This window comes from Stenotrophomonas sp. NRRL B-14846, from assembly GCF_050473585.1.
Classification (GTDB): Bacteria; Pseudomonadota; Gammaproteobacteria; order Xanthomonadales; family Xanthomonadaceae; genus Stenotrophomonas.
In genome coordinates this window covers 1870560-1927136 of sequence record NZ_JBFLUN010000022.1, presented here as the reverse complement: position 1 = coordinate 1927136, position 56577 = coordinate 1870560, and the positions used below count along the sequence as shown (strand labels likewise).

49 protein-coding genes (2 of these 49 running past the window's edge) are annotated in these 56577 nt (G+C 68.0%); 28 read left to right on the top strand and 21 right to left on the bottom strand.

All coding sequences use genetic code 11. From position 1 onward, the window contains the following. The 7 genes from AB1281_RS11085 to AB1281_RS11055 form a co-directional block, all read right to left on the bottom strand. A protein-coding gene (locus AB1281_RS11085) for a hypothetical protein (protein WP_014037575.1) crosses the window boundary here: on the bottom strand, positions 1 to 78 show its 5' end (the start). 429 nt of this gene lie to the left of the window's left edge; 78 of the gene's 507 nt are visible here — the first part of the coding sequence; its start codon is at positions 76 to 78; the stop codon falls past the left edge of the window. A gap of 81 nt (positions 79 to 159) precedes the next feature. Then, positions 160 to 3270: an error-prone DNA polymerase gene (locus AB1281_RS11080; protein ID WP_430345924.1), complete on the bottom strand. Its 3111-nt coding sequence runs from the start codon at positions 3268 to 3270 to the stop codon at positions 160 to 162. Positions 3271 to 3276: 6 nt separating this feature from the next. Continuing rightward, positions 3277 to 4686, bottom strand: a complete 1410-nt coding sequence (locus AB1281_RS11075; RefSeq protein ID WP_430345923.1) for a Y-family DNA polymerase — start codon at positions 4684 to 4686, stop codon at positions 3277 to 3279. Between the two features lie 9 nt (positions 4687 to 4695). Further along, entirely contained in the window at positions 4696 to 5310 is a 615-nt protein-coding gene (gene imuA, locus AB1281_RS11070; RefSeq protein WP_014037572.1) for a translesion DNA synthesis-associated protein ImuA, read from the bottom strand. Positions 5311 to 5529: 219 nt separating this feature from the next. Next, positions 5530 to 6537, bottom strand: coding sequence for a cyclase family protein (locus AB1281_RS11065; protein WP_430345922.1), 1008 nt, complete (start codon positions 6535 to 6537; stop codon positions 5530 to 5532). 35 nt (positions 6538 to 6572) lie between these two features. Then, a complete protein-coding gene (locus AB1281_RS11060) occupies positions 6573 to 7223 on the bottom strand; it encodes a DsbA family oxidoreductase (protein ID WP_164118332.1) in 651 nt (216 codons plus the stop codon). 92 nt (positions 7224 to 7315) lie between these two features. Continuing rightward, positions 7316 to 8266, bottom strand: coding sequence for a LysR family transcriptional regulator (locus AB1281_RS11055; protein ID WP_430345921.1), 951 nt, complete (start codon positions 8264 to 8266; stop codon positions 7316 to 7318). Positions 8267 to 8397: 131 nt separating this feature from the next. Between AB1281_RS11055 and AB1281_RS11050 the strand changes: the two genes are divergently transcribed. Continuing rightward, entirely contained in the window at positions 8398 to 9288 is an 891-nt protein-coding gene (locus AB1281_RS11050) for a sterol desaturase family protein (protein ID WP_430345920.1), read from the top strand. Positions 9289 to 9297: 9 nt separating this feature from the next. On the opposite strand, the gene AB1281_RS11045 is transcribed toward AB1281_RS11050, so the two are convergent. Together AB1281_RS11045 and AB1281_RS11040 are read right to left on the bottom strand one after the other, a co-directional pair. Next, positions 9298 to 10002: a helix-turn-helix domain-containing protein gene (locus tag AB1281_RS11045; RefSeq protein WP_430345919.1), complete on the bottom strand. Its 705-nt coding sequence runs from the start codon at positions 10000 to 10002 to the stop codon at positions 9298 to 9300. A 305-nt stretch (positions 10003 to 10307) separates the two neighbouring features. Further along, positions 10308 to 10742, bottom strand: coding sequence for a VOC family protein (locus tag AB1281_RS11040; RefSeq protein ID WP_014037567.1), 435 nt, complete (start codon positions 10740 to 10742; stop codon positions 10308 to 10310). 338 nt (positions 10743 to 11080) lie between these two features. Here AB1281_RS11040 and AB1281_RS11035 point away from each other — a divergent pair, with 338 nt between their 5' ends. Further along, the gene (locus AB1281_RS11035; protein ID WP_430345918.1) at positions 11081 to 13876 is read left to right on the top strand and encodes a beta-glucosidase; all 2796 of its coding nucleotides are present in this window, start codon (positions 11081 to 11083) and stop codon (positions 13874 to 13876) included. 98 nt (positions 13877 to 13974) lie between these two features. On the opposite strand, the gene AB1281_RS11030 is transcribed toward AB1281_RS11035, so the two are convergent. Next, positions 13975 to 14871, bottom strand: coding sequence for a LysR family transcriptional regulator (locus AB1281_RS11030; RefSeq protein ID WP_430345917.1), 897 nt, complete (start codon positions 14869 to 14871; stop codon positions 13975 to 13977). 105 nt (positions 14872 to 14976) lie between these two features. On the opposite strand from AB1281_RS11030, the gene AB1281_RS11025 reads away from it, so the two are divergent. The 4 genes from AB1281_RS11025 to AB1281_RS11010 all read left to right on the top strand — a co-directional run bounded on the left by AB1281_RS11025 (position 14977) and on the right by AB1281_RS11010 (position 20828). Continuing rightward, complete coding sequence (locus AB1281_RS11025; protein ID WP_430345916.1) at positions 14977 to 16335, top strand: MFS transporter; 1359 nt, start codon at positions 14977 to 14979, stop codon at positions 16333 to 16335. Continuing rightward, positions 16335 to 16721 (top strand): DUF4440 domain-containing protein, encoded by a 387-nt coding sequence (locus AB1281_RS11020; RefSeq protein ID WP_430345915.1) that lies wholly within the window; start codon positions 16335 to 16337, stop codon positions 16719 to 16721. Before AB1281_RS11025 ends, AB1281_RS11020 begins: the two co-directional genes overlap by 1 nt. Positions 16722 to 16942: 221 nt before the next feature. Continuing rightward, positions 16943 to 18853, top strand: coding sequence for a CocE/NonD family hydrolase (locus tag AB1281_RS11015; protein ID WP_430345914.1), 1911 nt, complete (start codon positions 16943 to 16945; stop codon positions 18851 to 18853). 109 nt (positions 18854 to 18962) lie between these two features. Continuing rightward, positions 18963 to 20828 carry a hypothetical protein gene (locus AB1281_RS11010; RefSeq protein WP_430345913.1) on the top strand — a complete coding sequence of 622 codons (1866 nt, stop codon included), beginning with the start codon at positions 18963 to 18965 and terminating at the stop codon, positions 20826 to 20828. Between the two features lie 46 nt (positions 20829 to 20874). Here the strand turns inward: AB1281_RS11010 and AB1281_RS11005 are convergent, their stop codons facing one another. Next, positions 20875 to 21828, bottom strand: coding sequence for a helix-turn-helix transcriptional regulator (locus tag AB1281_RS11005; RefSeq protein WP_430345912.1), 954 nt, complete (start codon positions 21826 to 21828; stop codon positions 20875 to 20877). Between the two features lie 395 nt (positions 21829 to 22223). Between AB1281_RS11005 and AB1281_RS11000 the strand changes: the two genes are divergently transcribed. The 7 genes from AB1281_RS11000 to AB1281_RS10970 all read left to right on the top strand — a co-directional run bounded on the left by AB1281_RS11000 (position 22224) and on the right by AB1281_RS10970 (position 30157). Then, positions 22224 to 22982 (top strand): SDR family NAD(P)-dependent oxidoreductase, encoded by a 759-nt coding sequence (locus AB1281_RS11000; protein WP_014037560.1) that lies wholly within the window; start codon positions 22224 to 22226, stop codon positions 22980 to 22982. A gap of 129 nt (positions 22983 to 23111) precedes the next feature. After that, on the top strand, positions 23112 to 23564 hold the full coding sequence (locus AB1281_RS10995; RefSeq protein WP_005410036.1) for an MgtC/SapB family protein: 453 nt from the start codon (positions 23112 to 23114) through the stop codon (positions 23562 to 23564). Between the two features lie 223 nt (positions 23565 to 23787). Further along, positions 23788 to 25446 carry an L-lactate permease gene (gene lldP / locus AB1281_RS10990; protein WP_430345911.1) on the top strand — a complete coding sequence of 553 codons (1659 nt, stop codon included), beginning with the start codon at positions 23788 to 23790 and terminating at the stop codon, positions 25444 to 25446. A 53-nt stretch (positions 25447 to 25499) separates the two neighbouring features. Further along, positions 25500 to 26264 (top strand): transcriptional regulator LldR, encoded by a 765-nt coding sequence (gene lldR, locus AB1281_RS10985; protein WP_012480578.1) that lies wholly within the window; start codon positions 25500 to 25502, stop codon positions 26262 to 26264. Between the two features lie 4 nt (positions 26265 to 26268). After that, entirely contained in the window at positions 26269 to 27408 is a 1140-nt protein-coding gene (lldD, locus tag AB1281_RS10980) for an FMN-dependent L-lactate dehydrogenase LldD (RefSeq protein ID WP_014037557.1), read from the top strand. Beyond that, entirely contained in the window at positions 27405 to 29111 is a 1707-nt protein-coding gene (gene dld / locus AB1281_RS10975) for a D-lactate dehydrogenase (RefSeq protein WP_430345910.1), read from the top strand. The genes lldD and dld overlap by 4 nt, the downstream gene beginning before the upstream one ends. A 161-nt stretch (positions 29112 to 29272) precedes the next feature. After that, positions 29273 to 30157 carry a hypothetical protein gene (locus AB1281_RS10970; RefSeq protein ID WP_430345909.1) on the top strand — a complete coding sequence of 295 codons (885 nt, stop codon included), beginning with the start codon at positions 29273 to 29275 and terminating at the stop codon, positions 30155 to 30157. Positions 30158 to 30258: 101 nt separating this feature from the next. Here AB1281_RS10970 and AB1281_RS10965 read toward each other — a convergent pair whose 3' ends face one another. Further along, the gene (locus AB1281_RS10965) at positions 30259 to 30555 is read right to left on the bottom strand and encodes a hypothetical protein (protein WP_430345908.1); all 297 of its coding nucleotides are present in this window, start codon (positions 30553 to 30555) and stop codon (positions 30259 to 30261) included. Between the two features lie 171 nt (positions 30556 to 30726). Here AB1281_RS10965 and AB1281_RS10960 point away from each other — a divergent pair, with 171 nt between their 5' ends. Continuing rightward, positions 30727 to 31386: a decarboxylase gene (locus tag AB1281_RS10960; protein ID WP_430345907.1), complete on the top strand. Its 660-nt coding sequence runs from the start codon at positions 30727 to 30729 to the stop codon at positions 31384 to 31386. 68 nt (positions 31387 to 31454) lie between these two features. After that, complete coding sequence (locus tag AB1281_RS10955) at positions 31455 to 32228, top strand: CDP-diacylglycerol diphosphatase (protein ID WP_430345906.1); 774 nt, start codon at positions 31455 to 31457, stop codon at positions 32226 to 32228. On the opposite strand, the gene AB1281_RS10950 is transcribed toward AB1281_RS10955, so the two are convergent. Then, complete coding sequence (locus AB1281_RS10950) at positions 32225 to 32860, bottom strand: GNAT family N-acetyltransferase (RefSeq protein ID WP_430345905.1); 636 nt, start codon at positions 32858 to 32860, stop codon at positions 32225 to 32227. The two genes, AB1281_RS10955 and AB1281_RS10950, sit on opposite strands and share 4 nt — an antisense overlap. A gap of 180 nt (positions 32861 to 33040) precedes the next feature. On the opposite strand from AB1281_RS10950, the gene AB1281_RS10945 reads away from it, so the two are divergent. Then, on the top strand, positions 33041 to 35767 hold the full coding sequence (locus tag AB1281_RS10945; RefSeq protein WP_430345904.1) for a TonB-dependent receptor plug domain-containing protein: 2727 nt from the start codon (positions 33041 to 33043) through the stop codon (positions 35765 to 35767). An 80-nt stretch (positions 35768 to 35847) separates the two neighbouring features. Here AB1281_RS10945 and AB1281_RS10940 read toward each other — a convergent pair whose 3' ends face one another. Next, on the bottom strand, positions 35848 to 36489 hold the full coding sequence (locus AB1281_RS10940) for a hypothetical protein (RefSeq protein ID WP_430345903.1): 642 nt from the start codon (positions 36487 to 36489) through the stop codon (positions 35848 to 35850). A gap of 185 nt (positions 36490 to 36674) precedes the next feature. On the opposite strand from AB1281_RS10940, the gene AB1281_RS10935 reads away from it, so the two are divergent. Then, positions 36675 to 37835, top strand: coding sequence for an amidohydrolase family protein (locus AB1281_RS10935; RefSeq protein WP_430345902.1), 1161 nt, complete (start codon positions 36675 to 36677; stop codon positions 37833 to 37835). 94 nt (positions 37836 to 37929) lie between these two features. Here the strand turns inward: AB1281_RS10935 and AB1281_RS10930 are convergent, their stop codons facing one another. Both AB1281_RS10930 and AB1281_RS10925 read right to left on the bottom strand, forming a co-directional pair. Beyond that, positions 37930 to 38367: a DUF3806 domain-containing protein gene (locus tag AB1281_RS10930; RefSeq protein WP_430345901.1), complete on the bottom strand. Its 438-nt coding sequence runs from the start codon at positions 38365 to 38367 to the stop codon at positions 37930 to 37932. Positions 38368 to 38504: 137 nt separating this feature from the next. Then, positions 38505 to 39386, bottom strand: coding sequence for a LysR substrate-binding domain-containing protein (locus AB1281_RS10925; protein ID WP_014037545.1), 882 nt, complete (start codon positions 39384 to 39386; stop codon positions 38505 to 38507). A 122-nt stretch (positions 39387 to 39508) separates the two neighbouring features. Here AB1281_RS10925 and AB1281_RS10920 point away from each other — a divergent pair, with 122 nt between their 5' ends. Together AB1281_RS10920 and AB1281_RS10915 are read left to right on the top strand one after the other, a co-directional pair. After that, positions 39509 to 40210: an ankyrin repeat domain-containing protein gene (locus AB1281_RS10920; protein ID WP_430345900.1), complete on the top strand. Its 702-nt coding sequence runs from the start codon at positions 39509 to 39511 to the stop codon at positions 40208 to 40210. A 50-nt stretch (positions 40211 to 40260) separates the two neighbouring features. Beyond that, the gene (locus AB1281_RS10915) at positions 40261 to 41718 is read left to right on the top strand and encodes an amidohydrolase family protein (RefSeq protein ID WP_430345899.1); all 1458 of its coding nucleotides are present in this window, start codon (positions 40261 to 40263) and stop codon (positions 41716 to 41718) included. 93 nt (positions 41719 to 41811) lie between these two features. Here the strand turns inward: AB1281_RS10915 and AB1281_RS10910 are convergent, their stop codons facing one another. Beyond that, positions 41812 to 42741 carry a LysR family transcriptional regulator gene (locus AB1281_RS10910; protein WP_430345898.1) on the bottom strand — a complete coding sequence of 310 codons (930 nt, stop codon included), beginning with the start codon at positions 42739 to 42741 and terminating at the stop codon, positions 41812 to 41814. Between the two features lie 93 nt (positions 42742 to 42834). On the opposite strand from AB1281_RS10910, the gene AB1281_RS10905 reads away from it, so the two are divergent. Beyond that, complete coding sequence (locus AB1281_RS10905; RefSeq protein ID WP_430345897.1) at positions 42835 to 44028, top strand: MFS transporter; 1194 nt, start codon at positions 42835 to 42837, stop codon at positions 44026 to 44028. A gap of 244 nt (positions 44029 to 44272) precedes the next feature. Here AB1281_RS10905 and AB1281_RS10900 read toward each other — a convergent pair whose 3' ends face one another. Then, positions 44273 to 44926 (bottom strand): response regulator, encoded by a 654-nt coding sequence (locus tag AB1281_RS10900; protein WP_014037539.1) that lies wholly within the window; start codon positions 44924 to 44926, stop codon positions 44273 to 44275. After that, positions 44919 to 47948, bottom strand: a complete 3030-nt coding sequence (locus AB1281_RS10895) for a sensor histidine kinase (protein ID WP_430345896.1) — start codon at positions 47946 to 47948, stop codon at positions 44919 to 44921. The genes AB1281_RS10900 and AB1281_RS10895 overlap by 8 nt, the downstream gene beginning before the upstream one ends. Before the next feature lie 96 nt (positions 47949 to 48044). Here AB1281_RS10895 and AB1281_RS10890 point away from each other — a divergent pair, with 96 nt between their 5' ends. The 7 genes from AB1281_RS10890 (at position 48045) to AB1281_RS10860 (ending at position 54824) form a co-directional block, all read left to right on the top strand. After that, positions 48045 to 48377 carry a hypothetical protein gene (locus AB1281_RS10890; protein WP_430345895.1) on the top strand — a complete coding sequence of 111 codons (333 nt, stop codon included), beginning with the start codon at positions 48045 to 48047 and terminating at the stop codon, positions 48375 to 48377. A gap of 50 nt (positions 48378 to 48427) precedes the next feature. Further along, the gene (locus tag AB1281_RS10885; protein WP_430345894.1) at positions 48428 to 48871 is read left to right on the top strand and encodes a helix-turn-helix transcriptional regulator; all 444 of its coding nucleotides are present in this window, start codon (positions 48428 to 48430) and stop codon (positions 48869 to 48871) included. Beyond that, positions 48868 to 49524, top strand: a complete 657-nt coding sequence (locus AB1281_RS10880) for a hydrolase (RefSeq protein WP_049422794.1) — start codon at positions 48868 to 48870, stop codon at positions 49522 to 49524. The genes AB1281_RS10885 and AB1281_RS10880 overlap by 4 nt, the downstream gene beginning before the upstream one ends. 2 nt (positions 49525 to 49526) lie before the next feature. Further along, complete coding sequence (locus AB1281_RS10875; RefSeq protein ID WP_075677863.1) at positions 49527 to 49952, top strand: DoxX family protein; 426 nt, start codon at positions 49527 to 49529, stop codon at positions 49950 to 49952. Between the two features lie 119 nt (positions 49953 to 50071). Next, the gene (locus AB1281_RS10870; RefSeq protein ID WP_430346993.1) at positions 50072 to 51919 is read left to right on the top strand and encodes an amidohydrolase; all 1848 of its coding nucleotides are present in this window, start codon (positions 50072 to 50074) and stop codon (positions 51917 to 51919) included. Further along, positions 51898 to 53181 carry an alginate export family protein gene (locus tag AB1281_RS10865; RefSeq protein WP_430345893.1) on the top strand — a complete coding sequence of 428 codons (1284 nt, stop codon included), beginning with the start codon at positions 51898 to 51900 and terminating at the stop codon, positions 53179 to 53181. The genes AB1281_RS10870 and AB1281_RS10865 overlap by 22 nt, the downstream gene beginning before the upstream one ends. Then, the gene (locus tag AB1281_RS10860; RefSeq protein ID WP_430345892.1) at positions 53175 to 54824 is read left to right on the top strand and encodes an MFS transporter; all 1650 of its coding nucleotides are present in this window, start codon (positions 53175 to 53177) and stop codon (positions 54822 to 54824) included. The genes AB1281_RS10865 and AB1281_RS10860 overlap by 7 nt, the downstream gene beginning before the upstream one ends. Positions 54825 to 54938: 114 nt before the next feature. Here the strand turns inward: AB1281_RS10860 and AB1281_RS10855 are convergent, their stop codons facing one another. Continuing rightward, on the bottom strand, positions 54939 to 55763 hold the full coding sequence (locus AB1281_RS10855) for an alpha/beta fold hydrolase (RefSeq protein ID WP_430345891.1): 825 nt from the start codon (positions 55761 to 55763) through the stop codon (positions 54939 to 54941). Positions 55764 to 55949: 186 nt separating this feature from the next. Between AB1281_RS10855 and AB1281_RS10850 the strand changes: the two genes are divergently transcribed. Continuing rightward, positions 55950 to 56336, top strand: coding sequence for a hypothetical protein (locus tag AB1281_RS10850; RefSeq protein ID WP_430345890.1), 387 nt, complete (start codon positions 55950 to 55952; stop codon positions 56334 to 56336). Positions 56337 to 56411: 75 nt separating this feature from the next. Here the strand turns inward: AB1281_RS10850 and AB1281_RS10845 are convergent, their stop codons facing one another. Then, positions 56412 to 56577, bottom strand: partial view of a DUF2968 domain-containing protein gene (locus AB1281_RS10845; RefSeq protein ID WP_049443363.1) — the 3' end only. It continues 539 nt past the right edge of the window; only the last 166 of its 705 coding nucleotides appear in the window; its start codon lies off the right edge, out of view; its stop codon occupies positions 56412 to 56414.

Sequence of the window (56577 nt, the reverse complement as noted above, 5' to 3'; positions counted from 1 at the left end):
GTTCCAGGCGGTCCAGCCGGAAACCAGCAGGGCGAGTGTGGAGACCACCAGCGTGGTCAGCAGCAGTGCGCGGGGCATCGTATCGTCCTTCCCTGGATGCAGCGACGATAGCGGATGCGGGGGACTGATGACCAGTTCGTTGTGTGACGGCGTGTATCGTCAATGGAAATCGCGGCTGCGGCTGCGCAGCCCCTGCAGCAGTTCATCCAGGCAATGCATGCGCTGCACGATGACATGCTGCACGCCATCGACGCGTTCCAGGCGGCCGTCGATCTGCATCAGCTGGGTATCGACCAGTACCCGGTGCTGGCGATCGGCCAGGTGCCGCCAGACCACGGCGTTGACCATGCCGGTCTCATCTTCGAGGGTGAGGAAGGTGACGCCGCTGGCGGTCTGCGGGCGCTGGCGCATGCGTACCAGGCCGGCGATGCGCACGCGACGGCCATGGCCGTGGCCCGCCAGCTGCGCGGCATCCAGGCAGCCACGGCTGCGCAGCTGCGTGCGCAGGAACGAGACTGGGTGCCGGCCGAGGGTGGTGCCGGTGCTGCGGTAGTCGGCCTGCATGTCTTCCCAGGCGCTGGGCAGGGGCAGTGGAACGCGGGCTTCGGCGGTGGCGCGGGCCTGGTCGAACAGCGGCAGCCGGTTCTCCACGCCGGAGATATCCCAGCGTGCACGATGGCGATGGCCGCTGAGTCCACGCAGTGCACCGGCATCGGCCAGCAGGCCCTGCTGGCGGCGGTCCAGTGCGGTGCGCTGGCACAGGTCGCCGACATCGTCGAACGGGCGGCGCGCACGTTCGCGCATGATGGCCTGTACCGCCGCTTCGTTGCAGCCTTCGACCAGGCGCAGGCCGAGCCGGATCGCCGCCGGCCCCTTGCCGAAATCCAGCGTGCAGTCCCAGTCGCTGTGGCGCACGTCCACCGGCAGCACGCCGATGCCATGCCGGCGCGCGTCCTGCAGCAGTTGGTCGGGGCTGTAGAAGCCCAGCGGCTGGCTGTTGATCAGGCTGGCAGTGAACGCGGCGGGATGGTGGCACTTCAGCCAGCAGCTGGCATAGGTCAGCAGGGCGAAGCTGGCGGCATGGCTTTCCGGGAAACCGTAATCGCCGAAACCCTTGATCTGCTCGAACAGGTGTTCGCCATATTCGCGGCTGAAGCCGTTCTTCAGCATGCCGGACAGCAGCTTCTCGCGATGCGGCTCCAGACCGCCGCGGCGCTTCCAGGCCGCCATCGAACGGCGCAGGGCATCGGCCTCGCCCGGGGTGTAGCCGGCCGCATCCACCGCCAGCTGCATCACCTGCTCCTGGAACAGCGGCACGCCCAGGGTGCGTGCGAACACGCGTTCCAGCTGCGGCGGATACAGCGGTTCCTCCAGGTTGTCCAACGCCTCTGGACCCTGTTCACGCAGCAGGCGGCGCCGCTCCAGGTAGGGGTGCACCATGTCACCCTGGATCGGGCCGGGACGCACGATCGCCACTTCGATCACCAGGTCATAGAAATTGCGCGGCTGCATGCGCGGCAGCATCGCCATCTGTGCGCGCGACTCGATCTGGAACACGCCGATGGTGTCGGCAGCGCTGATCATGTCGTAGGTGGGGGTGTCTTCGTCGGGGATCGCATCCATGCGCCCGCTGTGCAGGCCATGCTGCTGCAGCATCGCCAGGCATTTGCGGATGGCGGTGAGCATGCCCAGCGCCAGGCAGTCGACCTTCATCAGGCCGGTGGCATCCAGATCGTCCTTGTCCCACTGGATGACGGTGCGGTCGGCCATCGCCGCGTTCTCCACCGGCACCAGGGTCGACAGGGGATGCTCTGAAATCACGAAACCACCCGGGTGCTGCGACAGGTGGCGGGGGAAGTCGATCAGCTCGGCGGTCAGCGCCAGCAGCCGCTGCATCAAGGGCGTGTCCGGATCGAAACCGCGTTCGCGCAGGGTCTCGGGCAGCGGCACGTGGCCACCCCAATGGTCCATCGCCGCGCCCAGTTCGTTGACCTGGTCCATCGGCAGGCCGAGCGCGCGGGCTACGTCGCGGATCGCGCTGCGGCCACGGTAGCTGATCGCCACCGCAGTCAGGGCGGCGCGCTCGCGGCCATAGCGCTTGAATACATACTGCAGCACTTCCTCGCGGCGCTCGTGCTCGAAGTCGATGTCGATATCCGGTGGCTCGTCGCGCTCGGCGGAGATGAAACGCTCGAACAGCAGGTTGCTGCGCGCCGGGTCGATCTCGGTCACGCCCAGCACGAAGCACACCGCCGAGTTGGCCGCCGAGCCACGGCCCTGGCAGAGGATGTCCTGGCTGCGTGCGAAGGCCACGATGTCCTGCACGGTGAGGAAGTAGGAGGCGTAGTTCTTCTGCCTGATCAATGCCAGTTCGTGCTCGATCTGTTTGCGTTGTGCCGGTTCGATGCCGCCTTTCCAGCGCCACGGGATGCCACGCTCGACCAGCACGCGCAGCCAGCTGTCCGGGTCGTGGCCCTCGGGCACCAGCTCGCGCGGGTAGGTGTACTGCAGCTGCTCCAGGGTGAAGTGGCAGCGCTCGGCGATGCGCAGGGTCTCGGCCAGCAAGGCGGGCGGATACAGCTGGGCCAGCGCGGTGCGCGGGCGCAGGTGGCGCTCGCCGTTGGGGAACAGGCGCCAGCCAGCCTCGGCCACGCTGCAGCGGTGACGGATCGCGGTCAGGGTGTCCTGCAGGGCGCGGCGGCGGCGCACGTGCATGTGCACATCGCCGCTGGCCACCAGCGGCAGGCGGTGTCGTTCGCCGAAAGCCTGCAGCTGCTGCAGGCGGCGCGCGTCGTCGTGCTCGTGGTGCAGCTCCACCGCCAGCCACAGCCGATCAGCGAAGCCGGTGCGCAGCAGCTCCAGGTCGGTGGCGGCCGGTTGCCGGTCCAGCCACAGGCACAGCAGGCCGTCGGGCAGGCCGAGCAGGTCCTCGCGCAGGCAGCGGTATTCGCCCTTGGCGGCCCGTCGCCGGCAGGTGGTGATCAACTGGCACAAGCCGGCGTAGGCGGCCTGGTCGGTGCACAGCAGGGCCAGCTTCGGCCCGTCCTCGACCTGGAATTCGGCGCCGACGATCAGTGCCACGCCATGCGTCTTCGCCGCCTGCCAGGCGCGCACGATGCCGGCCAGCGAGCATTCATCGGTGATCGCCAACGCGCGGTAGCCCTGGCCGGCGGCGCGCGCGAACAGTTCTTCGGCGATCGAGGCGCCACGCTGGAAACTGAAGGCCGACAGGCAGTGCAGTTCGGCGTAGCCGGGCAGTTCGTTGTGCATGACGGCTCAGCCGAACCAGCCGTGCAGCATCCACGGCGCATGCGGGTCATTGCGCTCACGGAAGGCCCAGCCGCGCTGGCCGTGTGCGGTTTCCACCACGTAGTAGTCGCGGCGCGCGTCGGCCTGGTCCCACCAGCCTGATTCGATCCGCTCCGGCCCGGCGACGATGCGCAGGCGCGGGTCACGCAGCGGTTGCGGGGTGTCCAGCAGCCAACCGGGGCGCAGTGGCCAGTATGCCGGTGGCTTGGCCGCAGGCTGGGTGCCGCTGGCACGCTCGGGCCGGTGGTCGGCCTGCACGGCCAGCGGTTGCACGGCGTCATCGCCGAGCCGCGCCCGCAGGCGCTCGCGCAGCTGGCTCCAGGGCATCGCCTGCGCCGGCCGGGTGTCGAACAGGTCGCGCGCGGCGGGCACGAACGGTGGCAGCTGTTCGGCCTGCAGGCGCAGTGCGCGGCTGCCAGCGGGCAGGGCGAACGCTTCCATGCGGTTGCGTGCGATCTCGAACAGCAGCGCGGGATCGCGCTCGGGTGCCAGCAGGCCGATGGTCAGCACGCTGGCCGGCAGCAGGTCATGCTCGAAATGCAGGTCGAAGCGCTGTACGCCGCCATCGCGCGAACACAGGAAGGCCGCCAGGTCCAGCAGCAGGCGGCGCAGCGGGAACAGCAGGGCCTGGCTGGATTCAATCTCGTATTCGAATTCGATGCGTGCATCGAAACGGTCCGGTGGCTGGTAGTAGCGCAGTGGCGCGGTGGGCAGGCCGCGCAATGCGTCCAGCTGTTGCAGCATGTCGGGCGCGAAGCGCCGGGCCAGGCTGTCGCGCGGCAGCTCGAGTACCGCACCCAGCGTGCGCAGCCCGGAGCGGCCGAGCACGGTCACTGCATCGCTGGGCAGGCCGCAGCGCGGCAACGGCAGCTGCGCCAGCGCCGCCGGCAGCTGCTGCGCATCGATGCCGAGGCCATCGTGGACGTTGGCCAGCACGCGCGCGGCATGCGCCGTGGGCGCGGCCACCAGGCGGTGGCGGAACCCGAGTTCATGCAGTTCGTTGCGCAGGCGCTTTTCGATCGTCAGCCAGTCACCGAACAGGGCACGGCTGGCGCCGATTTCCAGCACCAGTGCATGCGGGAAATCGAGGCTGACCTGCGAGCTGTAGGCGTAGGCCCAGCTGGCCAGCAGCTGGCGGGTGTGCTGTTCCGCGTTCGGGTCGTAGTCGTGCAGGTGCATGTCCTGCACCAGCACCTGCGCGGCCGACAGCAGCATGCCCGGGCGCAGCCCCGCTGCGCGTGCGGACGGGCTGACCGCACGCAGCACGCGGCGCTGCGCCGGCCCCTGCAGCAACACCAGTGGCCGCTGCGGGTCCGGTTGCAGGCGCAGCACGCTGTCCAGCGCCAGCTGCGGCAACAACAGGCAGGCCCAGTGCATGGCGCGGCCTCAGTGGGCGATGGCCAGCGGCAACGGCTGCGCGGGTGGCAGGCCGCCACGGCACTTCAGCACCCGTACCTGGCCGTGGTCGAGCTGCAGGCGCAGGCTGGCCGGGGAGGGGTTGCGCGCTGCCTGCGCCTCGCGGAACACGAAGCCCAGGCACTGGCCGCTGTCGGCGGCGACCTGCAGCCGGCGCAGGGCGCGATCGTCGGCCTGGTGCGGCCAGCACAGCACCGCCGCGCAGGCCGCAGAGCGCAGGCATTGTTCGGTGGCCCACAGCGCCTGTTTCGGCGCGGCGTGGATGATCTGCAGCTGGGCCAGGTCCAGCCCGGCGGCGGCCCAGGCCGGGGCGTGCGGGCGGTAGGGCGGGGCGACCAGCACGATCGGGCGGTCGCGCTGGCTCAGCTTTGCCAGCGCCGGCCAGACCAGCGCCAGCTCGCCCACGCCGGGCGCTGCCTGCAGTACCTCGCACAGCCCGCTGGCCGGCCAGCCACCGCCGGGCAGGCGTGCATCCAGTGCCGGGTGGCCGCTGGCCAGGTGGTCGCTGGCCGGTCCCTGGCGGGCCGGGCCACGCCACAACTGGCGCCCGTCCAGCAGCCGGTCGAGGGCGACGACGGCGCCCATCAGCCGGTCCTCCAGGGGAGGCGCCGGGTGGGCTGGAAGCGGCAGGAACGGGCGGAAACGACAGGCATGGCGCGAGTATCGACGGGCCGGTATCAGGGGCTGAGAGCGGACATGCTACTCGCCTTGTGAGTAGAATTACTAATGAAATTGGCGGGTCGGGTTTCAGGTTGCTGAAGGGGTAAAGGAGTGCCGACCAAGGTCGGCACCCACAGGTCCCGGTTACGGGCGGACCGGCAACGCCACCGGGCGCAGCGGCGCGGCATCGCCGCCGCGGATCTTCAGCGGGCCGCCGATGAAGGCGAACTCGTAGACCTTGTCGCGGGCCAGTTCGTCCAACGCCACCAGTTCGATGATCGGCGCACCCTGCTGGGCCAGCAGGTAGGTATGCAGCGGCACGTAGTCGTCGGACACCTCCGAGGGGAAGGTCTCGAAGCTGAGGTTGTCGGCGCCGACGATCATCGCGCCGCTGTCTTCCACCAGGAAGCGCGCCGCGTCCAGGCCCATGCCTGGCGGGTTGGCCATGTAGGCCCTGGGCTGTTCGAACAGGCGCATGCGGCCGGTGCGGATCAGCACGATGTCACCCTGCTGCAGCTTTACCTGCTGGCGTGCCAGCGCATCCTTCAGGTCCTGGCGGGTGACGCGGTAGCTGTCCGGCAGCATGTCCACGCCCTTGGCGCCGGCCACATCGATCAGCACACCGCGTGCGATCAGCGGTGGGAATTTCTCGATACCGGTGACGTTCCAGCCACGGTCGCCGAGGTGCTTGTCGGCCTCGAAGCCGTTCCAGATCTTTCCGTGGATGCCGAAGTGGTTCAGCGCATCGATGTGGGTGCCGGTGTGGCTGTACATCGAGAACGCGGTGCCGGTGTAGCTGCGGGTGAGGTTCATGGTCTCGCCCACGCCCATCGGGTCGTCCATCACCGTGCCGCGCGGGGTGTGGGTCATCCAGAACTGGTAGTGCGGGTCGCCGGCATCCTGCCAGCTGGGCATGCCGACGTAGTACTCGGTGGCCAGGTCATAGGCCTTGCCGCCGCTGACCCGCGACAGGATCGCCGCGCGCGAGGCGTCGGTGATCAGGTTGAGGCGGCCGATCTCGTCCTTCGGCCCCCAGGGGCTGGTGCCGACCTGCTGGCCGGAAGGAACGCGTTCGTGCGCGGATACAGGGGTGGAAGCGGCGGTGCCGGCCAGCAGCAGGGCCAGCGCGGTGGCCAGGGTACGTGGGGTCATGGGGAATCTCCTTGCAGGGTGGGGGAGGGTGCGGCTCAGGCCGCGACCAGGGGCGCCAGGGCCTGGCGCAGCTGTGGCAGTGGCAGGGTCTGCAGGCGCAGGCCGTTGCCGCCGATCACGGTGGGAATGGAACGGATGCCGAGGGCGGCGGCGTCGGCACGATCGGCCTGCACGCGCCGGGCTACTGCGTCGCTGCGCATGTGGTCAGCGAAGGCGCCACGGGGATGGCCCAGCGATTCGGCGATATCCAGCAGCACTTCGGCATCGCCGATGTTGCGGTGCTGGTGCAGGTGCGCCCATTGCACCGCGTCGAACATCGCGCCATGGGCATCATTGCCGCCGAGCACGCCGGCGGCCTGGCAGGCCAGTGCGCCGAGCCAGCCGGACGGATACTCGAAGTCCTGTGCGCGCATGCCTTCGATATCGATGCGCGCGCTGTCTTCATGCGCGGCGCAGTCGGTCCAGTGGCGCAGGATGATCGCCTTGGCGCGCTCCATCGAGCCGAACACCTCGACCATCTGCGCGCGCGAGTCCTGCAGCACGAAGCTGCGGTGACGCACCTGGATGCCGAGTTCGGCCGAGACCTGCTGCAGGCGCGGGGCCAGCACGAAGCACCAGCCACAGACCACATCGTGGAAGAAATCGACCACCGGCGCTGCGGTGGCGGGGGAAGGAACGGAAGACATCTGCCTGCCATCGGTGAGAGGGGAGGCGGCAGATTAGGCAGCGCGGCATGGCTGAAACAGCACGCCGCGGGCAGCTCAGTTTTCGCTGGCGGTTACGAATCCAGGCCGGCGCAGCCGGGCAGCTCGGCGTGCAGGAAATCGATGAAGGCACGCACCTTGGGTTGCAGGTGGCGCGATGTGGGGTAGACCGCATGCACGAAGCGTGGTGGATAGCGGTGGTCGGGCAGCACCTGCTGCAGTTCGCCACGGGCCAGCGCCGGCGCCGCCAGGAACGAGGGCAGGGCGCCGATGCCCATGCCGGCCATCAGCAGGTCGCGCAGCAGCAGACTGTTGTTGACGGTGACACGCGCCGGCAGGGTGATGGTCACCTGCCCATCGGGGCCGAGCAGCGGCCAGCTGCCGGGGGAGTCGGACAGGCTGTAGGCCAGCACGCTGTGCGCCTGCAGATCGTCCACCGCCTGCGGTGCCGGATGCTGCCGCAGGTAGGACGGGGCCGCGCACAGCACCTGCTGCAGCGAGGCCAGCCGGCGCGCCACCAGTCGCGAGTCATCCAGCTCGGCACGCAGCCGCAACGACACGTCGAAACCCTCACCGACCGCATCGAGCAGGCGGTCTTCCATCACCAGGTCCAGCGACAGCTGCGGATGCTGCTGCAGGAAGCGCGGCAGCAGCGGCGACAGCGTGCTCAGCGCGAACGATTGCGGTGCATTGACACGCAGGCGCCCGGCCACCTCGCCACGCTGTTCGGCGATGCCACGTTCCAATGCGTCCAGCTCGTCGAGCAGGCGGCAGCATTCGCGGTAATAGGCGTGGCCGGTCTCGGTCAGGCTCATGCGCCGCGTGGTCCGCTGCAGCAGCACCACGCCCAGGTGTGTTTCCAGCGTGCGCAACTGCTTGCTCAACCCGGCCGGCGACATGCCCAGGTCTTCGGCGGCGCGGGCCAGCCCGCCGCGTTCGACGATGCGGCGGAAGGCGCGCATCAGGTTGAAGGAATCCATGCCGGTCTCGGGCGCGATGAGGGCGCCATTGTAGATCCACGCCATGCGTGGATGCGGGAAACGCGATGCCGACCACGATGGACATCCACCAGAGGCGGGCCGTGTTGCGCCGTTTGTTCAAGCCCGCAACCGTCGCGCCACGCCAGCATGCAGGCCCCTCACGTTTCAGGTTGCCCATGAAGCACTGGATCCTCCGCCTGTATGCCCCGTTGTTCCTGTTCGGTTTCGTTGCCGCCGCCGTCGCCTGGGTCGGTCACCTCCACGGCGACCCGCTATGGCTGCTGGCCTTGCTGGCGGTCGCCATCGCGGTCTCGTTCGCTGCCGAACGTGCCTGGCCGTATGACCCCGCGTTCAACCACGGCCAGGGCGACAGCCTGCGTGACACCCTGCATGCGCTGGTCAACGAAAGCCTGAACCTGCTGTCGATCGCCGCGGTGCCACTGCTGGCAACGCTCATTCCGTGGCAGCTGTGGCCGCTGCAGTGGCCGTTCATGCTGCAGGTGCTGCTGGCCATCGTCTGCGCCGACCTTGGCATCACCCTGGTGCACTACGCCAGCCATCGCATCGGCTGGCTGTGGCGGTTGCACGCGGTGCATCACAGCGTCACCCGTATGTACGGCTTCAACGGCCTGATGAAACACCCGCTGCACCAGGCGGCCGAAGCCGTCGGTGGCGTGCTGCCGCTGCTGCTGCTGGGCCTGCCGATGCCGGTGGCCGCGGTACTGGCCTTCGCCATTGCCATCCAGCTGCTGCTGCAGCATTCCAACGTGGACATGCGCCCGGGCGTGCTGGGCCGGGTGATGGCCTGGGCGCCGTTGCACCGCTTCCACCACATGCGTTACGGCACCGCCGGCGACGTCAACTTCGGCCTGTTCCTGACTGTCTGGGATCACCTGCTGGGGACCGCCTTCGATGCGCCCGGCTATCGGCTGCAGCAACGCGACCTCGGCATCGGCAGCCAACCGGACTATCCGCGTGATTATCCCGGGCAGCTGCTGGCGCCGTTCCGCGAACTGCCGCATGGCGAGGTGCCGGAGCTGCCGGACGGGTTGCGCAGGCGCGGATGATCGGCGGTGTCAGGCCGCATGCAGCTGCAGGCCGTGCAGCTGTGCGGCACCGATGCCGAACATGCGGCGCAGGCTGCGTGACAGATGGGCGAGGTCGGCGAATCCGGCCGCGTGTGCGCTGTCGGTCAGGCTGTGCCCGCGCAGATGATGCATCAGTGCGCTGCGCAGCCGTTGCCACAGCACCCAGCCGCGCAGGGTCACCGCCAGATCGGACTGGAAGCGCCGATGCAGTTGGCTGGTCGATAGATGCGCCGCCTCGGCGATATCGGCGGCCGGCACCGGGCCGGGCAGGTGCTGGGCGATACGGGACAGCGCTGCCTGCACGCGGCGGTCCAGCGGTTGCGGCCGGCTCAGCCGTGGCAGCCAATGGTGCAGCGCCAGCGCGTTGTCCGGCAGCGCGTGCAGGTGCTGCTGGATCTGTGCGGGATCGGCGTGCGTCGGCTCCAGGAACACCGTGCAGCCTGCTTGCGGCGCCGACAGGATTGCGTGCGGCTGGAATGACGGCAGCCACAGCCGTTGGCCGTGCTGCTGCACGCCATTGATCTCGACCTGCCAGGGCGCGCCGTCGCTCAGCAGCAGTTGATGGGCGTAGTGCGCGTGCGTATCGCTGCCACCGGCGTGGCCCTGCAGCACGGCCACGTGAGCATCCAGCAGCAGCGTGCCATTCCAGGGCTGGGCGGGGGAGGACATGGAGGAATTGTAGATCCACGCCATGCGTGGATGAATCTCCATCGGAATGGAATATCTGGAGATCCGATCCCGTGCCGACCAACGGTCGGCACCCACCAACAGCAGCAGGTTCCAACAGCTCGCAGGAAACTGTCGAAGGCGGGGTGGGTCCGGTTGCGGGGGCGTGAGCGCCATGGATGGCGCGACCGAGCCTACAGGGACGTATTTACGGCGTCCCCCGCAACCGGACCCACCCCGCCCCCCCACGGATAGCCGCTTTTGCTTTTGAGGTTGCCGGCCAGCGGCCGGCACTACCGCAGGTGCCGGGCGCAGCCCGGCCATGCGTACCCTCACCGCCCGTGCGGGTCGGGCCGGTGATGTACGTACTCGACCACGGTGCCATCGGGATGCACCGCATTGAACGCCGCCCCGGTCGGTACCACCTGCAGCGGGAAGATGATCTCGGCGCCCGCGGCGACCAGCTTGTCGTGATAGGGCCGAACGTCATCGACCAGCAGCGTCCCCGTGGTCGAGGTGAACGGCGCCAGCGCTTCATCGCACCCTTCGATCAGCAGGAATGCACCGACCATCGCCAGGCGCAGGCCGGCATCGGGAAACGGAAAACCCGCATCGGCCACCACGCCCTGCAGTTGCTCGTAGAAGGCCACGCTGCGCTCCAGTTCGCCAGGCGCAACAAATACCCGGATCAGCACGCGTGGGCTGCGCTGGCTCGAGGTATCACAGCGGTCGCGCCAGAGATGATCGAAGTCGCGGTGAATGTTCATGGGCGGGGTTCAGGGCCGGTGACGCCCCATTATCGGCAGCCCCGTGCGGCCTGCTGATGACTGCCGGTGATGGCCTGATAACCGGCGGCCAGGTTGCCCCTGTGACTTAGGTCCTGTTGACAGGTGTGAACGCCCTCGCACAATCTTCACATGATTGGGTCGCCCTGCGCGGCCCGGGCAGGCAGGTTGTCACGCCGGGAGGAGGGTCCCGCGCGCAGACCGGCCCGTCCTTCGGCCTGCGGGACGTTGCCTGGCAACCCCTGCGCGGCATGAACGCTGCACCCTTCGGCGGCACTTTCCCTGGACCGATTGCCTTGGCAACGGAATTACGCCTGCCGATGAAAACGTTTACAAAGCCGCTTGCACTGTCCCTGGCCCTGTCTGCCGCACTCGCCGCTCCGGCCTGGGCCGATCCTGCGGCGTTCACCGTGTTGACCCTGGAACAGGCGCCGACCGCCGAGGCGATGCCGGCCCTGGCCGCCCAGCTGAAGAGCCTGAAGGTGGACGCGGTGAGCGTGCGCCAGGTGCAGCGCGGCATCGGCCAGGTCGATCCGCTGCAGGTGCTGGCCGACGGCCTGGGCTACGAGTACCGCTTCATTGCTGCGGGCAAGGACGATGGCCAGACCCAGCGCGGCCAGGCTGTGCTGACCCGGTTGCCGATCGCTGCCGAATCCGGTCCGGACCAGCCGGGCCTGAACTACCTGCGCCTGGACGACGGCCGCCACACCGTGGCGGTCTACACCGATGCCGGCGCAGGTGCCGCACAGCTGCCGGCGCTGGTCACGCGCTCGCGGCTGGGCGCACCGGCGGTGCTGCTTGGCGCGGTGGCCGGTGAATCGGCCAAGGCTGCAGGCTTTGATCCGGCGCGTGTGGCGCTGGAAGCGGATGCCAGCTATTTCAGCGACGGCTTCCAGGCCGCCAGCAGTGCACCGTTCAAGGTGGAAGGCAGCACGCTGCGTGCCACGCTGCTGACCCTGGCCTACGCCGCCGACAAGCACGGCGACACGCCATGGATGGACACCACCCTCAACGCCGATGCGCGCGCTGCGTTGCTGCTGACGGCGATGACCGAGGATGAGAAGTTCCAGATGCTGCACAGCTACTTCGGGCTGGGCAAGGATGGTGGTCCGCTGCCGGAAGGTGCGGTCGGCTCGGCCGGTTTCGTGCCGGGCGTGGCGCGCCTGGGCATTCCGTCGCAGCAGTCGGCCGATGCCGGCGTCGGCGTGACCAATCCGGGTGGCATCCGTCCGGGCGACTTCGCCACGGCGATGCCGTCGGGCCCGTCCACCGCATCGAGCTGGAACCCGCAGGTTGCCTTTGCCGGTGGCGCGACGATGGGCCGCGAGGCGTGGCAGCAGCGCTTCAACATCCTGCTGTCGGGCAGCGTCAACCTGCAGCGCGACCCGCGCAACGGCCGCAATTTCGAATACGCCGGCGAAGACCCGCTGCTGGCCGGTTCGATGGTCGGCGCGCTGATCCAGGGCGTGCAGAGCCAGCACGTGATCTCCTCGATGAAGCACTTCGCGCTGAACGACATGGAGACCCGCCGCAACTTCCACGACGTGCGCATCGGCGAACAGGCCATGCACGAGTCCGACCTGCTGGCCTTCGAGATCGCGCTGGACGCCGGCCGCCCGGGCGTGGCGATGTGCTCGTACAACAAGATCAACGGCACCTACGGCTGCGAGAACGGCTACCTGATGAACCAGGTGCTGAAGCAGGAATGGAAGTTCCCCGGTTTCGTGATGTCCGATTGGGGCGGCGTGCACAGTGGCTCGAAGGCGGCGCTGGCCGGCCTGGACCAGCAGTCGGCCGGTGAAGTGTTCGACGCGGCGGTGTTCTTCGACGAACCGCTGCGCCTGGCCGTGCATGGCGGCGTGGTGCCGCAGGCGCGCCTGAACGACATGGTGGCGCGCATCCTGCGCACGATGTTCCTGCACGGCAACTTCGACAACCCGCCGCAGCACCAGAAAGTCGACGCCGAGGCTGGTTTCGCCGTCGCCCAGCGCACGGTGGAAGAGGGCAGCGTGCTGCTGCGCAATGAAGGCAACCTGCTACCGCTGGCCGACAGCGTGAAGCGCATCGTCATCATCGGCGGTCATGCCGACAAGGGCGTGATCGGTGGTGGTGGTTCGTCGATGGTGGGCGTGACTGCCAAGGGCACCAATGCGGTGCCGGGCGTGATGCCGACCACCTGGCCGGGCCCGGTGATCTTCCACCCGTCCTCGCCGCTGGAATCGCTGCGCGCAGCACGCCCGGACGCGACCATCGAGTATGTGGACGGCAGCAACGCCGCCGCTGCGGCCAAGGCAGCCGCGCAGGCCGACGTGGCCATCGTGTTCGCCACCCAGTGGGCGGCCGAATCGGTCGACCTGCCGGACATGCAGCTTCCCGACAACCAGGACGCCCTGATCTCGGCCGTGGCCAAGGCCAACCCGAAGACCGTGCTGGTACTGGAGACCAACGGCCCGGTGCGCACGCCGTGGCTGGCGCAGGTGCCGGCGATGCTGCAGGCCTGGTACCCGGGCATCCGCGGTGGCGAAGGCATTGCCGCGCTGCTGACCGGCCAGGTCAATCCGTCCGGCCGCCTGCCCGTGACCTGGGTGGTGGACGAATCGCAGTTGCCGCGCCCGCACATCGACGGCCTCGGCTTCAAGCCGGCCAAGCCGTTCGGTGATGTGTTCGATTTCGATATCGAAGGCGCCAACGTCGGCTACAAGTGGATGGCGGCCAAGGGCCTGACCCCGACCTTTGCCTTCGGCCATGGCCTGTCCTACACCTCGTTCGCCTATGAAAACCTGAAGGTGAGCGTGGAAGGCTCGCGCCTGGTCGCCAGCGTCGACATCCGCAACACCGGCAAGCGCGCCGGTGCCGACGTCGCCCAGCTGTACCTGAAGCTGCCGGCCGGCAGCACCACGCCGATCCGCCTGATCGGCTACGACAAGGTGACCCTGCAGCCGGGCGAACAGCGCCGCATCCGCATCGAAGCCGAGCCGAAGACCCTGGCCCACTACGATGCGCAGGCCCGCCAGTGGAAGATCGATGGCGGCACCTACCAGGTGCAACTGTCGCGCAACGCCGCCGAACCGCTGCAGAGCGTGGACGTGCAGCTGGTGGAGCAGGTGCTGCGCTGAGGCTTGAAGGCATGGCCCCGAAAGGGGCCATGCAAAAAAGGGGACGGAGGGGATTAAGTCGTTTATGCATAAACGACTTAATCCCCTCCGTCCCCTTTTCAGGTGACGAACCACCCGCGCAGGAAATCGATCAGCTGCCGCACCTTCGGTGAGGGCTGCGTGCTGTGCGGGTAGACCGCGTACACACTCTGCTGCGGAAACCGGTGCTGGCGCAGCACCGGGCGCAGGCGATCCTGGGCCAGGTCGTCCTCGATCAGCCAGCGTGGCAGCACGGTGACCCCGGCGCCGGCCACGGCGAAGGCGCGCAGGCTGCTGGCGCCATCCACGCGCACCACTGCATTGCCCGGGTTGGTGGCAAACAAGGCGTCGCTGCCATCCGGTGCCACCACCGGCACGTCGGCCAGGCGCGGGTAGCCGAGGCGGGGCAGGTTGCCCAGCTGCACGGGGTCATCGGCAGCATCGGCAGAGGGCAGGCGTGCCAGCAGGCACGGAGCCGCCACCGCGCACAGTGGGTGCCGTTCCAGTTCACTGGCATGCAGGCCCGAATCGGGCAGGCGGCCGAGGCGGATCGCCAGGTCGAAACGTTCGGGAATCAGGTCGGCCGGCGCCGGTGAGGTCGACAGATGCAACTGCAGGGCCGGATGCCGCGCACGGAAGGCCTCCAGTGCGGGAATCAGGCGCAGCTGCGCGTACTCCGGAGTGGTGGTAAGGCGCAGCACACCCTGCAGCTGATGCTGGTCGCGGCGTGCGGCATCGATCGCCGCCTGTGCGGCATCCAGCGCCTGCACGCAGTGCTGCAGGAACTGCTCGCCGGCATCGGTCAGGGCCAGGTGGCGGGTACTGCGCAGCAGCAGGGTCACGCCCAGCTCCTGCTCCAGCCGCTTCAGGTTGAAGCTGACCACCGCACGGCTCAGGCCCAGGCGGTCGGCGGCGGCGGTCAGGCTGCCGGCCTCGACCACGGCGCGGAAGATATCGAAGCGATCGAGGCTGACCATGGTGGTCCATTGTCAAAACAGATTTGACAGTGTTGCAGCTGCCGTCGTGTTTTTCCAACAAGGTCCGGACGGCATGCTTGCGACTTCCCCGCTGGAGCGCCGCCGATGCCGTCCCCCCGCCTGCGCCATGAGGCGATCTTCCTGCTGGTGTTCGCCCTGGATCTGGTCAACATGTTCATCGCCACGGTGGCCTATCCTGCATTGGCAGCGGAGCTGCACGCCGATATCAGCACCCTGGCCTGGGTGGGCACCGCCTACATGCTGGGCCTGAGCGTGGTGATTCCGCTGGCGCCCTGGCTGGCCGCGCGCTGTGGTGAGCGTCGCCTGCTGCTGGTGGCGTTGCTGCTGTTCGCGGTTGCCGCTGCGCTGGCCGGCGCAGCACCGGGTATCGGCTGGCTGCTGGGCTGGCGCCTGCTGCAGGGCCTGGCCGGTGGCCTGCTGATTCCGGTGGCACAGGCGGCAGCGTACCGACAGTGCACGCCCGACCAGCGTGGTGCGCTGACCCGCCGCATCCTGCTGGTGGCGCTGCTGGTACCGGCACTGGCGCCCGCGCTCGGTGGGCTGCTGGTGCAGTGGTTGTCCTGGCGCGGTGTGCTCTGGGCCAGCCTGCCGTTGGCCGTGGTGGCGATTGGACTGGTGCTGGCGTGGATGCCGGCCGATGGCGCGCGAAGTGCGCCACGCTTGCAGGCCTATGCGCTGTCCACCGCGATGCTGGCGCTGGGTGCGCTGCTGCTGGCACTGACCTGGCTGGGCGAACCCGGCCATCGGGCCGCCGGTGCCGTACTGCTGTTGATCGCATTGCTGTTGGCAGCGGCCCACCTGCGGCATGCACGGCAGCAGGCGCAGCCCCTGCTGCGCTGGTCGTTGCTGTCCCATCGGGGCCTGCGCCTGGCGATGCTGGTCTATCTGGCAGTGCCCGGTGTGTTCATCGGCAGCCAGCTGGTCAGCACGCTGCAGTTGCACCAGGCCGGTTACAGCGCGGCACGCATCGGTGGGTTGATGCTGCCGTGGGCGCTGGCCTCGGCCATTGCGATCACGGCCAGCAAGCGCCTGCTGGCCCGCTTCGGCCCGGCCACGGTACTGCGTACGGGCATGCTTCTGCAGGCCAGCGGCCTGCTGTTGATGGCGCTGCTGCCGCAGCCGGCCTTCGCGTTGGCCGCGCTGTTGTTCGCGCTGATGGGCGCCGGTGGCAGCCTGTGCAGCAGCACCGCGCAGACGCTGGCCTTCCATGGGGTCGAGGGCGAAGCATTGGGTGATGCCAGCGCACTCTGGAACCTCAACCGCCAGCTCAGCTTCTGCCTGGGCACCGCGGCCATCGCGCTGCTGTTGGCATTGGCCATGCAATGGCTGCCGGCCCATGCCACCCGCGTAGCGCTGGGGCTGGCCGCCGTACTGACCCTGCTGCCTCTGGCGCTGTTGCGCCGGCCGCAACAGCTTTCCTTTCCGCAACCCGAGAATGCCTGATGGATACCACCGCAGAACATGAAATCCACCACCTGCACGACAAACTGCAGGCCTGGTTCCGTGCCGACGTCAGCACCGACGCGCTGCAGGACCTGATGGCGCATTTCTGCGCGGACTTCAGCATGGTCGGCATCGCGGGTCGCAGGCTGGACCGGACTGCCGTGCAGGCGCTGTTCGCGGGCGGCCATGGCGCGCGTCCAGGGCTGCGGATTTCCATCGACGCCGTGCAGGCGGTGGAAGCGCCTTCACCGCTGGCGGTACTGCGCTATCGCGAAGGGCATTCGATCGATGGCGGCGCACCCGCATGGCGGGAGTCGCTGGCGGTGCTGAGGCAGGAAGAGGGTCGCTGGCGCTGGCTGGCGCTGCATGAAGTGCCGGTGGCCTGACCGGTAGTGCCGGCCGCTGGCCGGCAACCGCGTAACGCGCCCCAGGATCATGAAGTTGCCGGCCAGCGGCCGGCACTACCGGTTGCCGGCGAGCGCAGCGGCACCGGAGGCACATGTGCCATCAGTCCTGCCTGCATCCACCGCAGAATGCAAAGCCTGCACACACTTCACGGCACGGGGCAGGAGTAGGCTTGAGGCTTTCCTGCCGGGAGGGGTTGTCCATGCGTGTGCGTGCCGTTGCTGTAGCCATCGCCCTTTGCCTGTCCAGCACCGTGCTGGCTGCCGATACCCCGCCGATGACCCCGGACATCAGCGGCAAGCCCTTTGTTGCCCCCGATGTCGGCCGCGACTACGACAAGCGCGTGGTGATGGTGCCGATGCGTGATGGCACCAGGCTGTATACGGTGATCGTGGTGCCCAAGGGCGCCCACAACGCGCCGATCCTGCTGACCCGTACGCCCTACGATGCCGCTGGCCGCGCCAGCCGCAGTGATTCGCCGCGCATGCGCGACCTGCTGCCGCAGGGCGACGAGGTGTTCGTCGACGGCGGTTACATCCGTGTGTTCCAGGATATCCGTGGCAAGTACGGCTCGGAAGGCGATTACGTGATGACCCGGCCGCTGCGCGGGCCGTTGAACAACACCAAAGTCGACCATTCCACCGACGCCTGGGACACCATCGACTGGCTGGTGAAGAACGTGCCGGAGAGCAACGGCAAGGTCGGCATGCTCGGCTCATCCTACGAGGGCTTCACCGTGGTGATGGCGCTGACCGACCCGCACCCGGCGCTGAAGGTGGCTGCGCCGCAGAGCCCGATGGTCGATGGCTGGATGGGTGACGACTGGCTCAACTACGGTGCGTTCCGCCAGGTCAATTTCAACTATTTCGCGATGCAGACCGAGAAGCGCGGCAAGGGCACGCCGCTGCCCAGCCTCGGCTACGACGACTACAGCACCTTCCTGCGCATCGGTTCGGCCGGCGACTACGCGCGTTTCACCGGCGTGGACCAGCTGACCTGGTGGAAGAAGCTGGTCGAGCACCCGGCCTATGATGGCTTCTGGCAGGGCCAGGCGCTGGACGCGGTGATGGCGAAGACACCGTTGAAGGTGCCGACCATGTGGCTGCAGGGCCTGTGGGACCAGGAAGACATGTGGGGTGCCAACCACGCCTACCAGGCGATGGAAGGGCGCGACAGCGGCAACAACCGCAACTACCTGGTGATGGGCCCGTGGCGGCACAGCCAGGTGAACTACAGCGGCAGCGAGCTGGGTGCGCTGAAGTTCGATGGCGATACCGCGCTGCAGTTCCGTCGCGATGTGCTCAAGCCGTTCTTCGACCAGTACCTGGTGGACGGTGCGCCGAAGGCGGACACGCCGCCGGTGCTGATCTACAACACCGGTGAAAACCACTGGGATCGCCTCAAGGGCTGGCCGCGCAGCTGCGACAAGGGCTGTGCCGCCAGCAGCAAGCCGCTGTACCTGCGTGCCGGCGGCAAGCTGGCGTTCCAGGCGCCGGCGGCGGGCGAGGGTGACTTCGAGGAATACGTGTCCGACCCGGCCAAGCCGGTGCCGTTCGTGCCGCGCCCGGTCCGCTTCGGTGACCGCGACATGTGGACCACCTGGCTGGTCAAGGACCAGCGTTTCGTTGATGGCCGCCCGGACGTGCTGACCTTCATCACCGAACCGCTGACCGCGCCGCTGCGCATCGGCGGCGCACCGGTGGTGCATCTGCAGGCGTCGACCAGTGGCACCGACAGCGACTGGGTGGTGAAGCTGATCGACGTGTATCCGGACCAGGAAGCGTCGACGCCGGAGATGGGCGGTTACGAGCTGCCGGTGTCGCTGGCGATCTTCCGCGGCCGCTATCGCGAGAGCTTCAGCGATCCGAAGCCGCTGGCCGCCAACGAAGTGCTGCCGTACCGCTTCGACCTGCCCAATGCCAACCACACCTTCCAGAAGGGGCACCGGGTGATGGTGCAGGTGCAGTCCAGCCTGTTCCCGTTGTACGACCGCAACCCGCAGACCTACGTGCCGAACATCTACCTGGCCAAGCCGGGCGATTACCAGAAGGCCACGCAGCGGGTCTGGCACAGCGCCGCGCAGGCCAGCTACATCGATCTGCCGGTGTATTGAAGCATCGACGACTGCGGCTCGCGACAGCGCGGGCCGCAGCCGCATTGCATCGCCCCACGTCATCGCATAGCGTGCATCCCTGCTCTGGATGGTGTGCATGATGAAAAGGATGTTGCTCTGCTGTGTGATGCTGGCGACGGGGCCGGCGATGGCCGACACAGGTGCCTTCGCCGTTCGGGCTGGCGGGTTCCAGGGGGAGGCATTGGTCAGTGCCGATGGCCGCCTGCGGATAGCCCCCGATGGTGCGAGCCTCATCCCGCTGGCGCCGGGTCGCTGGTACCGCAGTGATTGGTACAGCCTGGCGGGCGATGGCCAGGTGCCGCGCGCGCAGTGGTTCGATGACCAGGGCCGCCTGCTTCATGAGTTTGCCGGCCGTATCCACTATGACGATCGCCTGCAAGGCAGTGAGATGCTCTGGCGTGTCGAGATGCGCGATGCACAGGAGCGCTACCTCGGTACCGGTGTGGCCGATGCGCAGGGCAGGGTGCACTTCGCACCGATCCTTGAGTCCGGTGAGTGGCGCCTGCTGTCTCCGGATCGGGTCGTCTGGCAGGGCCGCGATGGTGGCACTCGATTCTTCAGCCTGGACGGTCGCGAGGTACTGCGCATCGACGGGCCGGAGATCTGGGTGGGAGGGCCGTTCACCGAACGGCAGGTCTATGTGATCTGTGCCGATCATGGGACGGAACCCTGCCGCATACAGGATGAAGCGGGCAACGTATTGCTGAGCGGCGACTTCGACGAAGCGCGGCCTGCGGGCGACAATGGCTGGTGGCTGCGGCGCCTGGATACCTGGATGCGGGTTGATGCAGCGGGCGCACGCGTGGACCCGGCGTTGTATCAAGGTCCTGCACTGTGGCCTCACTATCGTCTCAGCGCACGACTCGACGATGACCGCACTGTTCCCCTGGAGGCAAGGCGATATGCCAGAGGCCTCGACAGCGATACGCCGGAACGGGGCTGGTTGCTGGAGGGTGGGCGTTTTGTCGCGCTGCCCATACGAACCAACAGTGTGATCGTGGACTACTGCCCGGGGCGCTGGCTGCTGCGCGGCGAAGACGGCGATGAGGTGATCGTGGACGCGCAGGCCCGTGTGGTCGGCAAGGCGCGGTCGTTGAGTTTCAATAGGCATCAAGCATTGCCCTGGCGACTCCGCAATGCCGATGGAGGCGCTGGCGCCGCCATTCTCGACTGCGATGGCAGGGTGCTGTTCGAACAGGCCGGTGTGACCGACTATCGTGCGGCGGCGAGCGGCGTGATGGGAACGCTGGCAGGCGAGCAGGGCCCACGGCTATGGCTGGGTGCGGACCTGAAGCCGCATCTGATGCCACAGGGGCTGCGGCTGCATGAAGACCGCATCGCGCCGCCACTGCTGGTGCTGGAGGATGCAGAAGGACACTCTCACCTCTACAACATCACGCTCGGCAAGGTGGTGGCGCCAGCGTTTGGATCGATCGAGGCGCTAGCGACCGATCACATGATCTTCCTGCGTGACGGGCGCTACGGAATGATGCTGGCCGATGGGCGCGAGGTACTGCCGCCAGACCATGCGGAGATCCTGCCGTTGTCGAACGATCGCGTCTGGACGCGGCAGTATGTCGGCCATGATGAGGCGTGGCAGACCCGGATCACGCTGTACGACGGTGACCAGAACGTGCTGGCGCAGCGTACGTCCGAGTCGGGCGGCGTAAAACCGGTCCCGGTGCAGGACGGCGGTGACCGCGTTCCAGGCATGTTCGAAGTCAGCTTCGAGTACACCGACGCCGAGCGCCATGCCTACCGACTGCGGCAGTGGCTGGATCGGGATGGCGTGGTACGGGCCAGCGCGGTGCACTGCACTCCGCAGGAAGGTGCCGCAGGCGAAGGGCAGGGCGTGCTGCTGGGGCAGGGGTGGCGCGTGGACAGTGATCCGGAACATCCCTGCCAGCTGCCTGCAGGGGTGATGCAGGCGCTGCAGGGCAGGGGCCTGCATTAGCATCCGCAGCGGCGTCGGCAGAGCGCCCGACGCTGCTGCAGGTCGTTCACCCCACCTTCGATGGGCCGGTGCGCCAGCGGCTGGGCACCAGGCCGAAGCGTTTACGGAACGCGGCGGCGAAATTGCTGGGATGGCGGTAGCCGCTGGCGGCCGCGGCCTGCTCAACCGTCCATCCGTCTTCGCGCAGGCCCTGTTCGGCGTGGCGCATGCGCTGCTCGTGCAGGTAGTCGAACACCGAGCTTCCATACTGCTGGGCAAAATGGCGGCGCAATGAGCTGGGGCTCATGCACGCCAGCCGGGCCAGCTCGACCAGACTGTGGGCATGGCTGGGGTCGTCATGCAGGTAGCTGCGCACCCGTTCCAGGCGCTCGCGCTGGCCGGCGCGCAGCGTGCGCACCGGGTCGGTCTGCAGATCCTCGGCCTGCAGGCCCAGGGCCAGCAGCTGCAGGGCCACGCCCTCGCGCCACAGGGCATCGATGCCGTCCTGCCACGGGCTGTCGAACAACTGGCCCAGCACCGGCAGCATGGCGTGGGGAATGGCCCAGTGGCGGCATTCCAGATGCGTGCCAAGCGCCTTTTCCAGCTGTGGCATCTGGAAGACATCCGCATCGATGCCACCCGGCACGATCACGCTGACCCCGCGCAGGCGCGTTTCGCCGGGGTGTGCGCCGGTCATCTCGATCTGGTCGCGATGGTGGGCGGTCATCGCGGTGCCGGCGCGCAGGGTGAAACTTCCGCGTCGCGGGATACGCACGTCGACCTGGCCCTGCAGCATCACGCGGATGGCGAGCCCGGGGCGCTGCTGCGCGGTAGCCACATAGGGAAACCGGTTATGCACGTCGGAGGCGATCAGGCTCATGCCACCGCGCATGAACTGTTCGTTGACTTCGCCGCGGCCGGCCCACTGGTCCTCGCGCAGGTGTTCGGGATCAGCGCGGTAATCGAAGCCATGGCGTTGGCCGAAGCGGCGGTAATCGGCAAAGGTGAAGTATCGGGACATCGCTCGGCACGTACAGGAGGGGGAGGCGCTGGCGGCCATGGGGCCCTGTGCTGCCGCGTAGCGGGCAGCCTGGAAGGCCAGGAGGCGCCAGGTTGGAAGGAATGTGTCGAAGAAACTGGAAACGTTTCCCATTGTCGCCGCGAATCATTCGCAGGGGATTTGAATACGGTCAAACCGATTGGTCATTACGGCCAAGTTGAAGCGGGTGTCGAACATACGCCAGCGTTTTGGCGCTATATCCGTACTTGATTCCCTACATGAACCTCGGTTGAGGTTTCATTGCTGGAACGATCAGCCGCGGACAGGCTGTTGGTCTGCTCGTCACAGCGGCCGGCGTAGCGTGATGGATTGGCGGCCGCGCGCCGCATCGATACCCCCACTGATGGAGAATGCAGATGATTGATTACCAGTTGACCGGCAAGACCGCGATTGTGACCGGCGGCGTATCGGGCATCGGCCTGGCCGTGGCGCAGACGCTGGCCGCGTCCGGCGCCCGTATTTCGGTCTGGGACCTCAAGCAGGATGCGGTGGATGCCACCGTGGCGCAGTTGCGCAGCACCGGTGCACAGGCCATTGGCATCGCGCTGGACGTTACCGACGACGCTGCGGTGGAAGCGGCGGTGCAGCGCACGATCAAGGAACTCGACGGCCTGCATGTGGCCGTCAACAACGCCGGTATCGGTGGGCCGGCCGCCAGCAGCGGCGACTATCCGATCGATGGCTGGCAGCGCGTGATCGACGTCAACCTCACCAGCGTGTTCCTGTGCCAGCGTGCGCAGATCCAGGCGATGCGCGCGGCCGGTACCGGCGGCAGCATCATCAACATGGCGTCGATCCTAGGCCAGGTGGGCTATGCCGGCTCCACCGCCTATGTCGCGGCCAAGCACGGCGTGGTGGGGCTGACCCAGACCGCAGCGTGGGAGCATGCGGGCGACGGTATCCGTGTCAATGCGGTCGGCCCGGGTTTCATCAGCACGCCGCTGCTGGAGAAAATGGACCCGAAGGTGCGTGCCACGCTGGAAGGGCGGCACGCACTGAAGCGGCTGGGTACGGCGGAGGAAGTGGCGGCATTGGTGGCCTGGCTGGCCAGTGACGATGCCTCGTTCGCGACCGGCGCGTACTACGCCATCGATGGTGGCTACCTCGCGCAGTGATGCGTTGAACGCAGGGTGCGGTGACGCCGGGCATGGCCCGGCGCTACCAGGTGAACGGACTGTGGCGTGGCCTTCACCTCTGTGCCACGGGTGCCACGCGACGCTCCGGGAAAATCCCGGAGCCTGCCCATGGAACTCACCCAGGATGTCTCGATCCTGCTGCGCGTGGCCGCAGCGATGCTGTTCGGTGGCGTGCTCGGCGTCGAGCGCGAGATGGGCAAGCACGCCGCCGGCCTGCGCACGCACATGCTGATCGCCGGGGCTGCCGCGTTGATCGTCGGCCTCGGCGACTCGGTGGCAGAGCATTTCCAGCAGGAGCGTTACCGCGACCTGCTGCAGGTCGACCCGGTACGTCTGATCGAAGCGGTGGTGGCCTGCGTCGGCTTCGTGGCCGCCGGCACCATCCTGCGCGGCTCACGCGAGGACCAGGTCAGCGGCCTGACCACGGCCAGCTCGCTGATCATGGCGGCAGCGATCGGGATCGCCGTGGGTATCGGCAAATACGTGATTGCGATCGGGGTGAGCGTGCTGTGCGTGCTGGTGCTGGCGGTGATGCGGCGGTTGGAGAAACGGATCTCGTAGGGAATCTCGAGTTGCCGGCCAGCGGCCGGCACTGCCATAGAGATCTATTTGGTCGGACCAATATGGTGCCTAGCCCTATGGTCTAATAGGCGCTTCGCCGGAGTGGCGGTTAAATCCGCTCCACGTGGTTCGATGATCCCGCTTATTGGTATGACCAATAAATATCGACCACGGCGACCCACCGCCCGCGGTGGAGCACATCCCGCCCCAGTCGAGAGCCTTCATGCAGCCCTGGCAACACCTGTACGACCCCGCCGGCAACCTGTGGTTGTCCAGCCTGATCTCGTTGCTGCCGATCGCGTTCTTCTTCGTTGCCCTCGCCGTGCTGCGCATGAAGGGCTGGCTCGCCGGCACGATCACCGTGGCCATCGCACTCGGCGTGGCCCTGCTGTTCTACCGCATGCCGTTGACCCAGGCGCTGGGCGCGGCCGGGTTCGGCTTCGTCTACGGCCTGTGGCCGATCGCCTGGATCATCATCGGCGCGGTGTTCCTCTACAAAGTCTCGGTCAAGACCGGGCAGTTCGACATCATCCGCGCCTCGATCCTGTCGGTGACCGAAGACCAGCGCCTGCAGATGCTGATGGTCGGCTTCGCCTTCGGTGCCTTCCTCGAAGGTGCGGCCGGCTTCGGCGCGCCGGTGGCGATTACCGCGGCGCTGCTGGTCGGGCTGGGCTTCAAGCCGCTGTATGCCGCCGGCCTGTGCCTGATTGTCAACACGGCCCCAGTAGCGTTCGGGGCGATGGGCATTCCGATCATCGTGGCCGGGCAGGTCACCGGCCTGGACGCGTTCGAGATCGGCCAGATGGCCGGCCGCCAGCTGCCGTTCCTGACCCTCATCGTGCTGTTCTGGATCATGGCGATCATGGATGGCTGGCGAGGCATCAAGGAAACCTGGCCGGCGGTGCTGGTGGCCGGTGGTTCGTTCGCCATCGCCCAGTACCTGACCTCCAATTTCATCGGCCCGGAACTGCCGGACATCACCGCGTCGCTGGCATCGCTGGTCTGCCTGACTTTGTTCCTGCGCCGCTGGAAGCCGGTACGGATCTTCCGCTTCGACACCGAAACCAGCGCCGAGGCGGCCGCGCAGGCACTGGAGGCTCCGCGCTACAGCGTCGGCCAGATCGCCAAGGCGTGGTCGCCGTTCCTGATCCTCACCGCGATGGTCACGCTGTGGAGCATCAAGCCGTTCAAGTCGCTGTTCGCGGCGGGTGGCCCGCTGGAAAGTTGGGTATTGAAGCTCCCGGTGCCGGGCCTGGACCAGAGGGTGCAGAAGATGCCACCGATCGTGGACGCGCCGCTCAGCTATGAGGCGATCTACAAGTTCGACTGGTTCTCGGCCACCGGTACTTCGATCATCCTCGCCGCAGTGATCGCCATCATCGCACTGCGCATGCCGGCCCGGTCGGCGCTGCAGACCTTCGGTGAGACGGTGCGTGAGCTGCGCATGCCGATCTATTCGATCGGCATGGTGCTGGCCTTCGCCTTCATCGCCAACTACTCGGGCCTGTCGGCGACGCTGGCACTGGCACTGGCGCACACCGGTGATGCGTTCCCGTTCTTCTCGCCGTTCCTGGGCTGGCTGGGCGTGTTCCTGACCGGCTCGGACACCTCGTCCAACGCGCTGTTCTCGGCGCTGCAGGCCACCACCGCGGAGCAGATCGGCGTGTCCGACGTGCTGCTGGTGGCGGCCAACACCACCGGTGGCGTTACCGGCAAGATGATCTCGCCGCAGTCGATCGCCATTGCCTGCGCCGCGGTCGGCCTGGCCGGCAAGGAATCGGACCTGTTCCGTTTCACGGTCAAGCACAGCCTGATCTTCACCACGATGGTCGGCCTGATCACCCTGGCGCAGGCCTACTGGCTGACCTGGATGATTCCCTGAGCCATGCACGGTCAGCCGACCAACCGCTGCGCGCTTCGGGCCACAATGGCACCATGAGCACGCAACGTATTTCGGACAAGGTGGCCGCGCAGCTGCGCGGCCTGGTGCAGGAACAGCGGCTGCAGCCAGGTGACCGGTTGCCGGCCGAGCGCACCCTGGCGGTGCAGCTGGGGGTCTCGCGCACCGCGCTGCGCGAGGCCATCGCGCAGCTGGCCAGCCAGGGCCTGCTGACCGCACGGGTGGGTGGCGGCACCTACGTGGCCGAACCCGCGGCGCGCGCGCGGCAGGCGCTGGATGAACCGCTGGCGCCGTACCTGCCGCTGTTCCAGGGCGACCCGGAGTACCGCTTCGACGTGCTGGAGATCCGCCACGCGCTGGAAGGTGCCACCGCCTGGCATGCGGCGCTGCGTGCCACCGACGAGGACCGCACGCGCATCGCCCAGGCCTTCCAGACCATGATGGACGCGCACGGCAAGGACGACCCCACCGGCGAAGCCGAGGCCGATGCGGCCTTCCACCTGTCCATCGCCGAGGCTTCGCACAACCTGGTGCTGCTGCAGGTGATGCGCGGCCTGTTCGAACTGCTGCAGACCAACATCTCGCAGAGCCGCGAGAAGCTCTATACCTCGGCGAGGACCTTCTCGCCGCTGTCCGACCAGCACCGCGAGATGATGGACGCGGTGCTGGCCGGCGACCCCGAACGCGCGCGCGCCGCCGCGCATGCCCACCTCGAGTTCGTGCACACCACGCTGCGCACCCTCGATGACAACGAAGCCCGGCGTGCGCGGGCCTCGCGTCTACCTTCCCCACACGGTTGACCCCATGATCATCTCCGCCTCCACCGATTACCGTGCCGCAGCGCAACGCCGGCTGCCGCCGTTCCTGTTCCACTACATCGATGGCGGCGCGTATGCCGAGCACACGCTGAAGCGCAACGTTTCCGACCTGTCCGACATCGCGCTGCGCCAGCGCATCCTGCGCAACATGTCCGACCTGAGCCTGGAAACCGAACTGTTCGGCGAAACGCTGGCGATGCCGGTGGCGCTGGCGCCGGTCGGACTGACCGGCATGTATGCCCGACGCGGTGAAGTACAGGCGGCGCGCGCGGCCGACAGCCGTGGCATCCCGTTCACCCTGTCCACCGTATCGGTGTGCCCGATCGAGGAAGTGGCCCCGGCGATCCAGCGGCCGATGTGGTTCCAGCTGTACGTGCTGCGCGACCGTGGCTTCATGCGCAATGCATTGGAGCGCGCACAGGCTGCGGGCGTGACCACGCTGGTGTTCACCGTGGACATGCCGGTGCCGGGCGCGCGCTACCGTGACGCGCACTCGGGCATGAGCGGTCCGAACGCCTCGCTGCGCCGCATCGGCCAGGCCATCACCCATCCGCACTGGGCGTGGGACGTGGGCCTGTTCGGCCGCCCGCATGACCTCGGCAACATCTCCACCTATCGTGGCAACCCGACCGGGCTGGAGGATTACATCGGTTGGTTGGGCAGCAACTTCGATCCGTCCATTTCGTGGAAGGACCTGGAATGGATCCGCGAGTTCTGGAAGGGCCCGATGGTGATCAAGGGCATCCTCGACCCGGATGACGCGCGCGATGCGGTCAAGTTCGGCGCCGATGGCATCGTGGTCTCCAACCACGGTGGCCGCCAGCTGGATGGCGTGCTGTCCACCGCGCGTGCATTGCCGGCGATTGCCGATGCGGTGCAGGGCGACCTGAAGATCCTCGCCGATTCCGGCATCCGCACCGGCCTGGACGTGGTGCGCATGCTGGCGCTGGGGGCCGATACCGTGCTGCTGGGCCGTGCCTTCGTCTATGCGCTGGCCGCACAGGGCGAGGCCGGCGTGGCCAACCTGCTGGACCTGATCGCCAAGGAGATGCGCGTGGCGATGACACTGACCGGCGCGCGCCGCATCGCCGACATCGGTCGCGATTCGCTGGTCAGCCTGCCATGAGTGGCCACGATGCCGTGCTGGCGCAGTTGCGCGACGCAGTCGGCAGTCGCCACGTACTGACCGGCGACAAGGCCACCCGCCGTTTCCGCCGTGGCTACCGCTTCGGTGAGGGCCCGGTGCTGGCGGTGGTGCGCCCGGGCACGCTGCTGGAGCTGTGGCGTGTGCTGCAGGCGGCGGTGCAGGGCGGCGCGGCTATCATCCTGCAGGCAGCCAACACCGGCCTGACCGGTGGCTCGACCCCGGATGGGAACGACTATGGGCGTCCGATCGTGCTGGTCAGCACGCTGCGCCTGACCGGCATCCAGCTGTTGAACGAAGGTCGGCAGGTGCTGTGCCTGCCCGGCGCGACACTGGACCGGCTGGAACAGACGCTGGCGCCACTGGGCCGCGAACCGCATTCGGTGATCGGCTCGTCCTGCATCGGCGCCTCGGTGCTGGGCGGCATCTGCAACAACTCCGGCGGCGCGCTGGTGCGTCGCGGCCCGGCCTACACCGAGCTGGCACTGTATGCACAGGTCGATGCGCAGGGCCAGCTGCAGCTGGTCAACCATCTGGGCATCGCGCTGGGCGATACGCCCGAGCAGATCCTGCAGCGCCTGCAGGCGGGTGACTACCGTGCTGCCGACGTGGGTGACGGTGACGGCCGCGCCGCCTCCGATCCGCGCTATGCCGAGGAAGTGCGCCGGGTCGATGCCGATACGCCGGCGCGCTTCAATGCCGACCCCAGCCGCCACTTCGAGGCAGCGGGATCTGCCGGCAAGCTGGCAGTGTTCGCGGTGCGCCTGGACACCTTCGAGAAGGAGGCGGCAGAGGTCTTCTATATCGGCAGCAACCGCACCGACAGCCTCACCGCGATCCGGCGCCAGCTGCTGACCGGCTTCGAACGCCTACCGATTGCCGGCGAATACATCCACCGCGATGCCTATGACATCGGTGAGCGCTACGGCAAGGACAGTTTCCTGCTGATCGATCGCCTCGGCACCGCGCGTGTGCCGGCCGCGTTCGCATTGAAGAGCCGGGTTGACGGCTGGTTCGAGCGGCTGGGCCTGCGCGGGGTGACCGACCGGGTGATGCAGGTGCTGACCGGCCTGCTGCCCTCGCACCTGCCCAAGCGCATGGGCCAGTTCCGCCAGCGCTACGAGCATCATCTGCTGCTGAAGGTCTCCGCGCAGGACGCAGCGGAAACCGAGGCCTGGCTGCGCGGCTTCTTCGCCGACCACGAGGGCGGTTACTTCCACTGCACGGCCGATGAGGGGCGCAAGGCCTTCCTGCATCGCTTCGCCGTGGCCGGTGCGGCGGTGCGCTACCGCGAGGTGCATCGCGACCAGGTGCAGGACATCGTGGCGTTGGACATCGCCCTGCGCCGTGATGACGCCGACTGGTTCGAGCAGTTGCCGGCCGATATCGACGGCCGCCTGCTGCACAAGCTGTACTACGGCCACTTCCTGTGCCACGTGTTCCACCAAGACTACATCGCGCGCAAGGGCGAAGACCCGATGGCGATCGAGCATGCGATGTGGGCGCTGCTGGACCAGCGTGGCGCCGAGTATCCGGCCGAGCACAACGTCGGCCACCTGTACCCGGCCAAGCCTGCATTGGCCGGGTTCTACAAGCAGCTGGACCCGAGCAATACCTTCAACCCGGGTATTGGCCAGACGTCGAAGGCAAAGGGGTGGGGCAGCTGCGATTGCAGTGGGCATTGACGGATACAACGCGGCTTTACTGTAGAGCTGAGCCTATGCTCGGCTGCTCTTCCCGACAGACAGCAGTCGAGCATGGCTCGACTCTACAAAGGTGAAGTCGAGCGAGCTCGACTCTGCCGGGGCAGCGGTTACCATCGGAATCCCATACGCAGGAGCCGCCCATGCCCACCCTCGTTGCCCGCACGACCCTGTGCGCTGCACTGCTTGCAACCCCGGTGCTAGCGTTGGCCCAAGGCTCGATCCTGCCGCAGCAGCGTGACGCCGCCGGCAATGTGATGGAGCCATTGGGGCAGGTGCTGGAACAGAGCGGGCAGGGCGAGGCACGCATGCAGTACTGCACCCTCGATCGTGCCTGGTGCGTGCGGGTGCAGCCGGTGGCCGAGGACGGTGACCGTCCAACCTCGCTGGAGGTCTCTGAAAAGGTGGCCGGCGAAAGCAAACCGCATACCTACCACGTCAGCATCGACGTGCCGCAGGAAAGCGAGCTGTCGCTGTGGCCGTGGATCGTGCGGTTGGCGCCGGGCGTGGGCAGCGATGAAGCAGTCACCGATCCGCAGCAGCGTGCCCGCCAGAACGTGCTGGTGGGCGGCATCGTCAAGTTCAGTACGATGTACTCCGGTGGAGGTGCCGACGCGTCCACGCTGCAGCTGGCGCGCGTGCGCCACCTGCAGGACGACATCCAGGTGGACGACGACGTGCTGACCCTGCCATGGCTGGGCAATGCGATGATCCGCGCCTGTTTCAGCGAGCAGGACATGAAGCAGCGCGCCGGTGCCTGCCACGATGAGTACGGGTTCTCGGCAAGGCTGGCGCTGGATACGGCCGCCGGGGGCATGCCGGTGCTGCGCTACCAGACGGTGGCGACGCGGTTCCCGGCCGGTGCCTCACGCTTCGAGGATTCGCTGGCCAAGGGGCCGCTGAAGAAGAAGGACCTGCGCACCGAGCAGGACCCGGCGTGCAGCTACACGCGGCTGTTCCGCTTCAGTGATGGGGTGTTCCATCCCGACCAGGCGCTGCCGGACTGCGCGGGGTATACCGAACCGTGAACCTTGGATTGTAGCGTCGAGCCATGCTCGACTGGGTTTCGGACGGACCGCACGGAACGCCAGTCGGGCATGGCTCGACTCTACAAAAACTGCTGCCGCGCTTACTCGCAGCGGGTGGACGTGATGATGTTGTCCTTGTCCACGTATACGCGCAGGCGGTCGTGGCGGATGTCCTTGGTGGTGATGGTGTTGGGGCCGATCGGGTTGACCAGGCCGGCACCGCTCTCGCTGGACAGACGGCGGATGTTGGGTTCATTGGCCGGCTGGCCGATCGCCCAGCCGAGCTTGCTGGCGTCGCAGTGGCCGGTGCCCTTGACCTGCGGGCCCGGGGTGCTGACACAGGCCGACAGCAGCAGGGCAGAGGCCGGCAGCAACAGGGACAGACGGAATGCAGACATGCGAGCGCTCCTGCGCAGGGGAAGATGGCGGGAACGATAGCACCCGGCGCGCGAAAGGCGTCAGCGTCCTGGTCATTGCCGGCACAGCATGGTCATTGCATAGTGGGAGGGATGACTGGCAGCACGCCAGCGGGCAGGCCGGGCCATTCCGGTGCAGGTGCTGGATACGGTATGACGGCAGGCAGTTTCCGCGACAAGCGCAGGGCGATGATGGTACTTGCAGTGTCGGTGCTGGGCGTGGCATTTGCCGCCACCGCGGCCGAGCCAGTGCCGGCCGCAGCCGAGGAAGCGCCGGTGTTCGGTGCCTGGCGCAACCTGCAGACCGAATCCGGCTACGCGCCTGCGCAGCGCAACCTGGCCTTTGCCATGCTGCCGCAGGCGGCCACCCGCGGCGACCGTTTCGCCATCCTCGACCGTGAAGGCAAGCGGACAGTGTGCTGCCTGCAGGTGGCCAGCCCGTCGCTGGGCGTGGCGGCGCTGCGCGAGCAGTACCACCTGCCGCAGGCCTGGGTGACTGACCTGAGCAATGGCCGCAGCCCGGCGCGTCCTTATCTGCCGCATGTCTATGCGATGCAGCGAGTGGACGAACTGGCCGACTACGGCTTCGCCGATGTGCCCGGGGCCTACAGCGACCTGGGCGGGCTGCTGGTTCCCGAGGGTGCCGCCCTGGAGACCGATGGCAGTGCCGTCCTGCTGGGCGACAACCGTTATCCCCTGCATTTCCAGCGCCAGCCGCACGCCGATGACGATGGCGCGCTGGACCGCTACACCCTGCAGGGCGGCGACGGCGGGGCTCCGTTCGTGGTTGAAGTGCCGTTCGGCACCTACTGATTGCAGCACTGCACTGGCTAGAATGCAGCGCGGCGCCGTCTGCCGTGCCTGTTCCGTGAGTCGCTGCCGTGTCCCTGCACCCTTTGCTGCTGTCCTCCCTGCTGCTGTTGTCGGCCTGCGCCAGCGCGCCGCCGCCGGCCCATTCCGATGCGCTGTGGCGCCTGATCGAGCGTGACTGCAAGGCGGTGGAAGGGCCGCGTGGCAGCTGCCTGCGGGTGGAGACGGCGGCCGACCGCCGCGACGTGCTGGTCAAGGATGCGCACGGCGACTACCAGTTCCTGCTGATGCCGCTGGACAAGGTCAGTGGCATCGAGAGCCACGGCCTGTACCAGCGTGGGGCGCCCAATTATTTTGCGGCCGCCTGGCAGGCGCGCGGGCATACCGAACAGGCCCTGGGCCAGCCGCTGCCGCGCAGCGTGGCCAGCCTGGCGCTGAATTCGCCGCACGGCCGCTCGCAGCACCAGCTGCATATCCATGTCGACTGCCTGCGCGCGGATGTGCTGCAGGCACTGGATGCACATGCCGGTGCGCTCGGTCCGCGCTGGTCACCGGTGCCGGTGCCGCTGCGCGGGCATCAGTACCAGGCCTATCTGCTGCCCGGTGCGGAGCTGACCGCCAATCCGCTCAACCTGCTGGCCTATGGCCTGAGCGGCGTGGGCGATGTGGGCCAGTGGAGCCTGGTGGTGGCCGGACGCGATGACGTGCAGGGCGGCCCCGGCTTCATCCTGCTGGCCACCCGCGTGGATGCCGCCAGCGGCAACGATGCCAGCGGCGAAGAGCTGCAGGACCACGCCTGCACGGCGCTGACCGGCGCGGGTGCGGCACTGGAACGGGTGCGTTAACCGATCCGTTGCTGGCAGCTGTGCCAGGCCGGTGCTGTAAGCGCCAGCAATTGGCGGTCATGCCATCCCTGCGCGTCCAGGTGGTAATCGCGCAGGATCCCTTCGCGGATGAACCCATGGGCGTGCAGCGCCTGGGCAAACGGGGTGGTGCAGCCTGGCGGCAGCAGCACGAAGAGGCGGTGCAGGCCGACATCGTCGAACAGGAACGGGCACAGTGCCCTCAGTGCCGCCTGCGGATGGGCGTGCCGGTGCTGCAGCGATTGCAGCTCGGCGCAGCGCGAATGCAGCGACTGCAGGCGGATATGCAGCTGGTCGTGCAGGACGCCCTGCGCGTCGTCGAACACGCCCAGCACCAGCAGGTCGTTGTCTTCCTGGAGGCGTGAACGATAGACGCTGGCGAGGAACCGCGCCTCTTCATCAATGCCATGGGGATGCCGCTGGCCACGCTGGCGACGGTCGTCGAAGGCGCGCCAGCGTGGCAGGTCGGTGCGCTGGAACGAACGCAGGGTGATGGGCGTGGCCTGGAGGTGCAGCAAGTGGCGGCGCAGGACGGGTCGCAGCGGAGCGAAGTGGTTGGAAGGGGCGCTGTTGGTCATCCCGGCACGATGCGCATCACGGATGCGCCAGGCCATGCAATTCATTGCAAAAGCGTGGCGGTGCCGGGAACTGGTCTGATTCGGTTCAGGCATAAGCCCATCAGGGCTGGTCATTTCCGTTGAAACCACCCATTCAGGACACTTTCGTTACGGGATCGTTATGTGCCGCACAGGCCACGGCTCCCCGTACCACCCGCCCACTCCTCCAGGAAGCCCATGTCCGCCTCCCACAAGGCGATGCGCCCGCGTCCGCTGGTGCTCGCGCTGTCGTCCCTGATGCTGGTCTCGCTGCCGGCCTTCGCGCAGGAAAGCGCACCCACCACACTGCAGGAAGTGAAGGTCACCGGCTCGCGCATTCCACGTGCCAGTGTCGAGGGGCCATCGCCGGTGACGGTGATCAGCCGTGAGCAGATCGATGCGCAGGGTTACCGCAATGCCTTCGACGCCCTGAGTGCACTGACCGAGAACACCGGCAACGTGCAGGGCGAGGACTTCGGCAATACGTTCACGCCGGCCGCCAACACCATCAACCTGCGTGGCCTGGGCCCGAACCGCACGCTGGTGCTGGTCAACGGTCGTCGCCAGGCCGACTACCCGCTGGCCTACGAGGGCTCGGTGAACGTGGTCAACCTGGCCAACATTCCCAGCGCACTGATCGAGCGCATCGAAGTGCTGGCCGCCGGTGCGTCAGCGGTCTATGGCTCCGACGCCATTGCCGGTGTGGTCAACATCATCCTCAAGGACCGCTTCGAGGGCGTGGACGTGAACGTGCGCGCCGGTGGCACCCAACAGGGCGGTGGCGACAACCAGCGCGTGCAGGTGGTCGGCGGCAGTTCCGGCGAACGCTGGGACGGCCTGTTCGGTTTCGAGTTCGATGTGCGCAAGGCGATCCACGCGCGCCAGCGCGACTTCATGGATTCGCTGGACGATGACCCGGCTGGCAAGGCACCGCAGGCAACGGCGATCGCCTATCGGCGCAATGCGGCCACCGGTCGCAACATCGATCCGGGCGTCACCGGCTGCGACGCCGCGTCGGGCATCTATGGCGGCAGCGTGTTCCGCGTCAACAACCCGCGCCAGGGGTGGTACTGCGGCAGCAACGAGGCCGCCGCCAGCTACTGGACCGTGCAGACCGAGAAGCGCAACCTCAATGGTTATGGCCTGCTGACCTTCCATCTGGACGAGCACACCGACCTGTTCGCCGACCTGGCGGTGGGCAGCGCACGCATCAGCAACAACACCCGCGCCCCGACCTGGACGTCGTCGCGCAACTACTTCTACAACCAGAACACCGGAAACCTGGAGAGCTGGTACCGCCGGTTCGCGCCAGAGGAGATCGGGGGCCTGCCGCGCAACGCCAACCGGTTCCTGGAGAACTCGTGGTCGTTCAACGTGGGCGCGCGCGGCCAGATCGGCGACAGCGGCTGGGACTATGAAGCGGTCTACAGCCGGTCGCGCTATGAGAACCGGACGCGCCGCCCGGTGCTGCTGGCCGGCATCAACGAGTACCTGCTCGGCCCGCAGCTGGGCGTGCGCAACGGCGTGGAAGTCTATGCACCGGATCCCTCGCGCCTGTTCCAGCCGTTGACGCCGAACGAATACGAGGGCCTTTCCGGCTACCAGGAAAGCCGCAACGCGGCGTGGCTGCAGACCTTCAGCGCCAGCGTCAACGGCCGCCTGTTCGCGCTGCCCGGCGGCGATGCTGCGCTGGCAGCGGTGGTCGAGGCGGGCAGCCAGGGCTACCGCAACCGCCCGGACCCGCGCCTGGGCACCGGCGAGTTCTGGAACACCAGCGCTGGTATCGGTGCCGGTGGTGATCGTGACCGCTATGCGGCCGGCGTGGAGCTGCAGTTGCCATTGCTGAAATCGCTGACCACGACGCTGGCCGGTCGCTATGACCAGTACCGCGCCGGCGGCGAGCACATCGGCAAGGCGACCTGGAGCTTCGGCGTCGAGTTCCGCCCGATCGAGAGCCTGTTGATCCGCGGCTCTGCTGCGACCAGCTTCCGTGCGCCGGACATGAACTACGTGTTCGCCACCGAGACCCGCGGCTACAACCCGGGCATGACCGACTACTGGCGCTGCCGCACCGCAGGCCAGTCGTACGACAACTGCGACTACAACGGCCTGTCGATCGACTACAGCAACCGTGCCAACGCGCAGCTGCAGCCGGAAACCGCCAAGTCCTATGGTTTCGGCGTGGTCTGGTCGCCGCTGTCCGGGCTGGATTTCAGTGCCGACTACTACGACATCCGCATCGACAACGAAGTCACCAGCCTCGACACCAGCCGCATCCTGCGTGACGAGGCCGATTGCCGCCTGGGCCGCACGCTGGGTGGCGAAACACGCGATATCGGTTCGCCGTTGTGCCAGGACGCGCTGTCGCGGGTGATCCGCAATCCGTCCACTGCCACGGTACAGCCGGACCAGGTGACCCGCGTGCTGATCAACCCGATCAACGCGGCCTCCGAGTCGGTGCGTGGCCTGGATCTGAAGGGCAACTGGCGCTTCGATGCTGGCCGCTACGGCCGCTTCACCACGCGCCTGGCCTACACCGTGGTGCTGGAGCACACGTACCGGCAGTTCTCCGATGACCCGGAGCGTGACATCCGCAACTCGCTGGATGACTACCAGTGGCGCAGCAAGGCCAACGGCAGCATCACCTGGAACCAGGGTGACTGGACCACCACGCTGTATGGCAACCGCTTCGGTTCGCTGCCGAAGACCGATGGCAGCGGCCGCATCGCGCCGTACATGACCTACAACGCCAGCGTGTTCCGCCAGTTCGGCGAGAATCTGTCGGTGGGTGTGATCGTCAACAACCTGCGTGACAGCCGCCCGCCGGCGGACAGGAACGGAGGTGGCTGGCCGTTCTATCCGGTCGGCAACTACGACCCGTATGGCCGCCAGTACTGGCTGCAGCTGGACTACCGGTTCCGCTGATCCGGTTGGCAAACAGAAGGCCCGGCAATGCCGGGCCTTCTGCTGTGTCGATATCCGCTGCGATGGCGCGCGCTGGTCGCCTAGGGCAGCGCCTGCTGCAGGTACGACTCGATGACGTAGCTGAAGGGCTGCTTCTGGCGGTCGCGCAGCAGGGCGCGCACTTCCAGGATCACGCCGTGGTCGCCTTCACCGCGCGGCGGCCAGAACGTCTGGTCGGCCAATGTCTGGCGCTGGAAGCCGAGCGGGCCGACCACGCGGCCGAAGGGTTCGTCACTGCTGTCCAGCACCTGGTTCATGGCTGGGCTGAGATGGCCGGGCAGGTACCAGTTGTCGGCCTCGGAGAGCACGCGGCTGCCACAGACCAGCTGCACGCGGCGGTAGCGCAGCTCGGTGCCGGGTTTCGCACCCAGTGCCTGCAGCACGTCGGCCGGTGCCGTCTTGTCCTGGCCGTGCACGCGCACCGCGCGCACCCGGGCCTGTTCGGCCAGGCCGTGCTCGGCGCACCAGTGTTCCAGGGTGGCGGTCGCGCTCTGCCCGGACAGCACGCGCTGGTGCAGGCGCTCGACCAACGCCGCCGGGGCGATGCGCTGTTGGCCAGGCGGCGCCTGCAGCGGCGCGGTGGCGGCCGCATCAGTGGCGGACAGGCTGGCGATCGGGGCAGCAGCCAGCAGGGACGCGGCCTGCCAGCGGCGGAGGCGATCGTGGCGGTCGGACGGGCCCATGCGGCATCACAGCGGAAACAGGCGCCCATGTTACCCGTTCAGGGGTGTGCACGGCGTGGCTGCGACCGGTTGTCGCAGGGGGAATCATCGTTCTGATGAATGCGTGGTATCCAGATATTTCGTTGGCCGATGGCGGTGCCGGCGCGCAGGATGGCGGCCATGACTTGGCTTTCCGGGAGTTTCCGATGACGCTTCAGTTCGTCCACGGTGCGGTGGACCGCGCCGGCGCACCGCTGCATTTCCATATCCGTGAGGGGCGCATCCACGGCCTCAATGGCGCTGCCGTGCCGGCCGAAGGGGCGGAAAGCGTCGACTTGCAGGGCTATGCCGTCCTGCCGGGCCTGGTTGACGGCCACATTCATCTGGACAAGAGCTTTGTCGGCGACCGCTGGCACCCGCACCAGCCGGTGAACAGCCTGCGCGAGCGGCTGGCGGTGGAAAAGGCCGCCGTGGCGGCCGCCGCGCCGATGGTGGACCGCGCCGAGGCCTTGATCCGCCAATGCAGTGGCTTCGGCACCGTGGCGATGCGCTGTCACGTCGATATCGACGGCAGCACCGGTCTGCGCCACCTCGAGGCCGTACGCGAAGCGGCGCTGCGCTGTGCCGACATCATGCGCATCCAGCTGGTGGCGTTCCCGCAGGCCGGGGTGATGTCCTGCCCGGGTACGGCCGCCGTGCTGGAGCAGGCGCTTTCCGCGGGCGTGGAAGTGCTCGGCGGCATCGACCCGACCACGCTCGATGGTGATGCCGAAGGCCAACTGGCGTTGCTGTTCGGTCTGGCTGAACGTTATGGCGTGCAGCTGGACATCCATCTGCACGAGCCCGGTGAGACCGGCCTGGCCCAGCTGCTGCGCATCGCCGCGCGGACGCGGGCCGCCGGGCTGCAGGGGCGCGTTGCGGTCAGCCATGCCTATGCGCTGGGTGAAGTGCCGCTGGCACGCGCGCTGCAGGTGGCCGAGGCGCTGGCGACGGCGGGCGTGGCGATCATGAGCAATGCACCGGGCGACCATCCGTTCCCGCCGCTGCGTGCGCTGCATGACGCCGGCGTGCGCGTGTTCGCCGGCAACGACAACATCCGCGACTGCTGGTGGCCGTACGGCAACGGCGACCTGCTGCAGCGGGCGATGCTGCTGGGCTACCGCTCGGGCTTCTACACCGATGCCGATCTGATGCTGGCGCTGGACATGGTCACCACCCATGCCGCGCAGGTGATCGGGCTGCCGCAATACGGTATTGCCGAAGGCCAGCCGGCGACGTTCGTGGCGGTGCGTGCCGACCACGGTCCGGCGGCCGTGGCTGCAGTGCCGGTGGAGCGCCGCGTGGTAGTTGATGGCCGCTGGCTGTAGATCCACGCCGTGCGTGGATGACTGTGGCCGCGCGGTGGTTCCACCCATCACGCCACGCCAGTTCCGATTGCGCCGAGCCATGCTCGGCGGCTTCTCAGGCGTAATCGTCGGCGCGGGTAGCGACGAACTCTTCCAGCCAGGCCAGCAGATGGGCGATGTCGATGACCTCACCCTGTTCGACGCGCTTGAGCAGCAGTGTGCTGACGCCAATCTGCAAGCTGCTGTCGGCGTAGCGCAGCACTGCGTCAATGCCCCAGGCATCGGTGACCTGCATCCAGGCCAGGCCGGGCACGCGTTGGGCCAGGGTATCGCCGAACGCCACGCCCAGTGCTTCCCAGCCGTCGCAGTCGTCACGATCGATCAGCTCGGCATCGACCACCCGCTGCAGCGTGGTGGCCGCCAGTGGCCATTGCACCGGCAGCGTCGGAAAGCCGGCGGCCACGCGCGCGGCGATCAGCGAGCGCTGGTGCTGCAGGTGCGTCTGCAGGGCGGCGGGCAGGGGGTCGAAGCGGGCCGGGGTTTCGTCGGACATCACAAAGCGCCGTGGAGCACGGAAACAGCGCGCACTATAGGGGGAGACGCGTGATTTCCGTGCGACAGGCGTGATCAGGTTTCGATGCTCAATGCGCGGATTTCATCCGTACGTGGCGTGGATCTGCAGTGCAGTGCTCAATCCGGTTCGCGCTGTACCTGCCGCCACAGCTCGCTGGCCAGCGCACGCACCGCATCATCGGCATCGGCGCGATGCAGCAGGCCGATCTCGTAGTTGTCGATCACCGGCAGGTCGCGCTCACCATCGATGATGCGGTGATCGCGGGCAACCGCACGGCGCGGCAGCAGGCTGATGCCGATGCCGTCGGCGACCGCCCCCTGGATGCCGCTGAGCGAGGAACTGGTGAAGGCAATGCGCCAACGCAGGCCCAGCGCCTCGACGGCGTGGATCATCTCGTCGCGGTACAGCCCGCGGGGTGGGAACGTGACCAGTGGCAGCGGGTCCTGCAGCAGGCAACTGCTGCGCAGGCTGTCGATCCAGTGCATCGGCTCGCGGCGGCAGTGCACCGCCTGGCGGCTGTTGCGCCGCTGCTTGACCAGCACAAGATCCAGTTCGCCGTGGTCGAAGCCGTGCGCCAGGTCGCGGCTGAGGCCGCTGCTGATTTCCAGTTTCACCTGTGGGTGGCGGCGGCTGAAAGCGGCCAGCATGCGTGTGGTCTGCGCGTTGACGAAGTCCTCGGGGACACCGATGCGCACCGCGGTTTCCACCGTGGCGCCCGCCAGCGCCTGTGCCATTTCCTCGTTCAGGTCGAGCATGCGCCGCGCGTAGCCGAGCAGGGTGTGGCCGGCGTCGGTGGGGTGCACATCGCGGTGCCCGCGCTCGAGCAGGCGATGTCCGGCCAACTCCTCCAGCCGGCGCACCTTCTGGCTGACCGTGGACTGGGTCGAATGCAGGCGCGTAGCCGCCGTGGTGAAGCTGCCGCAGTCGGCCACCATCACCAGCGCCCGCAGCAGGTCCAGTTCGAACAGGGTTCTATTCGATTTGGCACTGTCTTGCATTTGAACATTTCACTTCTGGATACCCAGGCCGACTTCTACCATGCAGGACAGGGGCCGGCAATGCCCGGCTGTTGCTACCGTCGCCCGGCGTTCCGAGGCGACGGACAGGAGGAAACACCGTCATGCGCTTTCATCGCTCCCCCGCCTGGCCTGCGTCGTTCACGCGCGTGCTGTTGCTGTGCCTGCTGGCCATGGTCACCCCTGCCTGCACGGCCACGCCCAGGGCTGACACGGATGCGCGCCTGCGGGACGCCGCCAGCCGGGGCGACGCCGATGCGGTGCGGCAGGCAATCGAAGATGGCGCCACGCTGGAGGCGCGCGATGGCCAGGGCCGTACCGCGCTGCTGCTGGCCACGCATGGCAACAATGTAGACGCCGCGCGTGAACTGATCGAAGCCGGCGCCGACGTCAATGCCAAGGACGCCATGCAAGACAGCGCCTACCTGTACGCCGGCGCGCGTGGACTGGACGAGATCCTGGCGATGACGCTGGCGCATGGCGCCGACCTGCGCAGCACCAACCGCTACGGCGGCACCGCCTTGATTCCCGCCGCCGAGCGCGGCCACGTCGCCACCGTGCGCACGCTGCTGCGCGCGGGCGTGGCGGTCGATCATGTCAACCGCCTGCACTGGACCGCGCTGCTGGAAGCGATCCTGCTCGGCGATGGCGGCGCGCGCCACGCACAGATCGTGCAGCTGCTGCTGGATGCCGGTGCCGACCCGGAGCTGGCCGATGGCGATGGCGTAACGCCGCTGGCCCATGCACGCCAGCGCGGCTATACCGGAATTGAAACCCTGCTGCGCCAGCACGGCGCGGTGCGCTGAACCCCAACCCTTCCACCCGCACGCGGGTCGTACCTACCAGGATGCCGTCCATGTTCCGTTCCCGTCCGCTGTCCCTTGCCATCCTTCTTGCGGTGGCCCCGTTGTCGGCCGCCGCCGCCGAGCGCGCCGACCTGCTGATCCGCAATGCCACCGTGGTCGATGTCGAGCACGCCAGCACGCTGGCCGGGCAGAGCGTGGTGATCCGGGGCGAGGACATCGTCGCCGTCGGTCCGGATGCACAGCTGCGCAGCCAGTGGAGCGCGGCCCGCCAGATCGATGCCAAGGGCAAATACCTGATCCCGGGCCTGTGGGACATGCATGTGCACTTCGGTGGCGGCCCGGCGCTGATCGAAGAGAACAAGGCGCTGCTGCCGCTGTACATCGCGCACGGCATCACCACGGTGCGCGATTGCTCCGGTGATCTTCCCGAACAGGTGCTGCAGTGGCGTGGCGAGATCGCCAAGGGCACGCTGTTCGGCCCGCGCCTGCTCAGCTCCGGCGCGAAGATCGAAGGCATCAAGCCGGTCTGGAAGGGCACGATCGAAGTGGGCAGCGAGGCCGACGTCGACAAGGCGATCACCCGCCTGCAGCACGACAAGGTCGATTTCGTGAAGATCACCGACAGCACGTTGAAGCCGGAACTGTTCCTGTACTCGGCCAGTGCCGCACGCAAGGCCGGCTTCAAGGCGTCGGGTCACATTCCGATGGCGCTGACCGTGGAGCAGGCGGTCGATGCCGGCCTGGCCTCGATCGAGCACCTGGACTATGCATTCAAGGCCGGCAGCAAGGACGAAGCGCAGATCGCCGCCGACTTCGGTGCCGGCCGCATCGACCGCGCCGAAGCCAATCGGCGCCTCGACGCCAGCTTCGACCGCGACACTGCGATGCACGCGTACCGCGATTTCGCAAAGCGCGGCGTATTCGTGACCCCGACCCTCAACGGCGGCCGCATCCTCGACTACCTCGACCAGGATGATCACGCCAACGATCCGTACCTGGCCTACATCGGCCCGGGCCTGCGTGCGACCTACCAGTGGCGCGTGGACCGTGCCGCCAAGGCCACGCCGGCACAGATCGAAGCGCGCCACGCGCAGTACCACCAGGTGGCGGCGGTGCTGCCGATGCTGCAGGAAGCCGGCGTGACGATCATCGCCGGCACCGATGCAGGCTTCCTCAATTCGTTCAACTTCCCGGGCATCGCCCTGCACCAGGAACTGCAGCTGTTCGTGAAGGAGGGCCTGAGCGCGCCACAGGCGCTGTCGGCGGCGACCCGTTCCGGCCCGGCCTGGCTCGGCCAGATGGACCGCTACGGTGGTGTCGCGCAGGGCAAGGCCGCCGATCTGGTGCTGCTGACCGCCAACCCGCTGCATGACATCGCCGCCACCGAAAAGATCGACAGTGTGATCCTGCGCGGCAACGTGTATGACCGCGCCGCGCTGGACAAGATGCTGGCCGATACCAAGGCCAAGGTCGCGGCGTGGAATGCAGAGGCTGCGAAGGCGCAATGATGGACAGGGTCAGAGCCCTTCCCCGTGGGAAGGGATCCGACCCTGGGGCCCCGAACGGAATCCACGCCATGCGTGGATGATGCGGCCGGTGGCCTAGCGCGGTGCCGGCCGCATTCCGTGCAGCTGCGGCAATGCGGCCTTCATCGCTTCGATGAAGGCGCGCAGCCGCGGCGGCTGCTGGCGCGCGGCCGGAAACACAACGTGCACCGGCAGTGCCGGCGCCTGCCAGTCCGGCAGCAACTGCACCAGCCGCCCGTGTGCGAGGTCGTCGGCCACCAGCCAGGCCGAGACCACGGCGGCGCCCAACCCAGCACGCGCAGCCTGCTGTACCACGAACAGGTTGTCGCTGAGCAGGCGCGGGCTGATCGAAAGGGTATGCGCGCGGCCCTGCGCGTCATGCAGCAGCAGGCGTTCGCGATAGTAGGTGACCAATGAGATCCACGGCAGTGCCTGCGCCTGTTCCGGTGTGCTGATCGCGGTGGCCTGCACCAGCGAGGGCGCTGCCACGACGATGCGCGGCACTTCGGCGAGCGGCAGTGCAACCATGCGCGGTTCGTCGACCGGCCCCACCCGCACCGCGCAGTCGATGCCTTCCGCGATGAAATCCGGGCGACGATCTTCAAGGATCCACTCCAGGCTCAGCTGTGGGTGCTGGGCGAGGAACGCGAGCATGGTCGGCAGCAGCTGCGCCTGGCCGAACGCGTGCGGCACCATCACCCGCAGGCGTCCGCGCAGCGTTTCCGGTTCGCCGTGCAGTTCGGCCTGCAGCGACTCCCATTCGTCGACCACGCGTTGCGCATGGCGCTGGCAGCGCAGGCCATCTTCGGTCAGCTGCAGGCCGTGGGTGGAGCGCTGCAACAGGCGCAGGCCGAGCTGCCGCTCCAGTGCCTGCAGGCGTCGGCTGACCGTCGGCTGGGTGGTGCCCAGCTGCACGGCCGCAGCAGACAGGCTGCCGGCATCGACGATGCGCAGGAAGGTGCGCAGCAGATCCAGGCGATCGGCGCCGTTGGCGAGGTCATTCATGCGTATCACGTATGAAGGGTATGTGCGCGAGCCTACTACAGACGCCTGGTGAATCCGGGGAGGATACGCCCACTTCCTCCACCGGACTCCCCCATGTCTACCCCCTCGTTGTCTGTCGCCGCCGCACCTGCGACCGCGCCTTCCACCCCGTTGGTGCTGGCGATGGCGGCCGGCGCCGCCTTCTCGGTCGCCTCGCTGTACTACAGCCAGCCGATGCTGGGCCTGATCGCCCAGGACCTCGGCGCAGGTGAGCGCGCCGCCGGCCTGGTGCCGACCCTGACCCAGCTCGGCTATGCGCTGGGTATCCTGCTGCTGGCACCGCTGGGCGACCGCTTCGACCGCCGCAACCTCATTCTGCTGAAGTCCGCATTGCTGGCGCTGGCACTGGGCGCCGCAGCGATGGCCGGGCACCTGCCGGGCCTGCTGATGGCCAGCCTGCTGGTCGGGCTGATGGCTACGCTGGCGCAGGACATCGTGCCGGCCGCTGCGGTGCTGGCGCCGGATGCACAACGCGGACAGATCGTCGGCCGGGTGATGACCGGCCTGCTGCTCGGCATCCTGCTGTCGCGCGTGGTCAGTGGCGTGGTGGCTGAAGCATGGGGTTGGCGCACGCAGTTCGTACTGGCCGCGGTATCGGTGGCGGCGATGGGCGCGGTGATGGCGCGTGCGCTGCCGCGTTTCGCACCGACCAGCACGCTGCGCTATCCGGCGTTGTTGGGTTCGTTGCTGGCGTTGTGGCGCGAGCAGCCGCAGCTGCGCCGTGCGGTGGCCAGCCAGTCGCTGCTGGCGGTCGGCTTCAGTGCGTTCTGGTCGACGCTGGCGCTGATGCTGCATGCCCGCCTGGGCCTGGGCAGTGCGGCGGCGGGTGCGTTCGGTATTGCGGGTGCGGCTGGTGCGCTGGCCGCGCCGTTCGCCGGCCGTTTCGCCGATCGCCTGGGGTGCCATGCGGTGGCACGGCTGGCGATCGCGGTGGCGCTTTTGGGCTTCGGCCTGCTGCTGGCCGAAGCCTGGTTGCCGGCTACTGCGTTGTTGCCGCTGCTGGTGGTGAGTGCGCTGCTGTTCGACTTCGGTTTCCAGTCGGCGTTGGTGGCGCACCAGACCCTGGTCTATGGCCTGGTGCCGCCGGCACGCAGCCGGCTCAATGCGCTGCTGTTCACCGGCATGTTCATCGGCATGGCCGCCGGTGGTGCGCTGGGCAGCCTGGCGCTGGCGCAGTGGGGGTGGCACGGCGTGGCCTGGCTGGCGGTGGTGTGTGCGGGCGGCAGCCTGCTGCTGCGTTTGAAGTAGGGGTGGTGTTCGGCAGGGCTTGCAGCCCTGCACCTGCTGGAAGCAGGAGCAACAGCAACAGCAACAGCAACGGCGGGTTTCCTGTGGGGTGGTGGGGCGGTGTCGGAGTGCGGGGACGCCGCAACCGGCCCCCCCCCCGCCATCCCATGGAAAGCCCGCTGTTGCTGTTGTTGTTGCTCCTGAGGTTGCCGGCCAGCGGCCGGCACTACCGCGGGTGCAGGGCTGCAAGCCCTGCCGAGCTCCGCTAATCGTGACCGCTGTCGTCCAGGCTGATGATCCCGCGCCGTAGTGCCTGGGTGACTGCATGCGTGCGGTCACCCACTCCGAGCTTGTCCATCAGGCTCTTCATGTGCGCCTTCACCGTCTGCTCGGAAATCTGCATGCGCTCGCCGATGCGCTTGTTCGACAGGCCACCGGCCACGTGCCGCAGCACTTCGGTCTCGCGGGGCGACAACCGGTCTTCCACCACATGTGCGGCGATGCTCGCCGCCACCGCTGGGGGAATCGGCGCGCGCCGACCGCCAGCGACCATGCGGATCGTGTCGACCAGCTCGTGGCGCAGCATGTCCTTCAGCAGGTAGGCGCTGGCGCCGGCCTGTAGCGCCCGCACCGCGCGTACGTCACCGCGGTAGGTGGTCAGCACGATGATGCGTGCACGCGGATCCATCGCGCGGATCCGCACGATGGCCTCGACGCCATCCAGGCGTGGCATCTGCAGGTCCATCAGCACGACGTCCGGCTGCAGCTGCTGGTAGCGCGCGATGGCTTCCTCGCCATCGGCGGCCTCGCCGAGCAGGCGCAGGTCGGAATGGGCGCCCAGCAGCGCCGCCAGGCCGTCGCGCAGCAGCGGATGGTCGTCGACCACCAGCACGCCGATGGGGGCAGGGGACTCAGTCATGGTGTGTTCTACTCCAGGGCCAGCGCCAACGTGATGGACGGCGGTGATACAGGCGCCGGGCAGGCACCGCCAGCGCGACTTCGGTGCCCAGGCCGGGCCGGGTCCACAGCTGCAGTTCGGCGCCGAGGCGTTGCGCACGCTCACGCATGCCCTGCAGACCCCAATGGCCATGGCCGGCATTTTCGTCGTCGATGCCGACGCCATCGTCGCGCACGTGCAGCAGGAAACACCGCGTACCGTAGGACAGCTCCACTTCAATGGCGCTGGCATGGGCATGACGCAACGCGTTGCGGATGGCTTCGCGTCCGATCAGGAACACTTCCTCGGCGGCATCGGCCTGCAGCGCTGGTGTTGCGCCTTCCACGGTCAAGCGCAGTGGATTGGTGCCGTGCCCGGCGTATTCGGCGTGAACATCGGCCAGCGCCGAAGCGAGGTCGCGACCCGCGAAAGGACCGTCGCGCAGTGCGTTGACCCGCTCGCGGCCCTCGGCCAGGTTGCGTTCGGCCAGCTGCATCGCCGATTCCAGCTGGCTGCGCACGGGCTCAGGCGTCTGCGCGGCCTGGCTGATCGCGTGCAGGCGCAGGATCAGGCCCTGGCTGCCCTGCAGCAGGGTGTCGTGCAGGTCGCGGGCAATGCGTTCGCGTTCGCCATGGCGTTCCTGCAGGCGCGCGCGGAACAGGGCCGCCAGCTGCCCGCTGCGGATGCGCACCGCCATCACCAGCAGCGCGAGGATCGCGGCCGCGCACAGCAGCTTGAACCACACGGTCTGCATGAAGGTGGGGGCGATGCGGAAGCTGCGGCTGGCCGGTGCGGTGCTCCAGATGCCGTCTTCGTTGGCCGCTTCCACCTCGAACCGGTAATTGCCCGGTGCGAGGTTGGTGTAATACGCGCGGGTGCTGCTGCCGGCATCCTGCCAGCCGTCGTCAACGCCGGACAGGCGATAGCGGTAGCGGTTGCGCTCCGGGCGCGCCAGTGACAGCGCCACGTAATCGATCTGCAATTGGCTGGTGCCGGCCGGAAGGCGCAGGCCATCGCGCAGTGGCTCGTGCTCACTGCCATACAGCACTTCGCCGATGCGCACGCTGGGCGCCATGGTGTTGACGTGCGAGCGGGTGGTGTCCAGCCAGGCCAGGCCCTGGTTGGTGGCCAGCCACAACAGGCCATCGTTGGCCAGTGCGGTGGTGGCGATCGGTCCGCTCTGCAGGGCGATGCCCGGCATGCCATCTACTGCATCGAACAGGCGCGGCGTCACCGGCTGCCCGCTGCGCAGGGCGCGCCGCAGCTGATCGCTCCCCAGCCGGACCAGGCCACGACTGCCATTGAGCCAGAGGTAGCCCTTTGCATCGGCGACCATGCCGGTGATGCCTTCCATGACGCCGGCCATGTCGGTGCTCACCTGGACGAACCGGCCATTGCCCAGGCGCACGGCCAACCCGGCCTCGCCAGCAACCAGCAGCAGGTCCTGATGATCGAGTAGCGCCGTGATCGGCCCGACCGACAGGCCGTGGCCGGCGTCGAAGGTTTCGATGCGCGTCGCCCCCACGCGGCGCAACCGGCCATCTGCATAGCCGAGCAGCAGCTGGCCGTTGGCATCCAGTGCCAGCGACGAGCAGGCCTGCTCGGGCAGGCGCCGTTCGCGTTGCCACTGGTCGTGCTGGTAGTGCAGCACCCCCCGTTCGCCGGTGCAGACCCAGGCCTGCTCGTCGTCGGGGAACAGCAGGGCATGCAGTGGTTGCCCGGTGAAGGGCGCAGGCAGCGGAATCCGCGTGGTGCGGCCGGCCACGGTGCGTGCAAGGTTGACCCAGTCGAACTGCCAGATAGGGGTGGGTGCCTGGCGCGCGGCGGCCTGCAGCTGCGTGGCACTGCCATCGAGCAGGGTGCGCCTGAGGTCGTAAGGCTTGAGGTCTTCGCCATAGCCATACACATGCCCATCGCTGGCCCGTACCAGTGAGCGGTAGGGATCACTGGGGCCTACCGCCAGCGTGTGCACGCTGCGTGCGCGGAAGCGGTTGAGGCCGAGATTGGTGCCGACCCAGAGATTGCCTTCGCGATCGACGATGATCGGCACGGCCGAGGTGGCGGTCAGCCCGTGTGGCGAATCGAAGCGCTCCATGCGCACGGCGCGGCCACCATCGAAGGTGACGCGGGCGACACCGCCATGCGGGCTCATCGTTGCCCACAGCGCGCCATCGGCAGTGAACTGCAGGCGCGCAGCGACCAGGTCCGGCAGGCGTCGCGCTTCGCGTTCGCTGTCCGGCAGCAGGCCCTGCGCGTTGGCCAGCGGCGACGTACCGCGCACGCGGTCGGCCAGCCAGACTTCGCCCTGCGGGCTTTCGGCCAGCGTCGCCATCTGCGAGACGGCGATGCCGGTGTCTTCGAACGCGGTCTGGCCGGCCGCGCGCATCCAGACCTTCAGGTCGGCCAGTACCCAGAACCTGCCGCGGTTGTCGTGCAGCAGCCATTGCACGCGGTGTTCCGGCACCCCCATGCCAGTGGGCAGCGGCTGCCAGCGTTGGCCAGTGAACTCGCGTAGTCCACCATTGATCGCGGCCCACAGCCGGCCGTCAGGGTCCTGGCTGAAGTGTGGCACTACACCCACCGGCACGCCCTGGTCGCGGCCGTAGTTGTGCAGCTGGCCGCGCGCGAACTGGCTGATGCCGGCCTGGAAGTAGCCGATCCACAGTGCATCGTCGCGGCCCAGCGCAAGGGTGACCATGTTGGTGGACGGGAAATGGCTGCCCGCGGGAGGTGCCTGGCGTTCAAAACGACGACCGTCGAAGCGGTACAGCCCCGAGCCGGTGGCCAGCCACAACAGGCCGTCCCGGTCCTGGGTGATGTCCCAGATATCGCCGGGCGCGCCCTGGCCGACGCGCCAGGCCGTGTGCTCGTAATCGGGCAACCCGCCGCTCACCGGTGGGCGCTGCACGGCAAGGGCGGGCAGGGCGGTCAACAGCAGCAGGCAGGTCAGCAGCGTCCGCAGGCGACGTTGCAACGGGAAGGGGCGGCCACGCATGGCGCGCATTCTGGCAGGTGTGGGGCAGCCAGGGGTGACCCGAACGGGGTAGGCGGCAGGCGCCGCCGTCGGCTATCACGCCGGCATGTCCTCTGGAGCCCGGCCATGCAGCGCCTGTTCGTGATGTTCCCCGACCGCGGTCCGGGCATCGGCCTGCTGTGGCTGCGGCTGTGCCTGGCCGCTGCGTTGTGCCTGCCGGGCGCGCAGGCGGGCTGGCTGTCGGCGCTGTGCCTGCTGGCGGTGGCGATGCTCGCGCTGGGCGTATTGACGCCGCTGGCGGTAGTCCCGGCAACACTGGGCCTGTATGCACAGGCACTGCCGTGGCCACTGGTGGTGTTGCCGCTGGCCTTGCTGGCGCTGGGCCCGGGTGCCTATTCACTGGATGCGCGGCTGTTCGGTCGTCGCCGGCTCGGCCATCGACCTCCCCCATTCGGGTAGGTGCCGGCCTCGACCGACGGGGGTAGGGCATCGTGCGGGGGCCACGCACCATGGGCCACCCCCTCGCGGCGTCCCCCATGGCCACCATTGTTCCGCCCGATCCGCCCGCCGTGTCGCTGGCACCGCAGCAGGCCGCCGCATTGCAGCGCGCCCTGCGCTACGTCGACGAGCATCTGTCACAACCGTTGCGGGTGACCGAACTGGCGCAGGCCGCCTGTGTCAGCCGCTTCCACCTGGTGCGCCTGTTCCGCAGCGGTACCGGCGCCAGCCCATTGCGTTATGTGCGCCGCCGTCGCATCGAACGCGCGCGGCAACTGCTGCCCGGCGCGCAGCTGCCGATGGCATGCCTGGCGCAGCAGCTGGGCTTCTTCGACCAGAGCCATTTCGTCCGCAGCTTCCGCGCCGAGACCGGCTGCAGCCCCGGCCAGTACCTGGCCGGTGATGCCGCCCTGTTGCTTCCCCCTGATCATGTTTCCAACGGAGTCCATCCATGAGCCTTGCCACCGCCACGCCTGCCCCGGCCCTGCTGTCGCCCACCGACCATGCCCTGGTGCTGATCGACTTCCAGTCGCAGATGGCGTTCGCCACCCACACGATCGACATCTCCGCGCTGCGCAACAACGTGTCGCTGATCAGCAAGGGCGCCAAGGGCTTCAACGTGCCGGTACTGCTGACCACCGTTGCCGAAGCGTCGTTCTCCGGCCCGATGTTCCCGGAACTGCCGGAGATCTTCCCGGGCCAGACAGTGTTCGACCGCACTTCGATGAACACCTGGGAAGACCAGCCGGTGATCGATGAGATCAATCGCATCGGCAAGCGTCGCCTGGTTGTTGCCGGGCTGTGGACCAGCGTCTGCATCGTGGGTCCGGCGCTGTCGGCGCTGGCGCAGGGCTTCGAGGTCTACGTGATCACCGATGCCTGCGGCGATGTCAGCGAAGAAGCCCACGAGCGTGCGATCACCCGCATGGTGCAGGCCGGTGCGGTGCCGATGACCAGCGTGCAGTACCTGCTTGAGCTGCAGCGTGACTGGGCACGGGGTGAAACCTACGAGCTGACCACCGGCATCGCCCGCGACCACGCCGGTGGCTATGGCATCGGCATCCAGTACGCCAAGCGCATGTTCGGCGCGCAGGAAGGCGGGCACTGAGCATGCTGGCCGGCCATGGCCTCGACCTGGCCCTGCTGATGCTGCGCGTGGCGGCAGGAGGCTTCCTGCTGCCGCACGCGCTGGGCAAGCTGTTCGGTTGGTTCGGTGGTCCCGGGCTGACCGGCTTCGCCACCGAGCTGCGCGGCTTCGGCCTGCCAGCGGTGGCTCCGCTGCCGCTGCTGCTGGCCCTGCTGCAGGTGCTGTCCGGGCTGGCCGTGCTGCTGGGCTGGCAGACCCGTGTCGCCGCGCTTGCGGCGGCCGCCTTCATCGGCTTCACCGTACTGTTGGCCCTGCCCAGGGGCTGGTTCTGGATGCGCGGTGGCAGCGAGTACCCGTTGATGTGGACCACGGTACTGCTGGCCCTCGCGCTGACCGGGCCCGGCGCCTGGGCACTGGACGGCCAACGCCTTCCAGGAGACCTCGCATGAGTCACGATCCACTCGATCACGGCCGCCGCAACGTGGTGCTGGCTGGCAGCGCCGCGGTGGCGCTGGGCCTGGCCGGCCGTGCCGGTGCTGCACTCGATTCCACTTCCAAGGAGCGTCGCATGAGCACGCTGGTCATCCGCAATGCCCGCATCACCACCCTCGACCCTCAGCAGCCGCATGCACAGGCGCTGGCCGTGCAGGATGGGCGCATCGTTGCCGTCGGCAGCGACGAGGAGATCATGCGCGGCTGGGGCAACGAAGCGACCCTGATCGACGCGCAGGGCCGGCGCCTGCTGCCCGGGCTCAACGACAGCCATACCCATCTGATCCGTGGCGGCCTGAATTACAACCTGGAGCTGCGCTGGGACGGCCTGCGTTCGCTGGCCGACGCGATGGCGATGCTCAAGGCACAGGTCGACCGCACCCCGGCGCCGCAGTGGGTGCGCGTGGTCGGTGGCTTCACCGCCGCGCAGTTCAACGAGAAGCGCCTGCCCACGCTGCAGGAGCTCAACGACATCGCGCCGGACACGCCAGTGTTCCTGCTGCACCTGTACGACCGGGCGCTGCTCAACCGTGCGGCGTTGCGCGCCTGTGGCTACACCAAGGACACGCCGGATCCGCCGGGTGGGCAGATCGTGCGTGACTCGCTCGGCAACCCGACCGGGCTGCTGCTGGCCAAGCCCAATGCGCTGATCCTGTACGCGACGCTGGCCAAGGGGCCACGCCTGCCGATCGAGTACCAGGCCAACTCGACGCGCCATTTCATGCGCGAACTGAACCGGCTCGGCATCACGTCGGTGATCGATGCCGGCGGTGGTTTCCAGAACTATCCCGAGGACTACCAGGTCATCGAGCAGCTGCATCGCGATGACCAGCTGACGGTGCGCATCGCCTACAACCTGTTCACCCAGAACAAGGGCAAGGAAGTTGACGATTTCCGCGGCTGGAGCGAGATGCTGCAGCCGCGACAGGGCGATGACCTGCTGCGCCACAACGGTGCCGGCGAGATGCTGGTGTTCTCCGCGGCCGACTTCGAGCTGTTCAACGAGCCGCGCCCGGAACTGCCGCCGGAGCTGGAACCGGAACTGCACGATGTGGTGAGGCTGCTGGTCGAGAAGCGTTGGCCGTTCCGCATCCATGCGACGTACGACGAGAGCATCACCCGCATCCTCGATGTGTACGAACAGGTCAACCGCGAGGTGCCGTTCGATGGCCTGCACTGGTTCATCGACCACGCCGAGACCATCACCCCGCGCAACATCGAACGCATCCGCGCGCTGGGCGGCGGCATCGCCGTGCAGCATCGCATGGCCTACCAGGGCGAGGCCTTCGTCGAGCGCTACGGCGTGCAGGCGGCGCGGCATACGCCGCCGGTCAAGCGCATGCTGGCCGAAGGCGTGCCGGTCGGTGCCGGAACGGATGCCACCCGTGTGGCCAGCTACAACCCGTGGGTGGCGCTGTCCTGGCTGGTGACCGGACGCACCGTGGGCGGGCTGGCCCTGTATGGCGATGAGAACCTGCTCGAACGTGAGCAGGCGCTGCGCCTGTGGACCCAGGGCAGCGCGTGGTTCTCCGGCGACGAAGCGGTGAAGGGCACGCTGAAGGCCGGCCAGCTCGCCGACTTCATCCTGCTCTCGGCCGACTTCTTCCGCGTGGATGACGCGCAGATCGCCGACATCACCAGCGTGTTGACCGTGGTTGGCGGCCGCATCGTGCATGCCGACGCCGACTATGCAGGGCTTGCGCCGCAGCTGCCGCCGGCGATGCCCAACTGGTCGCCGGTCAACAGGTTCGGTGGCTACCACGTTGGCGGTACCGCCACTGGATTGACCGCCGCGCATCACCACCATCACGGTGTGGCCTGCAGCACCCACGGCGCGCACGGCCATGCGGCCCGGCATGCTGCACCCACCGACGACCTGACCGCGTTCTGGGGCGCGATGGGATGCTCGTGCTTCGCGTTCTGAGCCTTGCGCTGCTGGCCGCACCCTCGCTGGTGCAGGCCTGCGACGGCGGTCACTGCAGCGACACGGGCGACGGCCAACTGCAATGGGATGCGTCGCTGCGCGTGCGTGGGCTGTACTACGACCCGAGCCGGTTCGGCATTGGCGGTAGCGAGGATGGCTATGGCCTGCTGCGCGCGCTGGCCTCGGCCACCTATGTGGAAGAGACCTGGCAGGCGAAGCTGCAGCTGGGTGTGCATGGTGAGAGTGGCAAGGCCGGCGGCCCGGGCCGTACCGACCGCAGCGCGCTGGACGTGCAGCAGGCGTACTGGCGCTGGCAGCACGGTGGCCTTCATCTGCAGCTGGGCCGGCAGGAAGCCGGCTACGGCAGCTCACGGCTGCTGTCGGTGCGCGATGGACCGAACATCCGCCTGGCGTTCGACGGTGCACGTATGGGTTGGAAAGGTAGATTCGGCACGCTTGACCTTATGGCGCTGCGTCCGGTGGAGAACCGGCCGGGCGCCTTCGATGATCGCGGCGAACACGGCGCCCATCTCTGGGGCGCGTATGCCACGACGGCGCGCGGGCAGTGGGCAGGACAGTGGGATCTGTACCTGCTGGACTACCGCCGCGACGGCGCGCGCTTCGCCGCAGGCAGCGGTACCGAACGTCGGCAGACCCTGGGCACGCGCTGGTTCGGCCAGGCTGGTGCACTGGACTGGAACAGCGAGCTGGTGGCGCAGGGCGGTGAACTGCGGACGACCAGCGGCACGCTCGATATCCGCGCCTGGACGCTGGCTACCGATACGGGGTGGCGCTGGACGAACCTGCCGCTGCAACCGCGGCTGGGGCTGAAGGCGGACATCGCCAGTGGCGATGGAAATCTGCATGACGGCCGCCTGGGAACCTTCAACGCCTTGTTCCCGAAGTCGGCCTATTTCAGCGAGGCCAGCCTGCTGGCCCCGGCCAACCTGATGGACGTCCAGCCGACCCTGGCCCTGCGCCTGCACGACGCGGTGACGACGGAACTGGGCGTACAGATGGCCTGGAAGCATCGTCGCGCGGATGCGGTCTACACCACGCCCGCACCGCTGGTGGCGTTGCCGGGCAGCGCCGGTGGCGCGCGTCGCATCGGTACTCAGTACAAATCCGAAACCCGCTGGCAGGCCAGCGAACACTGGCAATGGCAGCTGCAGCTGGCCTGGGTCGATGCCGGGCCTGCATTGAAGCAGGCCGGCGGCCAGGACACGTTGTTCGCCTCGATCGTTGGAGCATGGCAATGGTGAACGCAACCGCGTCGCAACCCCCCGCACAGGCCGCAGGCGCCTGGTCCCCGCTGAAGATCCAGATGTTCCGTTCGATCTGGCTGGCGATCCTGGCCAGCAACATCGGCACCTGGGTCAATGACGTGGCCGCTGCCTGGGTGATGGCCGAGCGTACCGGCTCACCGTTGATGGTGGCCCTGGTGCAGTCGGCCACCACCGTGCCGATCGTGCTGCTGGCACTGGCCGCCGGAACCCTGGCCGACATCGTCGATCGCCGCAGGTACCTGCTGGCCACCCAGGGCTGGATGCTGCTGGTCGCCGCGGTGATGGCGGCACTGACCGCGATGGACATGCTGACGCCGCAGCTGCTGGTGCTGTTGACCTTCTGCATGGGCTGCGGTGCGGCGATGGCGATGCCAGCGCAGGCCGCGATCGTGTCCGAACTGGTGCCGCAGCCGATGCTGGCTTCGGCGGTGGCGCTGAACTCGATCGGCATCAACATCGCACGCTCGATCGGCCCGGCCATCGGCGGCGTGATCGTCGCCCAGCTGGGCGCCGTCTGGGCGTTCGGCTTCAACGCCATCACCTTCGCCGCGATGCTGTTCGTGGTGTGGGGCTGGAAGCGCGACCCGAAGCAGTCCAGCCTGCCGCCGGAAGGGTTCGGTGCCGGCCTGAAGGCGGGCCTGCGCTATGCCAGCCGCGCCGGGCGGTTGCAGGCGGTGTTGATCAAGTCGGTTGGCTTCTTCTTCTTCGCCGCTGCGATGAACGCGTTGCTGCCGGTGGTGGTACGCGGGCAGATGCACGGCGGGGCGGGGCAGTACGGCATGCTGCTCGGCTGCATTGGTATCGGTGCCGTGGGTGGTGCGCTGCTGCTGCCGAAGCTGCGCGCACAGATGGATCGTGACCTGCTGGTGCTGCTGGCCACCCTGTCGCTGGCCCTGAGCCTGGTCGGCCTGGCGCTGACCCGCAGCTGGTACGTGCTGCCGCTGGTGATGCTGATCAACGGTTTTGCCTGGATCACCGTGCTGTCGTCGCTGCAGATCGCGGCGCAGACGGCGGTGCCGGCGTGGGTGCGTGCGCGTGCACTGGCGTTGTACATCATGGTGTTCTCTGCCGGCATGGCCGCCGGCGGGCTGAGCTGGGGCGCGCTGGCACAGCGCACCTCGCCGGAGCTGTCCTTGCTGGTGGCTGCTGCGGGTGCGGTGATCGGCGGGTTGCTGGTGTGGCGCGTGCGCATCGCCGGCACCGAAGACCTCAACCTGCGCCCGGCGGGGCATTGGCCGGCCCCCGAACTGTCGGTACCGGTATCCAACGATCGCGGCCCGGTGCTGGTGACCATCGAGTACCGCATCGATGACGCTGATCGCGCCGCGTTCCAGGCACAGATGCGCGCACTGGGCACGATCCGTCGCCGCGATGGCGCCGTGGTCTGGGGCGTGGTCGAGGATGTGGCCACCCCGGGCATCCACCTGGAGTATTTCGTGACCCCGTCGTGGCTGGAGCACCTGCGCCAGCACGAACGCATCACCGCCGACGACAAGGCGATCCAGGAAGTGCTGCGCGCGTTGCATCGAGGCGAGCGTGCACCGGTGGTGCGTCATTTCGTGGGTGGGCATGATCCGTTGCCGAAGGCCGGGGTCCCGCACCACCACAGCGATATCTGACAAAAAAAGGGGACGGAGGGAATTAAGTCGTTTGTGCACAAACGACTTAATTCCCTCCGTCCCCTTTTTGCGACCGCAGAAGCGGCGGCACCGTCATGGCGCCGCCGCGTTACATCACCTGCGTGCGAACGCCAGCAGGTCGGCGTTGAACTGCTCGGCGTGGGTGACGGTCAGGCCGTGCGGGGCACCGGCGTATACCTTCAGTTCGGCATCCTTGATGATCTGCGAGGACAGCTTGGCCGAGGCATCGAACGGGACGATCTGGTCGTCGTCGCCGTGCACGACCAGTGCCGGCACGTCGATCTTCTTCAGGTCTTCGGTGTAGTCCACTTCCGAAAATTCGTGCACGCAGTCGTACTGGCCCTTGACGCCACCGAGCATGCCCTGCAGCCAGAACGAATCACGCATGCCCTGGGTGACGTTGTTGCCATCGCGGTTGGCGCCGAAGAACGGGGTGGCCAGGTCCTTGAAGAACTGCGAGCGGTCGCCGCCGGTGCCCTTGCGGATGCCGTCGAAGACCTCCAGCGGGGTACCGGCCGGGTTGGCAGCGGTCTTCAGCATCAGCGGCGGCACGGCGCCGACCAGCACCACCTTGGCCACGCGCGTGCTGCCGTGGCGGCCGATGTAGTGGGCCACTTCGCCGCCGCCGGTGGAATGGCCGACCAGGATCGCGTCCTTCAGGTCCAGCGCCTCGATCACCGCAGCCAGGTCGTCGGCGTAGGTGTCCATGTTGTTGCCGTCCCAGGTCTGGCTGGACCGGCCGTGGCTGCGGCGGTCGTGGGCGATCACGCGGTAGCCGTTCTGGCCCATGAACAGCATCTGCGGGTCCCAGGCATCGGACGACAGCGGCCAGCCGTGGGCGAACACGATCGGCTGGCCGTTGCCCCAATCCTTGTAGAAGATGCGGGCGCCGTCGGCGACGGTGACGAAGTTGCTCATTGCAGGTTCCTTGGCGGAAGGGAGGGAAGGCATCGGCAGGCTGCCGGTGCCTCCGGCAGTACAGCGCAGGTGCCGGCGACGGACTTGCACCGCTGTGCTGGATTGCAAAGGATGTGACGCATACCGCTCTGGCGGGATCGGAGTCGCGCGCCGAGGATGTCCGCAGCCTGCCTGTGGAACGCCCGGATGCCCGCCACGCGATGGTCCCTGATGGTGTGCCTGCTGTTGCCGATGGCGGCGCTGGCGCAGACCAACGTCTACAAGTGCGTGGGTGGGCCGCACCCGGTCTACCAGCAGACGCCCTGCCAGGGCCGTGCGGCGTGGCGCTGGGAGGTCCCGGAGGAGCAGTCACTGTCCCGCGGTGCGGTGGTTCCCGCAGTCACGCCATCGAAGCCGTCACGTCGCCCGCGGCGTGCCACCCGGGCGCAGGGCGCGCTGATCACGATCAGCACGGATGCTGCGGCCTGCGAGCGTGCGCGCCGGCAGCGCGAGCGGGAGTTGCTCAAGCGCCGACGGCTGGATTTCGTGCAGCGCAGGCAGCTGGATGACGCGGTCTACGACGCCTGCCAGTGAAGTGAGTTGCTGAAGTGCCGAAAACGACAACGGCGCCCTGGGGCGCCGTTGCGTGGAGTAGCGTAAGTGCAGGTTTCAGCGACCGTCGCTGGCGGCGGCCGGGGCGGGCACGCTGTCCGGCTTGGGCAGGCTCAACTCCGGGTTGCCCTGTTCGGCCTGCAGGATCTGGATGCGGCGCTGCAGGGCGTCCAGCTGGCTGTTGGTGCTCTGCACATCGGTGCTGAGGCTCACGGCCTGCTGC

Bases quoted from the DNA above. Each gene is read 5' to 3' on its own strand.
- AB1281_RS11080 (WP_430345924.1), bottom strand. From the start codon at position 3,270: ATGCACAACGAACTGCCCGGCTACGCCGAACTGCACTGCCTGTCGGCC.
- AB1281_RS11075 (WP_430345923.1), bottom strand. From the start codon at position 4,686: ATGCACTGGGCCTGCCTGTTGTTGCCGCAGCTGGCGCTGGACAGCGTG.
- imuA (WP_014037572.1), bottom strand. From the start codon at position 5,310: ATGGGCGCCGTCGTCGCCCTCGACCGGCTGCTGGACGGGCGCCAGTTG.
- AB1281_RS11065 (WP_430345922.1), bottom strand. From the start codon at position 6,537: ATGACCCCACGTACCCTGGCCACCGCGCTGGCCCTGCTGCTGGCCGGC.
- AB1281_RS11060 (WP_164118332.1), bottom strand. From the start codon at position 7,223: ATGTCTTCCGTTCCTTCCCCCGCCACCGCAGCGCCGGTGGTCGATTTC.
- AB1281_RS11055 (WP_430345921.1), bottom strand. From the start codon at position 8,266: ATGGCGTGGATCTACAATGGCGCCCTCATCGCGCCCGAGACCGGCATG.
- AB1281_RS11050 (WP_430345920.1), top strand. From the start codon at position 8,398: ATGAAGCACTGGATCCTCCGCCTGTATGCCCCGTTGTTCCTGTTCGGT.
- AB1281_RS11045 (WP_430345919.1), bottom strand. From the start codon at position 10,002: ATGGCGTGGATCTACAATTCCTCCATGTCCTCCCCCGCCCAGCCCTGG.
- AB1281_RS11040 (WP_014037567.1), bottom strand. From the start codon at position 10,742: ATGAACATTCACCGCGACTTCGATCATCTCTGGCGCGACCGCTGTGAT.
- AB1281_RS11035 (WP_430345918.1), top strand. From the start codon at position 11,081: ATGAAAACGTTTACAAAGCCGCTTGCACTGTCCCTGGCCCTGTCTGCC.
- AB1281_RS11030 (WP_430345917.1), bottom strand. From the start codon at position 14,871: ATGGTCAGCCTCGATCGCTTCGATATCTTCCGCGCCGTGGTCGAGGCC.
- AB1281_RS11025 (WP_430345916.1), top strand. From the start codon at position 14,977: ATGCCGTCCCCCCGCCTGCGCCATGAGGCGATCTTCCTGCTGGTGTTC.
- AB1281_RS11020 (WP_430345915.1), top strand. From the start codon at position 16,335: ATGGATACCACCGCAGAACATGAAATCCACCACCTGCACGACAAACTG.
- AB1281_RS11015 (WP_430345914.1), top strand. From the start codon at position 16,943: ATGCGTGTGCGTGCCGTTGCTGTAGCCATCGCCCTTTGCCTGTCCAGC.
- AB1281_RS11010 (WP_430345913.1), top strand. From the start codon at position 18,963: ATGTTGCTCTGCTGTGTGATGCTGGCGACGGGGCCGGCGATGGCCGAC.
- AB1281_RS11005 (WP_430345912.1), bottom strand. From the start codon at position 21,828: ATGTCCCGATACTTCACCTTTGCCGATTACCGCCGCTTCGGCCAACGC.
- AB1281_RS11000 (WP_014037560.1), top strand. From the start codon at position 22,224: ATGATTGATTACCAGTTGACCGGCAAGACCGCGATTGTGACCGGCGGC.
- AB1281_RS10995 (WP_005410036.1), top strand. From the start codon at position 23,112: ATGGAACTCACCCAGGATGTCTCGATCCTGCTGCGCGTGGCCGCAGCG.
- lldP (WP_430345911.1), top strand. From the start codon at position 23,788: ATGCAGCCCTGGCAACACCTGTACGACCCCGCCGGCAACCTGTGGTTG.
- lldR (WP_012480578.1), top strand. From the start codon at position 25,500: ATGAGCACGCAACGTATTTCGGACAAGGTGGCCGCGCAGCTGCGCGGC.
- lldD (WP_014037557.1), top strand. From the start codon at position 26,269: ATGATCATCTCCGCCTCCACCGATTACCGTGCCGCAGCGCAACGCCGG.
- dld (WP_430345910.1), top strand. From the start codon at position 27,405: ATGAGTGGCCACGATGCCGTGCTGGCGCAGTTGCGCGACGCAGTCGGC.
- AB1281_RS10970 (WP_430345909.1), top strand. From the start codon at position 29,273: ATGCCCACCCTCGTTGCCCGCACGACCCTGTGCGCTGCACTGCTTGCA.
- AB1281_RS10965 (WP_430345908.1), bottom strand. From the start codon at position 30,555: ATGTCTGCATTCCGTCTGTCCCTGTTGCTGCCGGCCTCTGCCCTGCTG.
- AB1281_RS10960 (WP_430345907.1), top strand. From the start codon at position 30,727: ATGACGGCAGGCAGTTTCCGCGACAAGCGCAGGGCGATGATGGTACTT.
- AB1281_RS10950 (WP_430345905.1), bottom strand. From the start codon at position 32,860: ATGGCCTGGCGCATCCGTGATGCGCATCGTGCCGGGATGACCAACAGC.
- AB1281_RS10945 (WP_430345904.1), top strand. From the start codon at position 33,041: ATGTCCGCCTCCCACAAGGCGATGCGCCCGCGTCCGCTGGTGCTCGCG.
- AB1281_RS10940 (WP_430345903.1), bottom strand. From the start codon at position 36,489: ATGGGCCCGTCCGACCGCCACGATCGCCTCCGCCGCTGGCAGGCCGCG.
- AB1281_RS10935 (WP_430345902.1), top strand. From the start codon at position 36,675: ATGACGCTTCAGTTCGTCCACGGTGCGGTGGACCGCGCCGGCGCACCG.
- AB1281_RS10930 (WP_430345901.1), bottom strand. From the start codon at position 38,367: ATGTCCGACGAAACCCCGGCCCGCTTCGACCCCCTGCCCGCCGCCCTG.
- AB1281_RS10925 (WP_014037545.1), bottom strand. From the start codon at position 39,386: ATGCAAGACAGTGCCAAATCGAATAGAACCCTGTTCGAACTGGACCTG.
- AB1281_RS10920 (WP_430345900.1), top strand. From the start codon at position 39,509: ATGCGCTTTCATCGCTCCCCCGCCTGGCCTGCGTCGTTCACGCGCGTG.
- AB1281_RS10915 (WP_430345899.1), top strand. From the start codon at position 40,261: ATGTTCCGTTCCCGTCCGCTGTCCCTTGCCATCCTTCTTGCGGTGGCC.
- AB1281_RS10910 (WP_430345898.1), bottom strand. From the start codon at position 42,741: ATGAATGACCTCGCCAACGGCGCCGATCGCCTGGATCTGCTGCGCACC.
- AB1281_RS10905 (WP_430345897.1), top strand. From the start codon at position 42,835: ATGTCTACCCCCTCGTTGTCTGTCGCCGCCGCACCTGCGACCGCGCCT.
- AB1281_RS10900 (WP_014037539.1), bottom strand. From the start codon at position 44,926: ATGACTGAGTCCCCTGCCCCCATCGGCGTGCTGGTGGTCGACGACCAT.
- AB1281_RS10895 (WP_430345896.1), bottom strand. From the start codon at position 47,948: ATGCGCGCCATGCGTGGCCGCCCCTTCCCGTTGCAACGTCGCCTGCGG.
- AB1281_RS10890 (WP_430345895.1), top strand. From the start codon at position 48,045: ATGCAGCGCCTGTTCGTGATGTTCCCCGACCGCGGTCCGGGCATCGGC.
- AB1281_RS10885 (WP_430345894.1), top strand. From the start codon at position 48,428: ATGGGCCACCCCCTCGCGGCGTCCCCCATGGCCACCATTGTTCCGCCC.
- AB1281_RS10880 (WP_049422794.1), top strand. From the start codon at position 48,868: ATGAGCCTTGCCACCGCCACGCCTGCCCCGGCCCTGCTGTCGCCCACC.
- AB1281_RS10875 (WP_075677863.1), top strand. From the start codon at position 49,527: ATGCTGGCCGGCCATGGCCTCGACCTGGCCCTGCTGATGCTGCGCGTG.
- AB1281_RS10870 (WP_430346993.1), top strand. From the start codon at position 50,072: ATGAGCACGCTGGTCATCCGCAATGCCCGCATCACCACCCTCGACCCT.
- AB1281_RS10865 (WP_430345893.1), top strand. From the start codon at position 51,898: ATGCTCGTGCTTCGCGTTCTGAGCCTTGCGCTGCTGGCCGCACCCTCG.
- AB1281_RS10860 (WP_430345892.1), top strand. From the start codon at position 53,175: ATGGTGAACGCAACCGCGTCGCAACCCCCCGCACAGGCCGCAGGCGCC.
- AB1281_RS10855 (WP_430345891.1), bottom strand. From the start codon at position 55,763: ATGAGCAACTTCGTCACCGTCGCCGACGGCGCCCGCATCTTCTACAAG.
- AB1281_RS10850 (WP_430345890.1), top strand. From the start codon at position 55,950: ATGCCCGCCACGCGATGGTCCCTGATGGTGTGCCTGCTGTTGCCGATG.